At 41.1% G+C, this 57,671-nt stretch carries 54 protein-coding genes (1 of these 54 only partly in view); 32 read left to right on the top strand and 22 right to left on the bottom strand.

The window, feature by feature from the left end; genetic code table 11:
• Window positions 1–1,175: the 5' portion of an amino-acid N-acetyltransferase gene (gene argA, locus BTN98_RS09710; protein WP_060998785.1), read on the bottom strand. The gene continues 154 nt to the left of window position 1, outside the view; only the first 1,175 of its 1,329 coding nucleotides appear in the window; it begins with the start codon at window positions 1,173–1,175; its stop codon lies off the left edge, out of view.
• 190 nt (window positions 1,176–1,365) lie between these two features.
• On the opposite strand from argA, the gene BTN98_RS09705 reads away from it, so the two are divergent.
• The 3 genes from BTN98_RS09705 (at window position 1,366) to tcdA (ending at window position 4,010) form a co-directional block, all read left to right on the top strand.
• A complete protein-coding gene (locus BTN98_RS09705) occupies window positions 1,366–1,737 on the top strand; it encodes a DUF2850 domain-containing protein (RefSeq protein WP_162271143.1) in 372 nt (123 codons plus the stop codon).
• Between the two features lie 211 nt (window positions 1,738–1,948).
• The gene (gene mltA / locus BTN98_RS09700) at window positions 1,949–3,082 is read left to right on the top strand and encodes a murein transglycosylase A (RefSeq protein WP_060998783.1); all 1,134 of its coding nucleotides are present in this window, start codon (window positions 1,949–1,951) and stop codon (window positions 3,080–3,082) included.
• A gap of 118 nt (window positions 3,083–3,200) precedes the next feature.
• A complete protein-coding gene (gene tcdA, locus BTN98_RS09695) occupies window positions 3,201–4,010 on the top strand; it encodes a tRNA cyclic N6-threonylcarbamoyladenosine(37) synthase TcdA (protein WP_060998782.1) in 810 nt (269 codons plus the stop codon).
• Window positions 4,011–4,110: 100 nt separating this feature from the next.
• Here the strand turns inward: tcdA and csdE are convergent, their stop codons facing one another.
• Window positions 4,111–4,548, bottom strand: a complete 438-nt coding sequence (gene csdE / locus BTN98_RS09690; protein WP_060998781.1) for a cysteine desulfurase sulfur acceptor subunit CsdE — start codon at window positions 4,546–4,548, stop codon at window positions 4,111–4,113.
• 19 nt (window positions 4,549–4,567) lie between these two features.
• Window positions 4,568–5,788 (bottom strand): cysteine desulfurase CsdA, encoded by a 1,221-nt coding sequence (gene csdA / locus BTN98_RS09685; RefSeq protein ID WP_060998780.1) that lies wholly within the window; start codon window positions 5,786–5,788, stop codon window positions 4,568–4,570.
• A gap of 365 nt (window positions 5,789–6,153) precedes the next feature.
• On the opposite strand from csdA, the gene BTN98_RS09680 reads away from it, so the two are divergent.
• From BTN98_RS09680 to rlmM, 4 genes are read left to right on the top strand one after another with little or no spacing between them, the layout of a single operon-like run.
• Window positions 6,154–7,074 carry a transcriptional regulator GcvA gene (locus BTN98_RS09680; RefSeq protein WP_060998779.1) on the top strand — a complete coding sequence of 307 codons (921 nt, stop codon included), beginning with the start codon at window positions 6,154–6,156 and terminating at the stop codon, window positions 7,072–7,074.
• Entirely contained in the window at window positions 7,055–7,741 is a 687-nt protein-coding gene (locus BTN98_RS09675) for an alpha/beta family hydrolase (RefSeq protein WP_060998778.1), read from the top strand. The genes BTN98_RS09680 and BTN98_RS09675 overlap by 20 nt, the downstream gene beginning before the upstream one ends.
• Window positions 7,742–7,754: 13 nt before the next feature.
• Window positions 7,755–8,156, top strand: a complete 402-nt coding sequence (locus BTN98_RS09670; RefSeq protein ID WP_060998777.1) for a DUF423 domain-containing protein — start codon at window positions 7,755–7,757, stop codon at window positions 8,154–8,156.
• Window positions 8,157–8,166: 10 nt separating this feature from the next.
• Complete coding sequence (rlmM, locus tag BTN98_RS09665) at window positions 8,167–9,252, top strand: 23S rRNA (cytidine(2498)-2'-O)-methyltransferase RlmM (protein ID WP_060998776.1); 1,086 nt, start codon at window positions 8,167–8,169, stop codon at window positions 9,250–9,252.
• A 75-nt stretch (window positions 9,253–9,327) separates the two neighbouring features.
• Here the strand turns inward: rlmM and xni are convergent, their stop codons facing one another.
• The 5 genes from xni to queF all read right to left on the bottom strand — a co-directional run bounded on the left by xni (window position 9,328) and on the right by queF (window position 16,730).
• Entirely contained in the window at window positions 9,328–10,107 is a 780-nt protein-coding gene (gene xni, locus BTN98_RS09660) for a flap endonuclease Xni (protein WP_060998775.1), read from the bottom strand.
• 77 nt (window positions 10,108–10,184) lie between these two features.
• Window positions 10,185–11,558, bottom strand: coding sequence for a nucleotide 5'-monophosphate nucleosidase PpnN (gene ppnN, locus BTN98_RS09655; protein ID WP_060998774.1), 1,374 nt, complete (start codon window positions 11,556–11,558; stop codon window positions 10,185–10,187).
• Between the two features lie 231 nt (window positions 11,559–11,789).
• Entirely contained in the window at window positions 11,790–13,346 is a 1,557-nt protein-coding gene (locus BTN98_RS09650) for a sensor domain-containing diguanylate cyclase (protein ID WP_060998773.1), read from the bottom strand.
• A 131-nt stretch (window positions 13,347–13,477) separates the two neighbouring features.
• Entirely contained in the window at window positions 13,478–15,757 is a 2,280-nt protein-coding gene (locus tag BTN98_RS09645) for a tetratricopeptide repeat protein (RefSeq protein ID WP_060998772.1), read from the bottom strand.
• 121 nt (window positions 15,758–15,878) lie between these two features.
• A complete protein-coding gene (gene queF, locus BTN98_RS09640) occupies window positions 15,879–16,730 on the bottom strand; it encodes an NADPH-dependent 7-cyano-7-deazaguanine reductase QueF (protein ID WP_060998771.1) in 852 nt (283 codons plus the stop codon).
• An 86-nt stretch (window positions 16,731–16,816) separates the two neighbouring features.
• Here queF and syd point away from each other — a divergent pair, with 86 nt between their 5' ends.
• Both syd and BTN98_RS09630 read left to right on the top strand, forming a co-directional pair.
• Window positions 16,817–17,371, top strand: a complete 555-nt coding sequence (gene syd, locus BTN98_RS09635) for a SecY-interacting protein (protein WP_060998770.1) — start codon at window positions 16,817–16,819, stop codon at window positions 17,369–17,371.
• Window positions 17,372–17,374: 3 nt separating this feature from the next.
• A complete protein-coding gene (locus BTN98_RS09630; RefSeq protein WP_060998769.1) occupies window positions 17,375–18,151 on the top strand; it encodes a Zn-ribbon-containing protein in 777 nt (258 codons plus the stop codon).
• 40 nt (window positions 18,152–18,191) lie between these two features.
• Here BTN98_RS09630 and BTN98_RS09625 read toward each other — a convergent pair whose 3' ends face one another.
• The 4 genes from BTN98_RS09625 to BTN98_RS09610 all read right to left on the bottom strand — a co-directional run bounded on the left by BTN98_RS09625 (window position 18,192) and on the right by BTN98_RS09610 (window position 22,435).
• Window positions 18,192–18,464, bottom strand: a complete 273-nt coding sequence (locus BTN98_RS09625; protein WP_060998768.1) for a hypothetical protein — start codon at window positions 18,462–18,464, stop codon at window positions 18,192–18,194.
• A gap of 26 nt (window positions 18,465–18,490) precedes the next feature.
• Window positions 18,491–18,721 (bottom strand): DUF2789 family protein, encoded by a 231-nt coding sequence (locus BTN98_RS09620; RefSeq protein ID WP_060998767.1) that lies wholly within the window; start codon window positions 18,719–18,721, stop codon window positions 18,491–18,493.
• Window positions 18,722–21,042: 2,321 nt separating this feature from the next.
• The gene (locus BTN98_RS09615) at window positions 21,043–21,357 is read right to left on the bottom strand and encodes a DUF3301 domain-containing protein (RefSeq protein ID WP_060998766.1); all 315 of its coding nucleotides are present in this window, start codon (window positions 21,355–21,357) and stop codon (window positions 21,043–21,045) included.
• A gap of 31 nt (window positions 21,358–21,388) precedes the next feature.
• Window positions 21,389–22,435 carry a DUF3549 family protein gene (locus BTN98_RS09610; RefSeq protein WP_082732176.1) on the bottom strand — a complete coding sequence of 349 codons (1,047 nt, stop codon included), beginning with the start codon at window positions 22,433–22,435 and terminating at the stop codon, window positions 21,389–21,391.
• Window positions 22,436–22,590: 155 nt separating this feature from the next.
• Here BTN98_RS09610 and BTN98_RS09605 point away from each other — a divergent pair, with 155 nt between their 5' ends.
• The 3 genes from BTN98_RS09605 (at window position 22,591) to BTN98_RS09595 (ending at window position 24,250) form a co-directional block, all read left to right on the top strand.
• Window positions 22,591–22,908, top strand: a complete 318-nt coding sequence (locus tag BTN98_RS09605) for a YqcC family protein (protein WP_060998764.1) — start codon at window positions 22,591–22,593, stop codon at window positions 22,906–22,908.
• A 9-nt stretch (window positions 22,909–22,917) separates the two neighbouring features.
• Window positions 22,918–23,691 (top strand): tRNA pseudouridine(65) synthase TruC, encoded by a 774-nt coding sequence (truC, locus tag BTN98_RS09600; protein WP_060998763.1) that lies wholly within the window; start codon window positions 22,918–22,920, stop codon window positions 23,689–23,691.
• A 97-nt stretch (window positions 23,692–23,788) separates the two neighbouring features.
• Window positions 23,789–24,250 (top strand): flavodoxin, encoded by a 462-nt coding sequence (locus tag BTN98_RS09595; protein ID WP_060998762.1) that lies wholly within the window; start codon window positions 23,789–23,791, stop codon window positions 24,248–24,250.
• Window positions 24,251–24,384: 134 nt separating this feature from the next.
• Here the strand turns inward: BTN98_RS09595 and glnD are convergent, their stop codons facing one another.
• Together glnD and map are read right to left on the bottom strand one after the other, a co-directional pair.
• Entirely contained in the window at window positions 24,385–27,006 is a 2,622-nt protein-coding gene (glnD, locus tag BTN98_RS09590) for a bifunctional uridylyltransferase/uridylyl-removing protein GlnD (RefSeq protein ID WP_060998761.1), read from the bottom strand.
• Between the two features lie 137 nt (window positions 27,007–27,143).
• The gene (map, locus tag BTN98_RS09585; protein ID WP_060998760.1) at window positions 27,144–27,983 is read right to left on the bottom strand and encodes a type I methionyl aminopeptidase; all 840 of its coding nucleotides are present in this window, start codon (window positions 27,981–27,983) and stop codon (window positions 27,144–27,146) included.
• 373 nt (window positions 27,984–28,356) lie between these two features.
• Between map and rpsB the strand changes: the two genes are divergently transcribed.
• The 19 genes from rpsB (at window position 28,357) to BTN98_RS09490 (ending at window position 50,579) form a co-directional block, all read left to right on the top strand.
• Window positions 28,357–29,085, top strand: coding sequence for a 30S ribosomal protein S2 (rpsB, locus tag BTN98_RS09580; protein ID WP_060998759.1), 729 nt, complete (start codon window positions 28,357–28,359; stop codon window positions 29,083–29,085).
• A gap of 116 nt (window positions 29,086–29,201) precedes the next feature.
• A complete protein-coding gene (gene tsf / locus BTN98_RS09575; protein ID WP_060998758.1) occupies window positions 29,202–30,047 on the top strand; it encodes a translation elongation factor Ts in 846 nt (281 codons plus the stop codon).
• 91 nt (window positions 30,048–30,138) lie between these two features.
• Window positions 30,139–30,867: a UMP kinase gene (pyrH, locus tag BTN98_RS09570; protein WP_060998757.1), complete on the top strand. Its 729-nt coding sequence runs from the start codon at window positions 30,139–30,141 to the stop codon at window positions 30,865–30,867.
• Window positions 30,868–30,934: 67 nt separating this feature from the next.
• Window positions 30,935–31,492: a ribosome recycling factor gene (gene frr, locus BTN98_RS09565; RefSeq protein WP_060998756.1), complete on the top strand. Its 558-nt coding sequence runs from the start codon at window positions 30,935–30,937 to the stop codon at window positions 31,490–31,492.
• Between the two features lie 77 nt (window positions 31,493–31,569).
• Entirely contained in the window at window positions 31,570–32,331 is a 762-nt protein-coding gene (locus tag BTN98_RS09560; protein WP_060998755.1) for an isoprenyl transferase, read from the top strand.
• A gap of 108 nt (window positions 32,332–32,439) precedes the next feature.
• A complete protein-coding gene (locus tag BTN98_RS09555) occupies window positions 32,440–33,288 on the top strand; it encodes a phosphatidate cytidylyltransferase (RefSeq protein WP_060998754.1) in 849 nt (282 codons plus the stop codon).
• 66 nt (window positions 33,289–33,354) lie between these two features.
• Complete coding sequence (gene ispC / locus BTN98_RS09550; protein WP_060998753.1) at window positions 33,355–34,551, top strand: 1-deoxy-D-xylulose-5-phosphate reductoisomerase; 1,197 nt, start codon at window positions 33,355–33,357, stop codon at window positions 34,549–34,551.
• The gene (gene rseP / locus BTN98_RS09545; RefSeq protein ID WP_060998752.1) at window positions 34,548–35,903 is read left to right on the top strand and encodes a sigma E protease regulator RseP; all 1,356 of its coding nucleotides are present in this window, start codon (window positions 34,548–34,550) and stop codon (window positions 35,901–35,903) included. The genes ispC and rseP overlap by 4 nt, the downstream gene beginning before the upstream one ends.
• Before the next feature lie 36 nt (window positions 35,904–35,939).
• Complete coding sequence (gene bamA / locus BTN98_RS09540) at window positions 35,940–38,345, top strand: outer membrane protein assembly factor BamA (protein ID WP_060998751.1); 2,406 nt, start codon at window positions 35,940–35,942, stop codon at window positions 38,343–38,345.
• Between the two features lie 17 nt (window positions 38,346–38,362).
• Entirely contained in the window at window positions 38,363–38,872 is a 510-nt protein-coding gene (locus BTN98_RS09535) for an OmpH/Skp family outer membrane protein (protein ID WP_060998750.1), read from the top strand.
• Between the two features lie 102 nt (window positions 38,873–38,974).
• Window positions 38,975–40,003 (top strand): UDP-3-O-(3-hydroxymyristoyl)glucosamine N-acyltransferase, encoded by a 1,029-nt coding sequence (gene lpxD, locus BTN98_RS09530; protein ID WP_060998749.1) that lies wholly within the window; start codon window positions 38,975–38,977, stop codon window positions 40,001–40,003.
• 93 nt (window positions 40,004–40,096) lie between these two features.
• On the top strand, window positions 40,097–40,552 hold the full coding sequence (fabZ, locus tag BTN98_RS09525; RefSeq protein ID WP_060998748.1) for a 3-hydroxyacyl-ACP dehydratase FabZ: 456 nt from the start codon (window positions 40,097–40,099) through the stop codon (window positions 40,550–40,552).
• On the top strand, window positions 40,549–41,337 hold the full coding sequence (lpxA, locus tag BTN98_RS09520) for an acyl-ACP--UDP-N-acetylglucosamine O-acyltransferase (RefSeq protein ID WP_060998747.1): 789 nt from the start codon (window positions 40,549–40,551) through the stop codon (window positions 41,335–41,337). The genes fabZ and lpxA overlap by 4 nt, the downstream gene beginning before the upstream one ends.
• Window positions 41,337–42,479, top strand: coding sequence for a lipid-A-disaccharide synthase (gene lpxB / locus BTN98_RS09515; RefSeq protein WP_060998746.1), 1,143 nt, complete (start codon window positions 41,337–41,339; stop codon window positions 42,477–42,479). Before lpxA ends, lpxB begins: the two co-directional genes overlap by 1 nt.
• Before the next feature lie 5 nt (window positions 42,480–42,484).
• Window positions 42,485–43,096: a ribonuclease HII gene (rnhB, locus tag BTN98_RS09510; RefSeq protein ID WP_060998745.1), complete on the top strand. Its 612-nt coding sequence runs from the start codon at window positions 42,485–42,487 to the stop codon at window positions 43,094–43,096.
• 120 nt (window positions 43,097–43,216) lie between these two features.
• The gene (gene dnaE, locus BTN98_RS09505) at window positions 43,217–46,696 is read left to right on the top strand and encodes a DNA polymerase III subunit alpha (protein WP_060998744.1); all 3,480 of its coding nucleotides are present in this window, start codon (window positions 43,217–43,219) and stop codon (window positions 46,694–46,696) included.
• Window positions 46,697–46,767: 71 nt separating this feature from the next.
• Window positions 46,768–47,727, top strand: coding sequence for an acetyl-CoA carboxylase carboxyl transferase subunit alpha (accA, locus tag BTN98_RS09500; RefSeq protein ID WP_060998743.1), 960 nt, complete (start codon window positions 46,768–46,770; stop codon window positions 47,725–47,727).
• A gap of 144 nt (window positions 47,728–47,871) precedes the next feature.
• Window positions 47,872–49,191, top strand: a complete 1,320-nt coding sequence (gene tilS / locus BTN98_RS09495) for a tRNA lysidine(34) synthetase TilS (protein ID WP_060998742.1) — start codon at window positions 47,872–47,874, stop codon at window positions 49,189–49,191.
• Between the two features lie 176 nt (window positions 49,192–49,367).
• The gene (locus BTN98_RS09490; protein WP_060998741.1) at window positions 49,368–50,579 is read left to right on the top strand and encodes an aromatic amino acid transporter; all 1,212 of its coding nucleotides are present in this window, start codon (window positions 49,368–49,370) and stop codon (window positions 50,577–50,579) included.
• Between the two features lie 92 nt (window positions 50,580–50,671).
• On the opposite strand, the gene BTN98_RS09485 is transcribed toward BTN98_RS09490, so the two are convergent.
• The 7 genes from BTN98_RS09485 to metN form a co-directional block, all read right to left on the bottom strand.
• Window positions 50,672–50,860, bottom strand: a complete 189-nt coding sequence (locus BTN98_RS09485) for a DUF4250 domain-containing protein (RefSeq protein ID WP_060998740.1) — start codon at window positions 50,858–50,860, stop codon at window positions 50,672–50,674.
• Window positions 50,861–50,863: 3 nt separating this feature from the next.
• Entirely contained in the window at window positions 50,864–51,067 is a 204-nt protein-coding gene (locus BTN98_RS09480) for a YaeP family protein (RefSeq protein WP_060998739.1), read from the bottom strand.
• A gap of 185 nt (window positions 51,068–51,252) precedes the next feature.
• Window positions 51,253–52,968 carry a proline--tRNA ligase gene (locus BTN98_RS09475; protein WP_060998738.1) on the bottom strand — a complete coding sequence of 572 codons (1,716 nt, stop codon included), beginning with the start codon at window positions 52,966–52,968 and terminating at the stop codon, window positions 51,253–51,255.
• 126 nt (window positions 52,969–53,094) lie between these two features.
• A complete protein-coding gene (gene tsaA / locus BTN98_RS09470) occupies window positions 53,095–53,796 on the bottom strand; it encodes a tRNA (N6-threonylcarbamoyladenosine(37)-N6)-methyltransferase TrmO (RefSeq protein WP_060998737.1) in 702 nt (233 codons plus the stop codon).
• Between the two features lie 103 nt (window positions 53,797–53,899).
• The gene (locus BTN98_RS09465) at window positions 53,900–54,718 is read right to left on the bottom strand and encodes a MetQ/NlpA family lipoprotein (RefSeq protein WP_060998736.1); all 819 of its coding nucleotides are present in this window, start codon (window positions 54,716–54,718) and stop codon (window positions 53,900–53,902) included.
• A 61-nt stretch (window positions 54,719–54,779) separates the two neighbouring features.
• Window positions 54,780–55,466, bottom strand: coding sequence for a methionine ABC transporter permease (locus tag BTN98_RS09460; RefSeq protein WP_060998735.1), 687 nt, complete (start codon window positions 55,464–55,466; stop codon window positions 54,780–54,782).
• The gene (gene metN / locus BTN98_RS09455; protein ID WP_060998734.1) at window positions 55,456–56,490 is read right to left on the bottom strand and encodes a methionine ABC transporter ATP-binding protein MetN; all 1,035 of its coding nucleotides are present in this window, start codon (window positions 56,488–56,490) and stop codon (window positions 55,456–55,458) included. The genes BTN98_RS09460 and metN overlap by 11 nt, the downstream gene beginning before the upstream one ends.
• 291 nt (window positions 56,491–56,781) lie before the next feature.
• Here metN and gmhB point away from each other — a divergent pair, with 291 nt between their 5' ends.
• Complete coding sequence (gene gmhB, locus BTN98_RS09450) at window positions 56,782–57,339, top strand: D-glycero-beta-D-manno-heptose 1,7-bisphosphate 7-phosphatase (RefSeq protein ID WP_060998733.1); 558 nt, start codon at window positions 56,782–56,784, stop codon at window positions 57,337–57,339.
• Window positions 57,340–57,390: 51 nt separating this feature from the next.
• Here the strand turns inward: gmhB and BTN98_RS20310 are convergent, their stop codons facing one another.
• Entirely contained in the window at window positions 57,391–57,549 is a 159-nt protein-coding gene (locus BTN98_RS20310; RefSeq protein WP_156451839.1) for a hypothetical protein, read from the bottom strand.
• Between the last annotated feature and the right edge of the window lie 122 nt (window positions 57,550–57,671).

Below are 57,671 nucleotides of genomic sequence, written 5' to 3'. Positions count from 1 at the left end.
TCTGACTCTCGTGCTTGCTGACATAACTTATTAAGTAATAACACGCCGCGATCTCCGTCTCTAAAATCAGGATGAATAGCCACACAAGCCATCTCCGCCATTTTCTCTTCCGGATAAGGGTAAAGCGCAGCACAGCCAATAATAAGACTATCAAGTTCAATCACGGTAAAGAGAGTGATCTCTCGTTCCAGTTGTTCACGAGAACGGCGCACTAAAATCCCTTCGGTTTCCAAAGGCTGAATCAGGTCGAGAATACCTCCAATATCATTAATATCTGCGCGACGGATCTTTTCGGCGCTCGACATAACAATTTGAGTTCCGATACCGTCTAATGAAAACAGTTCTTGAATCAATGCACCATCTTGTTTATAGCTCAGTAAGTGACTACGAGGTACACCAGCGCGACAAGCAGCAATAGCGCCACGTAGAAAACGCCCAGTACCGCTTTGTTGCTCATCGTTATCGATAAGTTGTTGCAATGTCAGTTCTGCTTCATGAGGTAATAATTCAGAGATAATATCGTTATTGTTGTCAATGACTCCTTGTTCAGAACAAAATCCAATCAGTTTATCTGCGCCTAATCGTATGGCGACTTGAGTGGCGATTTCTTCAGAAGTGAGATTAAAACATTCACCAGTCACTGAACTGGCAATAGGGCCGAGTAATACAATCGAACCTTGTTCTAGCTGGCTGGTTATCGCCGTACTATTGATACGCCGAATTTTTCCGCTGTGACAAAAATCGACACCCTCATCAATGCCTAGCGGTTGAGCAATAATAAAGTTACCGCTAATGACATTAATTTGTGAACCTGCCATTGGAGTATTATTAAGCCCCATTGAAAAGCGAGCTGTAATATCAAGTTGTAGTTGTCCTGCGGCTTGTTTGGCTATTTCTAAACTATGCTCATCGGTGATTCTTATTCCCTTATGGTAAGGGCTGGTATAGTGCTGCTGTTGTAATAAAGCGCTTATTTGTGGGCGAGCGCCATACACCATCACAATATGAATACCTAAGCTGTGTAGCAAAGCAATATCGCTGACAATGTTGGCAAAATTGGGATCTGCAATGGCTTCACCACCGACCATGATCACCATGGTTTTACCAACATGGGCATTTAAATAAGGGGCTGACTGACGAAATCCTTTTACCAACGGGGTCTTACGTGTATTCACAAGCGATATCCATATCTGTATTTATGTGTAATTTATAGCCAATAAATTAAAGCAATTGTTTGTTTTGTGCAGCATTTAAATGATCATTAAGGCTAAATCGTTAATTATCACTGTGATTAATTAAGTATTGAATATCAAAGCCGCTATATAGTTATAAATATAGCCATGTATTGATGGGATGAACCAGCAAATGAAACTGCAGCGTTTTTGGGTTGAACAGTGTCAATATGGACGTTGGATAATTATCGTTGTTATAACGGTGATTGTTTTTGGTATCGGATCGCTGCAATTGCAAACGACTATCGATCAGCATCAACAACGAATGCAACAAGTGATTGGTGAGTGGCAAGAGCAAGGCGTTGCTCCAGATAAGGTCGAAACGTTTGAGGTTCGTCAACAGGGTATTTATCGGCAAGGACGATTATTAACCTCAAATTATTCTTGGAATGGTACCCAATTACGTTACCAATTTGGCGATCAGATTTATAGTTATCGTTATCAAGATAATGCGCTTATTCGGTATCAATCGACACATTATAATGCGGTATTTGAGCGCCAATAATCTATTTGATGTTGTGATTGAACTTTACTGGCTGCAGATTAGTCTTAAATATTTTGATGGTGTGTGTTATGTCAGTTATCTGTTGATTGTTTGAAATAGTTACTTCTTTTTAGATAGTGTTTGTTAATATTGTCATCGGTTTACTACTTTGGCATAAGTAAACGAGCTGTAATTTCCATATTTTTGTAAAACTTTTATAGGCTTATCTATCGTGTTACGTAAAGCAACCGTTGCAATTATTCTTTTCAGCTTGGTGGGATGTTCATCACCTGAAGGTACGACAACAGAAAAACCAAGTTTAGCTGCAGTTGGTAATCCATTAGCACACCAATATCTAGGCCGAGATTTTAAGCATGTTTTAAATAAAGTGGCGCAGGTTGAATCAAATAAATCACATGATTACAGCACTTTTGCACCACAGGCTAAAATGGTTACTTCACGTTCACCATCAATGGCGCGTAAATTTGAACCGCTATATAACCAAGTTGAAAATTGGGCTAATCACAGTGGTGATCCAAGCACATTAGCAAAATATGGTATTCAAGCGGCACAAATGGGCGGTGCCAATGGTGAAGGCAATGTGATGTTTACTGGCTATTATTCACCAGTGATCGAGTTACGTCATAAACCAACCAATGTGTTCCGTTACCCTATCTATGCGATGCCAACCTGTAAAGGTCGTTGTCCTTCGCGTGAACAAATTTATGATGGTGCGTTAGCTGGTCAAGGTTTGGTGTTGGGTTACAGTAAATCAATGCTTGATGTGTTTATGATGGAAGTTCAAGGTAGTGGCTTTGTTCATTTTGAAGATAATAACCAGCTTCAATATTTTGGTTATGCGGGTAAAAATGGCCATCGTTATGTCAGCATTGGCCGAGTATTGATTGATCGTGGTGAAGTGCCTAAGGCGAAGATGTCACTGCAAGCCATTCAAAACTGGGTTGCTCATCACAGTGAAGCTGAAGTACGTGAGTTATTAGAGCAGAATCCTTCATTTGTATTTTTCTCACCTCGTAAAACATTAGATGTGAAAGGTAGCGCAGGTATTCCATTATTGGCAAATGCCGCTGTAGCTGCAGATCGTAAATACATTCCAATGGGCTCGGTACTATTAGCAGAAGTGCCACAACTTGACGCTAAAGGTAACTGGACCGGTAAGCATGTATTACGTTTATTGTTAGCCTTAGATACTGGCGGTGCAGTGAAAGGTAATCACCTAGATTTGTATCACGGTATGGGTAAACAAGCGGGTACTGATGCAGGTCACTACAAACATTTTGGGCGAGTATGGCGTTTAGGTCTTAAAGGCTCGGCTACTCAAGACCCGTGGTTGATGCCAAAATAAGCGTATTAACTCAGCTATTGCTGCCATGGTTATTGTGGCAGCGACTAGACAATTGCTATTAGAGTGCGTATAAAAACGCACTCTTTGTTTATCCACCTCAAGCAGTGTAGAACCCAGTATGCGTGAATTAGATACCCCAGCATCCGATAGTTATAACCAGCGTTTTGGCGGCACTCGTCGTTTATATGGCAATAGTGAAGTTGAAATTCTCCGCGCTGCGCACGTGTGTGTGATTGGTATTGGCGGCGTAGGCTCATGGGCAGCAGAAGCATTAGCCCGTTCAGGCGTGGGTGAATTGACGTTGATCGACATGGATGATGTCTGTGTAACCAATATTAATCGTCAAATTCATGCAATGACAGGCACTATCGGTCAAAGTAAAATTGAAGTGATGGCAGCACGTATTCAATTAATTAACCCTGAGTGCAAAGTTAATTTAGTTGATGATTTTATTGGCCCTGATAATCAAGCGCAGTATTTATCGACTCAGTGTGATTATGTGATTGATGCGATTGATAGCCTTAAAGCAAAAGCCTCATTACTTGCATTTTGTAAAAGTAATAAAATCAAAGTGATCACAATTGGCGGCGCTGGTGGACAAACGGATCCAACTCAGATTCAAGTTGCTGATTTAACAAAAACGATTCAAGATCCATTGGCGAGAAAATTACGTGAAACCTTACGTCGCCAGCATAATTTCACTAAAAATCCAAAGCGTAAATTTGGCATTGATTGCGTTTATTCCACGGAACATTTGAAATACCCGCAAGCCGATGGTTCAGCATGTGCGATAAAAGCTACAGCGGAAGGGCCTAAACGAATGGATTGTGCGAGTGGTTTTGGCGCAGCAACAGTTGTAACTGCAAGCTTTGGTTTTGTGGCTGTCGCTCACGTGATTAAAAAATTGATTGAAAAGTATCATCAATAAATTAATCGCATTGTACGATAAGCAATAGCAAAAAGCGGATGATTTAGCATCCGCTTTTTTGTGCTTGTTTAGTCGAGGGGGGAAGTAGTCTGTGGCTATTTTAGGCCGCAAGTTGCTTTATTTGCTCAACAATCGCTTTTAAGCCATTACCACGAGAAGGGCTTAAATGTGCCATCAGCCCTAAGCTGTCAAAATAAGCATCGATATCAAAATGGTTAATTTCAGCTGCCGTTTTGCCATGATAAGCCGTAAGCACGAGGGTGATTAAGCCGCGTACAATACGTGCATCTGAATCGGCAATAAAGTAATAACGGCCATCAATTGTTTGATGATGTAGCCAAACTTGCGATTCACAGCCACTAATTTTAAGTTGATCTTGTTTATAACTGTCATCTAGCTGTGGCAGCTTTTTACCTAACTGAATCACGTTGCGATAGCGATCTTCCCATCCTGTTGTTGCTTGCATTTGGGTGATGATATCGGCGGTGGTGATCTCAGTCCCAAAAGGGTGCAGAGGTAGCGTTATAGTGGTGGTCATCTTTTTTCCTTGGCTGCTATTACAATAAATCGCAGGCTTTATGTAGCGCTGTAATAAAACGCGCGACATCTTGTTGATCATTATAAAGTGCTAATGATACCCGTAATGTTCCTGTTAATCCTAGTGCATCCAGCATCGGATGGGCGCAATGGTGTCCTGCTCGTAATGCGATATGCTGTTGATCAAGCAAGGTCGCAATGTCTTGATGATGAACACCATCAACCACAAAAGAAAATAGGCTCGCATGCGCCTGCAAACCAATAATACGCAATCCATCAATATCTTTAATGCCATCTAAGGCTTGTTGACGTAACTCGGCAATATGTTGTTCTGCGCCTTGACGGTCGATATTCTGTAACCATTCAATCGCTGCAGCAAGGGCTAAACTGCCTGCTACATTCGGTGTTCCAGCCTCAAATTTACTTGGTAAGCCAGTATAATCTGTACCTGAAAAAGAGACTTTTTCGACCATCTTGCCGCCGCCGTGCCATGGCGGCATTGCTTCAAGCAGTGCTTGTTTGCCATAAAGAACACCAATACCTGCGGGCGCATAAATTTTATGGCCTGAAAAGACATAAAAATCGGCATCAAGCGCGTGCACATCTACCTGTTCGTGGGCAATGCCTTGAGCGCCATCAACCACGACAACCGCGCCATAGTGGTGAGCAGCAGCTATCATTGATTCAATTGGATTACGAGTGCCTGTGACATTGGTGATATGAGCAACAGCCACTATTTTGGTTTTATTTGATAATAAACGCTGATAAGCATCGATATCTAAGGTGCAATTTTGATGCATTGGAATTTTAACGACTTTAGCACCTGTTTGTTCAGCGACCATCTGCCAAGGCACAATATTGGCATGGTGTTCCATTTCACTGACTAAAATTTCATCACCTGCTTGTAAGTGGTTACGAGCATAAGTTTGTGCGATCAGGTTTAATGCTTCAGTAGCACCACGAGTCCAAATGATTTCTTTGGGGCTAGCTGCACCAATGAATTTTTGGATCGTTGTTCGAGCTTGTTCAAAAGCAAAGGTCGCGTTAGTCGTTAAACTATGACTACCTCGATGTACATTGGCATTATAGCCGCTGTAATAGTGACGTAGAGTATCGATAACAATCGCAGGCTTTTGAGCTGTTGCTGCGCTATCTAAATAAACCGCCCGTGGTGCATCATCTGAATGTTGCAGTGCAGGAAACTGGGTTTGAATTTGCTTGATATCGAATGGTATGGTCATAGCGGGTCACATTACATAAATTTGAATTATCGATGATGCTAATAAATGCCAGGAAGAGCAAGTGTTGCGATGATTTTTGAGCAATAAAAAAATAGCACTGCGTTGGGGCGCAGTGCTAACAATTACTTTGACATATAAGTCAAAATACAGGAAGTAAAGAGGTAGATAACTACCTATCCGGCAGGATCCGGACAATATGCAAACACAACATCGCAATGCTGATTGAGCGGTTAGCCAGAGGGCAAAACACAAAATGTTAATCAACATTGCGGAACGAATAATAGGGTTTATATAGCACTTAAACAATGGACAATTTATAATGTTTGAGATGAAAAAAACTAATGCATTAGAGAGCATCGAAAAGTATGTCTAGACGTTTACCTCCGCTTAACTCATTGAAGGTGTTTGAAGCTGCTGCAAGGCATTTAAGTTTTACTCGAGCAGCTGAAGAATTGTTTGTTACTCAAGCTGCAGTTAGCCATCAAATTAAAGCCTTAGAGGAATTTTTGGGGTTAAAATTATTCCGTCGCCGCAATCGTTCGTTACTATTAACAGAGGAAGGGCAAAGCTACTTTCTTGATATTAAAGATATCTTTTCATCGATTTCAGATGCGACAGATAAGGTACTAGAAAGGGGCTCAAAAGGTGCATTAACCATTAGTTTACCTCCTAGTTTTGCGATTCAGTGGTTAGTGCCAAGATTGACTGATTTTAATGAGCAACACCCTGAAATAGACGTGCGTATTAAAGCGGTTGATCTTGATGAGGGATCACTGACGGATGATGTTGATGTTGCGATTTATTATGGTCGTGGTAATTGGTCTGGTTTACGTGCTGATAAGCTATATCAAGAATTTATGATGCCAGTGTGTTCACCAATGTTATTAGTTGGCACTAAACCATTACGTACTATCGAAGATTTAAAATTACATACTCTATTGCATGATACTTCACGTAAAGAGTGGAAGAACTATGTTCGCCATTATGATGTAAAGGACGTCAATGTTAATCAAGGGCCGATCTTTAGTCATTCAACGATGGTGTTACAAGCCGCCGCTCACGGCCAAGGGATTGCATTAGGTAATAATGTTCTTGCTCAGCCTGAATTAGAGGCTGGAAGATTGGTGTGTCCGTTTGATGAAATTCTGGTAAGTAAAAATGCGTTTTATTTTGTATGTCAGGAAAAACAAGCGGATACCGGACGTATTCAAATTTTCCGTGATTGGATTTTAAATAAAGCCCGTAAAGAGCAAGAGGATATGCCTGATGTCATTGAAGAAGTGTGAGTATTTGATTGATGGCCCTGATGCTAAAGATGCGATAGCGACGTTTTTATTTGCTCATGGCGCTGGCGCTGGAATGGATCATGCATTTATGACCACGGTTGCTTGTGGTTTAGCTGCACATAATATTCAGGTGGTACGGTTTAATTTCCCGTATATGATCAAACGTGCCGAAGATGGTAAAAAACGTCCGCCAGATCGCCAACCTAAATTATTACTCGATTTTCAAACCCATATCGAACAGTTTGATAATGGCAGATTAGTCATTGGTGGTAAATCAATGGGTGGTCGAATGGCGAGTTTAATGGTGACCGATATTGCTGCCCAAACAGCGCTAGTTAATAACTGTGCAGCAAAAGTTCGTGGTGTTGCTTGCCTTGGTTTTCCTTTTCATCCGCCAGCAAAGCCTGAAAATTATCGTGGCGATCATCTAGCAACTATCAGCGTGCCAACGCTTATTTTGCAAGGTGAACGCGATACCTTTGGCGTGCGTAGTGAAGTTGAACAATGGCCATTTTCAGCTCAGGTGAGTTATCAGTTTTTAGCCGATGGTGATCACGGTTTTAAACCACGTAAAGCATCAGGGCATACTGAAGCTGAAAATATCACTATCGCTATTGAGTCATTAGCGGCCTTTATTAAAAAGTGTGTTGCTAGTGAAGTAGCATAGAGGTGTAGTCATAATGGTTGAATTAACCGCTAAACAACGTCAACAATCACGATTGATGCTGATGTTTGCCGCATGCAGTGGCGTGGTGATGGTAGCGTTAGGGGCATTTGCGGCACATGGTTTAAGCCATACATTAGCTCCTTATTTACTCGATGTGTTTAAAGTCGGGGTTCAATATCAGGCATGGCATACATTAGCATTATTAGCTTGTGGAATATTGTCACGCTTTTTGCCATCAAAAGCGTTATCATACGCGGCGCTGTTTTTTGGCCTTGGTATAATCTGTTTTAGTGGCAGTTTATATGCATTGGCTTTAACCGGCATTAAATGGTTTGGTCCTATCACTCCGATGGGCGGAATATGTTTTATTATTGGCTGGGTGATGCTTGCAATAGCCACCTGGCGTTCAGCTTGAGGGTTCCAACGTGAATCAAGTTTTATTGTACTGTCGTCCTGGCTTTGAAAAAGAATGTGCCGGAGAGGTTCAAGACAAAGCAAATACGCTGGAATTGTTTGGTTTCCCTCGGGTGAAAAACAATTCAGGCTATGTGTTATTTGAGTTCTATCAAGCAGGTGATGCTGATAAATTCATTAAATTACAGCCATTTTCACAGTTAATTTTTGCACGCCAAATGTTTGCTACATCAGCAATGTTGAGCGGTTTACCTGCAGAAGATCGTATTTCACCTATTTTAGAAACCATCGGTGAAAACTTTCCTATTTGTGGTGATTTACGCATTGAAACACCAGATACCAATGAAGCGAAAGAGCTGTTGAAGTTCTGCCGTAAATTTACGGTGCCACTACGTCTAGCAATGCGTAAGCGTAATATTTTATACGTTAAAGATAACCATAAAAAACCGGTATTACACGTGTGCTTTATTGCTCCTGGTTGTTGTTTTGTTGGTTATTCTTACCCGCAAAATAACTCACAGTTCTTTATGGGTATTCCACGTCTTAAATTCCCAGCAGATGCGCCAAGCCGTTCAACGCTGAAATTAGAAGAAGCATTTCACGTATTTATTCCTCGTGAAGAGTGGGATGAGCGTTTAGCTCCTGGTATGTGGAGTGTTGATTTAGGTGCGTGTCCTGGTGGCTGGACATATCAACTGGTGAAGCGTTCGATGTTTGTTCACGCGATTGATAATGGCACTATGGCACAAAGCTTAATGGATACCGGCCAAGTTAAATATCATGCCGTTGATGGTTTTAAATATGAACCAGCACGTAAAAATATTACTTGGATCGTATGTGACATGATTGAAAAACCAGCCCGTGTAGCGCACCTAATGGGTGAGTGGCTGATTAAAGCATGGGCTAAAGAGGCTATTTTTAACCTTAAATTGCCAATGAAAGGTCGTTATGATGAAGTACTGCAAGATATTGAAAATCTAAAAGTATTGCTAATTAAAAATGGCGTCAAGTTTAAGCTGCAAGCAAAACATTTGTACCATGACCGTGAAGAAATTACGGTGCATATTCAACGTTTGGATAATCGTTCAGCGTATTAATTCGCTGGCCGTTTAGTGGATTTCTTAACGCCACCCTTTGAGGGGGGCGTTTTTTTGGTGTAAATTGAGTCTAGATCAATCCTGATGTGACTCATGGTAACGAATATCTTGCAAATTAAAGCCCAACGTTAAATCAGTTTTTAAACTTGCGACAGCTTTGGATGCGCGAGCTGTCTCTTCATTGCCAGTGATTTTCTTTTGCCATTTAGGCGCAAGATCGGTGGCTGTAAGAATCGCTTCAAGGTTAGGGTAGAGATTTAATAACTCAACCGCAGCTTTGGGACCTATACCTGCAATACCGGGGATTTTGCTGGAGCTGATCCCTGCTAATCCCCAATAGTCAGTTAATAATTGCGGCTTAACACCATATTCTTTTTCAATAAACGGGCTATCAAGCCAGCGTTGTTGAAAGTAATCCCGAATACGTAAGGTGGGTTGCAACAACTGGCAATAGCCTTTATCGGTCGAAACGATAGTCACTTGCTCATTACGCGAGGCGACTTTTAAGGCCAAGGTTGCGACTAGATCATCGGCTTCATCACCATCAGATAATAGTGAATCAATGCCGATCGCCATAAATGCATCTTGAATCGTGTCCATGCCTGCTAATAACTCTGGCGGCATTGGTTTACGACCTTCTTTATAGAGCGGCAGTAACTCTGCTCGCCAGCCACGATCATCACTATTATGATCAAACACTGCCACAATATGGCTGGGCTGGGTGCTACTAATGATTTTCTGTAATGCCTGACAACATACTCTGGCAGTGTTGTCGACATCGGGTTGCCCCGGTTGCGCCGCATGCACGCGACGAATAAGATTTAATGCATCAATAACAACGAGGTGAATAGCCATAAATAAATTCTGTTTAGATGAATAAAAGGAGCGCTTAGGCTCCTTATTGTACGCAAAACTGTTACCAAATAACGAACTTATTTCGGTTGCTGGTGCGAGTTGACGATTTCATAACAAGGCTCGTATTTACTACCAGGTAATTTCATTCGTTGTTGGTCGACAAAGTTCTTCAATAGTTTATCCATACGCTGCATCAGTACTTTATCACCATCGATTTTAAAGCGACCATATTGCTCAATTTCATGAATACCTTCTTCTTTGACATTACCTGCGACAATACCTGAAAACGCACGGCGTAGATTAGCTGCCAGTTTTTCTTTCGGCTGATCCATGTGTAAATCTAAGCTCGCCATTGCTTTATGGGTAGGTGAGAAGGGCATTTGAAAATCTTCTGGGATCGTCAGTGACCAGTTAAAGCAATAAGCATCACCCGTTGCTAAACGGTGTTCTTTCACGCGTGCCATCGATGCTTTCATCACTTGGGCAACTTCGGCAGGATCGCCGATAATAATTTGATAATGCTGAGTTGCCGCTTCACCTAAAGTATCACGAATAAAATCATCTAAAGTGCGAAAGTAAGCTTCACTTTCTTTAGGGCCGGTGAGGATTAATGGCAGCGGTTGTTCAGCGTTATCAGGATGCATTAAGATCCCTAAAATATACAGTAGCTCTTCCGCTGTACCTGCACCACCTGGGAAAATAATGATCCCATGGCCAACTCGAACAAAAGCTTCTAGGCGTTTCTCGATATCAGGTAAAATAACTAATTCATTGACGATAGGATTAGGTGGCTCAGCGGCAATAATAGACGGCTCAGTTAAACCAATAAAGCGGCTGCCAGAATAACGTTGTTTGGCATGACCAATCGCAGCTCCCTTCATTGGGCCTTCCATTGCGCCTGGGCCGCAGCCTGTACAAATATTAAGTTCACGTAAACCTAATTCATTACCGACTTCTCGAGTATATTGATACTCAATCGGATTAATGGAGTGGCCGCCCCAACACACAATAATATTAGGATCTTCGCCTGCATGTAGCGTGCGGGCATTACGTAATAGGCTAAACACAAAGTCAGTAATATGGGGCGCACTGGCAAGATCGATATCGTTACGACGGGCAATATGCATATCAACATAAATAATGTCGCGTAATACGGAAAACATGTGTTCTTGAATACCACGAATAATACGCCCATCAACGAACGCATGCTCAGGTGGGTTCACCAGTTCGATTTTAATTCCACGCTCACGACGTAATAAGTTAATTGCAAAATCGAGATGTTTTTCAAGTAATTCTTTGGAATTATCGGTGTGGCTACCTGAATTTAAAACCGCGAGAGAGCAGTTGCGATAAAGGCGATATAAATCACTGGATGCGGTTGCTTTTAAGCTGTCGGCTTCTATTTGTGATAATAGGTTCATAGCGCCGATAGGGCTGATATGCGTTATCATAATAACCTCCCTGGTAATGATGAAACAGCATGTTCATTTATTGATTATAGGCAGAGGCGCAAGGCGTAACCACCAACGGACTGGTGTTAAAATCAAATAAAGAACAACAAGTTGACGGTAAGATAATTTGTTTCTCTGTAGTTACCATACACAGGGATTATATTTTTGACCAGTAAATGATAATAATAATATAACGTAGTCGATAAAGGGATGTGTGGTTGTTGTTGACGCTTAAATTTGGTCAATAACAATATTGCAACGAGGATGTTGAGCGTGAAGTAATGCTGTTTCAGTTCGTTCGATAACTTGTTTCGGGGTGTCATTGCTGGCAAAAAAACTGCTGCTGATAGAGACCGACATTGCCACACTTTGACCTTTGAAGTGAAGCGGTAACTGACTCACTGCCGCGCGAATATTTTTTATCGTTTGATGACGTTGTTGGTCATTACAATCGGTGATTATTAGCATAAAGGCATCATCACTAAATCGAGCAATAAAATCAGTAGGATTTAGTTGTTGGCTAATCGTTTTGGCAATAATTTTAAGTGCCTTATCACCCGCATTATGACCATAATCTTGATTAAGCTGACTAAGATCATCGATATCAATCAGCATTAACAGCAATGGGGTTTGGTAACGTAACCAGCGTTGATATTCGTGTTTAAGCCGATCATCAAACGCACTACGGTTATAGGTTAAAGTTAATTTATCTCTAAAGATATTTTGTTCTTGTTGGCTTAAACGTTGATGATAACTGTGGGTTTGTTGTTGTACCTGATGGACTTTATTATCATTGTGATTTAATTGTTCTATGAGTGCTTGTTCCCGCAGCTCTAGCTGATTATTACGTTGGGCTAGTTGTTGTAGTTCATTGGCAAGATTGACTAATAAAGGCGTTGCTGTTGGTGTTTTTTTAAGACTCAGTTGTTGATTAATCGTGGTTGCTATCGTTGCAATACTAGCATTGAAGTCACAGCGATGCTGGTGCAAAACAGCAAAAGAGCTCGCTGCTTTAGCGGTATTTTTTTGCAATGAGGCTAAATCACTATTGAGGGTATTTAAAAACTGTTGTGAGGCATGACGCTCAGCTTGAGTGCCAGCAACAATAAGGCGTAACACTTCTAATAATAATGTTTGCAACCTTGTTTGATTTACCCCTTGGGTTAATTGCTCTCGAATTACAAACAGTTGTTCACCTTGTTCATTGGTGAAGTCTATCTCGGAGATGACAAGTAACAATTCCGCTGCCAATTCAACCTCAAAGCTTGGCTGCTGGTCAGGTGATAAGGTGTTACCGTTATTGTTGGCTGCAATTAATTTGATACTGCGCTCATACAGTTCAAGTAGGCGTAATATGCGTTGATGATTGTCCAACAATGTTGCCGATGGTTGATTGAAAATACCGCGAAGATCACGCTGCAGCGATTGTGGTAAACCTTGATAATGCGAAAGGGTACGGCCGCGTAGACCAATATGATGTTGTAAACGTTTATTTTGGCGTTGAATTACATCGGCTTGTTGAATGACTAGGCGTTCAACTATCGATAATCGCGGAATAAGTCGGCTGATCTCTAGTGGTTGTTCAAGATCGAGACTGATGGCTTGTAAGCTTGCATCGAGTTCATTATCAATCCCTCGACAAGCAACGGCTAACCGAGTGATCAGCCGTTTTAAGATTACAATTTCACGTCGCGATTTCAGATTGGAATCACGATAAGAAAGTTGAGCAAGGTCTAATCGTTGTTTTAGAACGCCGACTTCGTTAACAATGGCACTAATATCTGTCATTGGTTATGCATCTGCATTTATACAGTTAAAATCCATTTAATTCATAATGTTACTGATATTTTTGGACATGCTACCAAAAATAAAACCGGATAGTTAGTGCTATTTATCAGAGTTTTGTGCTCGTTGTATATTTAGTTGATATCGTTGTTAATATTGTGATCGTAGTTCCAGATTATTTCATTATTAGTTGAACTACGCACTTTTACTAATCCTTTATCAATGCCTTCAATACAAGAACGACGAATATTATCGCCGACAAAACTCGCGGCTGGTGCAGCATCGATAGCACAAATGTGAACCCAATGACTTCCAGGTTGCTTATCGTTGAGGCTAATACCGGCATCGACAGCCATCAACAATATATCGATTAACTCTTGATCATTAATCGCAGTATAGGCACGAGGTAAAAAAGGGTACTCTGCCATACCTATTTGTAATGAATTATTGATATTGAGTGGCAAAGTATAGTTATCAATTAATAGCTGCATTGATTCTGCTAACTGCTTTGGATCACAGCTTAAACGTGCATTAGGCTCAATATACAAGAACATCGCATCAGAAAAGTGATAAATACGCGCCGGTTCTAATACTTGTTGCTGTAAATAATTACCAAACTCTTTTTCGGCGGCGAGGCCCTGTTGGTAGCCTTTTTCAAGATAAATCCGTTTTAAGAATGACACTTCAAATAACGCAAATCGTAATCTATCGCTTAAAGGTTCATTTATTATTTCACCAAGATGCCATTGCTCAAAGTTAGCACTGCTCTGTTGCAGAGAGTTTGCTAGACGTGCATTTAGCATCCTTAGGTTACGTAATCCACTACGAGGGTGAGTATAGTAATCGGTGGTGAGTTTTGTGAGTTGTTGTTTTAATTGTTTATTAATATGTTGTCGGCGCCATAATAATAATAATAAAATCACTAACACTCCAATGAGGGTTAAAGAAATTTGTTGTTGTTTATACAATGCATTTTTATTGATGAATTGCTCACGTTCCATATCTTCAAGTTTCAGTGAACGTTCCATCATTTTTTGCTGCTGTTTAAATACTTCTGTGTTACTTCTGGTCGCATTTTTTTGTTTAGAAGCATACAGTTGCTCATAGCGACGTTGACTCAGTAACGCATTGTAATAGTCATTTTGTTTTTCAAATGCTTCAGATAAAATCGATTCGCCCATTAATTGTAAATTCGTTGCGCCAATACGACTTGCTGAAATTAAACCTGCTTGCAACGAAGTTATCGCATCATCCAATTCACTTTTTTCGAGCTCTAATTGCCCTTGTAGAATTTGGCTTTCAGCAACAATTTTTTCATTACCACTTTGAAGTGCAAGGTTACGTGCCTGAACAATGTATTGTTCTGTTTTAGAGTAATTACAAAGGTGCAAATAAATCCGCGCAATATTAAGGCGTAAACTTGCAGAACGAAGATCATATTTGAGCTGGTTCTCTTGATCAAGCGCATTAAAATAATGCACCAGTGCAAGGTTATATCGCCCTTGCTGCTCATAAATAGAAGCAATAAGAGCCAAGGTTTTGGCTAATTCTTGGGTACGTTTATAACGCTCAAAAAATTCACCAGCTTGCGTGGCATGCTCAAGCGCTTTATCAAGTACATGTCGCTCTTCAAATAACTGTGCTAATTCATAGTTAGCGCGCGCAATTTGTGGTTGGTCATCATTTTCAACTGCAAGCCAATAACCGCTCAATAAGCGATCAAGTGCCATATCATAATGGTCATGACGTAAATAATGTTGGCCGAGTGTGAGTTGATAATTAATAGTTTCGTCTTTATCGTCAAATGTGACTAAATAACCTTTAGCTTTGATAAACAACTTTTCGGCTGCTGAATCTTTACCAATACTTGATTCAATCAGCGCGCGTAGCATCATTGATTTATATTTTAACTCTTGCAACTGACGACTTAAATTTATTGGCTGCGTCTGCTTCATTTCAATACTGAGGGTGTTGAGCATTTTTAGCGCAGTTGCACTATTACTTAAATTAACCCAGTAAAATTGAGCCAATAAAATACGACTTTCAAAGACACTGAACATTAAATTATTGTCAAATGCCGTTTTTTCCGCTTTTTTGATTACGGTAATGGCTTTCTCGGGCCGTTGTAATAGTGATAAAGCTTGGGCTTGAATTTGCAGCGCATTGACAGTGTTGAGTGGCGTACGGGTTGAATGATCCGCTTCACCATTAAGATGCACTCGTGATGGGTCTTGTGGCTGGCTTAGACGACGTTGTTCGAGGTAACTGTTAGTGATTGTGAGTGTTCTTTCTGGTTGATTAACCAGCAAACTCTGTGCTTCGGTGAGGATCGGCGAGCTATAAATTTTTGCTTGAAGATCAAATGAGGTTGTTAGTAATACTAACCCAGAAATTAATAGGCCACGAAAAATCATATAGTCTCAAAACAGCACAATAACACACAAGATGGTGTTGATTTTACGGGGTTAATGCATCAAGTCCAGCAAAGTAAAGATTTTTACCGGACTTAATGTTGAATTCGTCGTTAGGATCTACTTACTGACGCGCAAGACGGAAGTTATCACTTGGTGTTTTACCCATGTTGGTACGATATGGATTGATATCTAAACCACCACGACGAGTATAACGTGCATAAACAGTCAGTAATTCTGGCTGACAAAAACGCATAATATCATTAAATATACGCTCAACACATTGTTCGTGGAATTCATTGTGATTACGGAATGACACGATATAACGCAGTAATTGTTCACGGTCGATACGATTACCTTTATAAGCAATACGTACGCTACCCCAATCAGGCTGGTTGGTAATTAAGCAATTTGATTTTAATAGGTGGCTATGAACAATTTCTTCAACGATATCGTTATTATCTGCAGCGCCTTCAAGGTATTCAGGCTTGAAAGTGTAATCATTAATTTCAATATCTTGATCATCAATACATTCGCCAAAGAAATTAACGATTGGTTGATCATTAAAATCAGTCAGTGGCTGAATGGTAACGTCAACATCTTCACCAGCACAACGTGACAAATCAATTTGTAAAGTATCAGCAATCGCTTGCCAGCCATCAAAACGGGTTTGATTGAAACTGTTTAGGTACAATTTAAAAGATTTTGACTCAATAAGATTAGGGCTTGATGCTGGTAAGCGCACTTCACCAATAGCTACTTGAGGTAGGCCTTTTTTATTGAGCCAAGATAATTCGTATAATGTCCAAATATCATAGCCAGTGAATGGCAGTGCATCATCGCTGATATTAATATCTGTACGGTTTAAGCTTCTTGGTACAGGTTGCAGTAGCGATGGATCGTACTGATCTTTATACTCTGTCTTTTGGCCAAGGGTTAAACCGGCTAATTCTTTAGCGTCTTTATATTTACTCATACTGTCTATGACACTCTTGGATTAGAATAAATGTCCGTCGAAACGGTTTAAACCTAAAGTTTACTGAATCTTTTATGAGGTTGCGAATGAATCATCCTGTTACCTGCGCTTTATCTGATTTTTCTGCTCGTTATTTACAAGCATGGTGTGATGCAGATCGCGGTTTTCCTGCAAGTGAGCATTTAGTTGGGCTTATTTCACCGTGTGTGGTCAATGATAATGGTAAAAATGTAACTTGGAAACCGATTGAGCGTCAGCCAATGATTGCTCTAGATGGGGTCGAGAAAGGGATGGATTTAGCCCTCCATAGTGATATTAATGCTTTTTATGGCTCTCAATTTAGCGGCGATATGAGTGCTATGTTTGGTGAGTTATCACTCGATTTATTGCAAGCTTTTAATGATGATGATATTGAACGTTTACAACAAAATATTTTAGGTCACCTAGTGACGCAACGTCGCATGAAGTTGAAACCTACCGTATTCATCGCAGTAGTGGATGATGAATCACAAGTTATTTCTATTTGTAATTTAACCGGCCAAGTGGTGTTAGAAACCTTAGGTAAAGGCACTCGCCAAGTATTAGCTAATGATATTGTGGCCTTCTTAGCGCAATTACAACCAGTAGTGGTAGAGGGCTAAGTCGTGTTTGTTGTTGAGCTACAATTTGAATGTTTTGATAATACTACCTTGTCGCAAGTTGATAGTGCGATAAATGGCTTAATGGATGCATTGCGTTATAACGGCCAAGTTCTGGGACGAGAGTTTCCGGTGGTGATTGACGAGGGGCTATTTCGAGTTCGAGTTGTATGTCCAGAGAAAGAGAGCCTTCATCCGCGTTATAATAGTCCTCAAGTGAACTTGTGTTATGAGCAATTAACACTATCGTGCTTGTTAACCCCCAAAATAAAACTATTAGGGGTTGATCTTAACTCCGATTCTGTTGCTGAAAGTTTCTCTCCATCATGGCAAGTGCTTTATACCACCTATGTTCATAGTTGTTCACCATTGCGCAGTGGTGATACGTTACTGCCGATCCCATTGTATCAAACTGGGGCAGTCACTGACGGTGATTATAAATCGATCATTAAATGGCAGACTGAATGGCAAGCCTTTGATGAAATTCAAATGGCAATTAAAAGCCCAGCCGCGGTGAGCATGGCACTGACTGAAATTGGTGATGTAGATAGTGAACTGTTTGTGCGAGGACGTAATTTATGTCGTCATATTGAGACCACTACCGAAGTCCCGACTTATTACTATCAGTACCGTGTTGGTGGTGAAAATGAAGCAACAGAGTTAGCGCGAAAGTGCCCAAGTTGTGGTGGTGAATGGCATCAACCGGAAGCAATACATGGTTTGTTCCACTTTAAGTGCGATCGTTGCCGTATTGTATCAAATATGTCGTGGAATTTTCAGTAAACATAAAAAAGCACCTATAAAACAGGTGCTTTTTTTATCACTAGCGTTCAGCTTCTAAGCGCGCCAAACGTGTTGATAGCGCTAGCACCTGTTGCTCTAGCTGCTCTATACGTTGCTCGGCGGTCAATACGCGTTGTTGTTTTTCTATATGTGGTACCTTGGCATTTTTTTGCCATGCTTGTAGAGCTTTAATGATCACCGGAATAGGCAGTGATGTTGTTAAACGAGCTTTAATTAATGCTACTGATGGTTGTTTGTTCTCGATAACTAACTGTTTAATAGCCTGTTCTATTTCTTTGGTGATGATTGACATTGTTATTCCTAATCTAGACGTAGTCACTATTTTCTAAGTAAGGCATCTAATTGATCGATGACCTCACACCAATCCGCGTCTTGCTGTTGTGATTCAATAATAAATTGTTGTTGAGCTGGAATTAAAAAAGGTGCATCTGATAATTTTTGTTGTTGCTCTAGTTGATGAGTTTGTAAAAAATGCTCAATAGATTCTGCTGAGTTATCTAATCCTAATTGACTGAATAAATTAGCTAAGTTGTGATTGAAAGCTTCCATGTTAGCCCCTTACTTTGCACTATTTTTCTTTGACTGAGTATAGTGGATATCGATTAAAAGGGTTATTTGAGCCAAATCGCTAATCCCTTTGTAAGAGATCTCTTACAAGAGTGTAAGATATTAAGCTATTTATTAGTGAATATGACGTTTTATTTTACTGTAAATCATTGATTAAAGTAATTTTTTGTTTTTTTTGTGGCTGTGGGATGAAAAAAATGTCAGAAAGTGTTTAAATCTATATTGTGGATAATAATCAAAAGCGTAATCTTAATGGTGTCGAAAGGATACGACATAACGGAACAGGAAAATGCCACGGATACAGGCAGTCTCAGGATGAGATACTGGTAAACTAGGATGGTTTATCGGATATGGAATGTGAAGGGAATATCGTAGGACGCGATAACAAGTAAACAGGATGTTTACTGGTCAGGAAGACACTAGGACAAACTTCAGGATGAAGTAAGGAACACCTCTAGGATTGAGGCATAAAGGATCACTTCAGGATGAAGTAAAGGACACCTCCAGGAAGGAGATGAGAGTCAGAGCAGGATGCGATGACGGGTTAGGATAGCCATAGGAACAACTTCAGGATGAAGTACAAAGGATAATGCTGACGGAACACAGCAGTCAAAGGATGGATGCAGGGAGCAACATAGTAGCGGGATAGCTGCAAGTAAGACCTCAGGGCGCGACGAAAGTCGCGCCCGCTCTTTTTTGTGGGTAGAAGAAAAAATAATCTAATCAGTTGTCGTGATAGATTTGTTTGACTCTTTGATAGTCGACTTGTTTTTATTCGCACCTCGCACCTCGCACCTCGCACCTCGCACTTCATATCTAACTGACTAATAAAGATATTTTTCTTTATGTGAATAAGTGTGATAACTCGTGAATAGCTTTTGACTACTTGCTGTGTGCGAGATCTCTTACAAATCTGTGGGAGATAAGCATTACAATTGTGACTATATATCTATGCTTTTTGCGTAACTATATGTTTAATAATGTTTTAGTTATATATGGTAATAAATATTCATAAAAATAAAAAAACACATTTTGCAAGATATAGGATTTAGGCGATAAGTCGCATAATATTAGTGGTGTCGAAAGGATACGACATACCGGAACAGGAAAGTGCCACGGATACAGGCAGTCTCAGGATGAGATACTGGTAAACTAGGATGGTTTATCGGATAGGGAATGTGAAGGGAATATCGCAGGATGCGATAATAAGTAAACAGGATGTTTACTGGTCAGGAAGACATTAGGACAAACTTCAGGATGAAGTAAGGAACACCTCTAGGATTGAGGCATAAAGGATCACTTCAGGATGAAGTAAAGGACACCTCCAGGAAGGAGATGAGAGTCAGAGCAGGATGCGATGACGGGTTAGGATAGCCATAGGAACAACTTCAGGATGAAGTACAAAGGACAATGCTGACGGAACACAGCAGTCAAAGGATGGATGCAGGGAGCAACATAGTAGCGGGATAGCTGCAAGTAAGACCTCAGGGCGCGACGAAAGTCGCGCCCGCTCTTTTTTGTGGGTAGAAGAAAAAATAATCTAATCAGTTGTCGTAATAGATTTGTTTTGACTCTTTGATAGTCGACTTGTTTTTATTCACACCTCACACCTCACACCTCACACCTCACACCTCACACCTCGACTTTTTAATATTGTTACAACCAATGGCGTTATTCTACTGTTCCTGTAAGAGATCTCTCACAAAGCTGTGGGATTATTTCGTTATTAGTTACTATTAAAGTGGGGGATAAATATTTATTTGATTACTTATCAATGACTTGAGTTTTAATTCATCAATATTAATAAGTGTTAAGATTATTTAATGGAATATTTCATATTGCGTCATTTTTGCCGTGGGGTAATATGTTGCTATCAGCTGGAGCTGACAAGGATTAAGGAATAGCCATGGAATTGGCTGCTTAGGAAGAGCACATAGGTGATGAGGATGATCATCTAGCAGGATGCGAGGATCTTCTGGGATAGAAGACCATAGATGGGATATCTATTAGTCAGGATGACTATATTCTAGGATGGAATAGCAATACTTCAAAACGAAGTCAGGAACAACTTCTAATGAAGTAAAGGACACCTCCTTAGCGGAGAGAGAGTCAGTGTTGGATATGCTGATGGGTCAGGGATTACCGAAGAATGACTTCTAGGATGAAGTTAAGATTTACCAGGGGATTTACGCATATCAAGGATTGATGGCAAGGAGCACAATAGTAGCGGGATAGCTGCAAGTAATATCTAAGGGCGTGGCAATTATTATTGTCACGCCCATTCTTTTTAAAGGAGTGACCAATCAGTAATCACTGCTTTCTGGAATACGATGTGGCGGCAAATAAAAATAGCTTGCTCGAAGACGCTTCATTTCAAGATAGCCTTGATACACATCGACACCATCAGCCGAAAATTCAAATACGAATACCGTTCGCCAGCCCCATTCGCCATGATGATCTTTAAGTTTTTGCTCTCCGCGAGCAAAGCTGATCATTTGCAGGCCCATATTTTTACAGCGTTGTTCAATATAATACTGTGCTAGTTCGGTTTGACGTCGTTGCTGCCAAAATAAAAAGCCAATAGTCGCAATAATTAAAATGCCGAACAGATTACCCATATAAAAAAGCCCTTATAGACTATAAATGCAATCAGTGATTTTTAGTATGTTGCTGTAGTTTTTGAATTGCAGTAACCAGGGCTGGATCTGCTTGTCCATGCAATATTTGTAGCATGATTCCACGTAATAATGGCTGCATTACGAGATCTGTAAATAATTGGTTAAACAATGTTTGATCTTGGGTTTCAGCTAAACGTAATAAAAACAATGAAGCAATATTGGTATCGCTAAAGCCACTCCAACAACGACCCGCAATCGCAATTAATACTTCGCGATGACATAGTGCTGGCTGATTTAATATTGTGAATAATGTTTGTTGTAATTGTTGTGGGGCACTACCAGCTAGCGCACGTACTAATGCAGCAATTAAAAATAAGTCGGGTTGAGATTGCTGGCACTCAAGGGCTAAACGTTCGCTGATACGTTGCGTGAGAGGATCTGGTATCGTGCAATGCTCAAGACAACCTAATAATGCATACAGTGGTGTCATTGGCAGATGATTGAGAGCCTTACGTAATAATGTCGCATTATTGTGTTGTGAAATGCGGGCACTGATATCAGCTAATCCTTGTAGTCCGATATGTTGCCATTGCTGCCAATCTTGTTGACCAGATAAATATGCTTGTGCATCAGCATAATATTGACTAGGTGGTAACGACAGTAATACTCGTAGTTGCGCATTAAAAATTGCCATCTTGTCGTCATTAGGTTTAAACGTGTAAGGATTGTTAGCCAGTTTTTGTTGCTCATCTTCTGTTGGCGTACTATTGAGACTCGCTCCCATCGCTTCAATCACATACTTAATAAAGTCACCAACAGCGGCTTGTTTTAAGAGTCCGCGCTCATCAAGTGGTAAGCGTAAAAACCATACCCAAGGTGGTTGCTGGTGTTGCCAAAATGAAATTGCGATGTGCGCATGTTGTTGTAGTGGCCATGGATAGGGCTGGCGATTTTCTTCAACCGCTTTAAATTGGCTGATTTCAATTTCGTTAACGCGACGACCTAAATCGAAAATATTATAACGACAACCCGCGTTATCAAGTAGTTGAGTTAAAGTATGAAACGTTTCCATGGACATGATAAATAAAGCTCCTTTAATCAGCTTGTCAGTATAATTACTAGCGTTGACTCAGCATACCTGTGAATAGACTGCTAATCACCATAATATAGTTGGGGCATGACTGCTGAAATGCTATCCTGCGCCGTTTTTATTATCAACCAAGAGGGGCTGAGGTGGATAAATATCATCAAAGTCAGCAATTACTCGCTCAGTTAGAAAATAGATTACAGCACCATCAGTACTGGGAAACGATCGCCCCTGAACCTCAATCTTTGGCGAGTATTGAGCCATTTGCGATTGATACTTTGGCTTGTCATCAATGGTTGCAATGGATTTTTATTCCTAAACTACGTTATTTAATTACGCATAATTTACCGTTACCGACTCAGTTTGCGATTACTCCTTATGTTGAAGAGGCGATGAAAAATCAACCTGGAATGGCTGATATTGTGGTGACTGTACGTGAAATTGATCAATTGTTTAAAGATTAAGTGAGCATAATGGAACTGGAAATTTTATACCGCGATGATGCGTTAATTGCCGTCAATAAACCTGCAGGTATGTTAGTACATCGTTCTTGGCTAGATAGCCATGAAACGGTATTTGTGATGCAAACTTTACGCGATCAAATTGGTCAGCATGTGTTTCCATTGCACCGTTTAGATAGACCGACATCTGGAGTACTGCTATTTGCACTTTCAAGTGAAATTGCAGCCATGATGATGCCGTTATTTGCGGGTCGAGATATACATAAAACTTACCATGCCATTGTCAGAGGCTGGGTCAAAGAAGCTGCGGTGCTAGATTATCCATTGAAAGTGATGCTAGATAAAATTGCCGATAAAAAAGCCTCTGAAGACAAAGAACCGCAAGAGGCAATTACTGCTTATGCACCATTAGCAACTGTTGAAACAAATATTGCAGTAGGCCCTTATGCGACTAGTCGTTATAGTTTAGTTGAGATGAAGCCTGAAACCGGTCGTAAACATCAACTGCGCCGTCATATGCATCATTTAAATCATCATATGATTGGTGATGTTAATTATGGAGACGGTAAGCATAATCGTATGTTCCGCGAACATCTTGATTGTCATCGATTGATGTTACATGCGTCACGATTACAGTTTACGCATCCATTAACTGGGGCTGCGGTGGATATTCGAGCTAATGTTGATGAGGTCTGGCAACAGGTAATGACAACATTTAGCTGGTCGCCAACATTGTTGTTAAATACTCCCGATACAATCACAGTAACAATAATGAATGCGTTGTAGTGCAAACTTCTTAGGTTAAATACTTGCTTTTCTTTGGTGTAATAGCCAGATTGGTAGGAGTCCCTTATTGAGGACATCTTACAGCAAAGGAGAGCGAATGAATAAGTTAGGCATATTTGTAGGCTCTGTATATGGTGGAGCAGAAGAGTTAGCTGAAACATTAGCTGCCAAATTAACATCAGTACCGGTTGAGATTTTCTTTGATTCAACCTTAGATGACTTTATGGCCTATGATGCTGACACCGTGTTAGTGATAACGTCGACCACAGGTCAAGGTGAGATTCCAGAAAACCTTTTACCGCTATATGTTGCTTTAAAGGATCAATTTCCACTATTGCCCAAGCAACGTTATGGTGTGATTGCCTTAGGTGATTCTAGCTATGGTGAAGATCGTTTTTGTGGAGCTGGGCGTCAATTTGATGCGTTATTAAGTGAGCTTAATTCACAGTCAGTCCAACCACGATTAGATATTGACGCTGGCGTTCATTTTGAACCGTTAGAGGTTGCTGAGGGATGGTTTTCTCAATTTGTAACAACGGCTGAGCAAGCGGCAGCATAATTAAATTGTTGAGATAACTGTCGCGCGATTAAATTAATGGTTACCCCGTCGCAATTAACGGAGTATGGCGTACATTGTCATCTCTAGATAAATAACAACACCGTCGTTAAATACGGTGTTGTTATGGTTGTTATTTAAGCATGTTTGTTAATCGTTAAGATCAGTGTTTGGCGTAATAATTGTTGCTGCTCGGTGGTTAAACGACCACCAGTTTCATTGACAATAATAAAAAAGTCTTCTGCACGCTCACCAATTGTGGTGATCTTTGCTGCTTGTAAACTAATATTTAGTTCCGCAAATACCGCACCTATCTTTGCCAATAAACCTGGCATATCCAGCGCAACTAATTCCATCATCGTTTTACGGCCAGTTTTGGTCGCTAAAAACTCCACTTTGGTCGCTACATTAAAATGAAGTAGCTTGCGCGGTGCACGGCGAATCTTACGTTCAGATTTCATTACCGTTAGCGCTTTCGTGAGATTTCTTATAATACCGACATGGCGATTTTCATTGATCGCTTTACCATTGGGATCCAGTACCATAAACGTATCAAGAGTGTAGCCATCTTTACTGTTCATGATCTGCGCATCATGAATACTGAGGTTTTTCTTATCTAGCTCTGAGACCACAATCGCAAACAGTTTGGCTTTATCTTTACTGTAAATAAATACTTCTGTGCCGCCACGGGTCGCTTTCTTACTCATTAAGATAATCGGTTTATCGCCACTATGTTTTAATAGTGCCTGTGCATGCCATGCTAATTGTTTATGGGTGTGACGCAGGAAATAATCGGCTTTAAAACGACGCCACAGGACTTCAATATCACGAGGTATAAAGCCTTTACTGCGCAAGATTGCTGATGCTAGCTGTTGGTTATGACGAATACGACCACGCATATCTGGCGTTTTTTCCAGTCCGCGGCGTAACGTCTTTTGGGTTGAGTAGTAAAGCTCAGCCAGTAATGTACGCTTCCAGCTATTCCATAAGTCTTGGTTAGTAGCACAAATATCGGCAACGGTTAAACAGACTAAATAATCTAAATGTTCTTCATCGCCTACTTGTTTGGCAAATTCAGCCACCACTTCAGGATCGTAAATATCACGTCGCTGTGCAGTAACCGACATTAATAAATGTTTTTGCACTAACCATGCGACTGTTTCTGCATCAGGGTGGGACAGTCCGTGTTCGATACAAAAATCATAAGCATCTACCGCACCTAACTCGGAGTGATCACCACCGCGCCCTTTAGCGATATCATGAAATATCGCCGCTAAAATCAAGATCTCTTTTTTGATTAAACGTGGGTAAACCTCACAACAAATAGGGTGCTGTGAGTGATGTTCAGGATCGTTGAACTTATGCAGATTTTTAATCACACGAATACTATGTTCATCGACGGTATAAACATGAAATAAATCAAATTGCATTTGACCAACAATATGACTCCACTGTGGCAGGTATGCTGCAATAACGCCATGACGATGCATTAATCGAAATGCTTTTTGAAGTGCATTGGGTTGGCGTACTAATTCCATGAATTTTTCACGAGCGGCTGGAATTTCAATCAAAAAACGATTTAAGCGTCGACGAGCGGTGCGTAATTGGCGCAGAGTGGGCGCTGCAATGCCTTCGATATCAGAGTTTTGAGCAATATGAAGAAACATATCGAGGATGGTTTCAGGTCGCGCTTGAAATAACGCAGGTTTAGTTGCTTCAATCAAATTGCCACGTAATTGAAAATCATCATTCAATATAATGGGAGCTAAACGTGCATCAGGCTTAATGATCGCTTCATCAAACAGTTGTAGTAGCATCTTATTGAGCTCAGCAACACGGCGCAGAATTCGATAAAAAGCCTTCATCATCATTTCAACAGCTTGGTTTCCTTCACCATGGTAATCGAGGTGTGCTGCGACTGAGGGTTGATGATCAAAGGTGAGGCGATTGTCATAACGACGTAGCTCAATGTGGAGCGCAAATCGAATTCGCCACAAGGCATTTTGACATTCAACCAATTCACGGTATTCAGCATCAGTTAAAAAGCCATGATGACTCATTTCTAATAAGCTGGTGGCACCAAAATGACGCCGTGCAACCCAGCTAAGAGTGTGAATATCACGTAAACCACCAGGACTAGATTTAATATCTGGCTCAAGATTATAGGTGGTATCGTGGTAGCGAGCATGACGCACTCGTTGCTCTTCAAGTTTAGCTTGAAAGAATGTTTCACTTGGCCAAAATTGTGGCGAATTAATAGCGACAGTTAATTGATGAAAAGTTTGCTGATTACCGCATAAGAAGCGTGACTCAGTTAAATTGGTCGCAACAGTTAGATCATCTTTGCCAACCGCAATACATTCATCGACAGTACGTACACTTTGGCCGACCTCTAACCGTAAATCCCATAATAGCGTGATAAGCGCACTAACATTATTAGCGACGTCTTCTTCTAATGGATGCTGGCTTAATATTAATAAATCGACATCTGATAATGGGTGTAATTCTCCACGGCCATAGCCCCCAACGGCAATTAATGCCAGATCTGGTTGTTGTTCAAAGCCATAAAAACGCCATAGTCGAATCAAAAGCTGATCGATAAATTGGCTGCGCTCTGTGACCAAATCAATAATCGATTTTTGTTGTTTAAATTGATGCTTTTGCTCTTCAGAAAAATGATTAAGGGCACTGCGTAGGCTGTCGAGCGTAATGGCATCATCGAGGTAATCAGAAAGTTGCGTCGCTGAAATGTCAGTCATTGCTATCCGTGCGGTAAAGGTATCTTAAGATCACTATAACCATTTCGAGCGCTGAACTGTATCGCTAGATATAAAAAAACCGACACAGGAGGTCGGTTTCTTGGATTTCAGGATGTACTGTAATTGCAGATGCCGAATTATGCGTTATGCATTAGGCGTGGCAATGTTTCTTCTTTACGTAACGTTAAGATTTCACAGCCATCTTTGGTTACTAGTAAAGTGTGTTCCCACTGTGCTGATTTTTTACCATCAACAGTGTATACTGTCCAGCCATCTTGCTCATCTGATTCACAGCTGAATTTACCAGCATTAATCATTGGCTCAATAGTAAAGCACATGCCTTCTTTCATGACAGTGCGATCGCTATTTTTATAGTGAACAACTTGTGGTTCTTCATGGAATTCATTACCAATACCATGACCACAGTAATCTTTCACGATAGAAAAACGGCTGCTGCCTGCTTTAATGAATTTTTGAATAGCGGTACCAAGATCGCCAATTTTTGCGCCCGGTTTTACTTTTTTGATTGCCAGATAAAGGCTTTCTTGAGCAACGCGGCAAAGGCGTTTGTCTTCAAGAGATACTTCACCTACTTCAAACATCTTTGAAGTATCACCATGGTAACCGTCTTTAATCACTGTCACGTCAATATTAATGATGTCGCCATCTTTTAATACTGCTGGCTTGTTATACTTACCACCTGCTTCTACAACAATTTCATCTTTAGATGCAGGAATGCCGTGGCAAACAACGTGGTTAATTGAGGTACACACAGATTTAGGAAAGCCGTGGTAGTTCAACGGCGCTGGAATTGCTTGTTGAACTTGTGTGATGTAGTCATGACAAATTTTGTCTAACTCTTCTGTGGTCACACCTGCCTTTACATGCGGTTCGATCATTTCTAATACGTCTGCTGCCAAACGGCCAGCAACACGCATTTTTTCAATTTCTTCAGCCGTTTTGATCTTAATGCTCATAAAATCGTCTCAATCTGTATGTTTCTGTATGGTTGTTATATTACCAGCCGCAAGGGGTTAAAGGGAAGATAAGATTAGTTCTCATATCCAATTTTGACTGGATTTTATTGGCCGTTCTATGGTATAAAGCGCGCCGTAAACAGTGATTTTGTTTCTGTTATAAGTGAAAATTTGACCCTTCGCTGGTTAAGTTGACGTGTATTAATGGTACAACTTGATTGGATTACACATACTATTATTTATTATTCACACATATCGACACATCTGCCGGGGTGCTCAGTTACTTATTGTAAGTAACAATGGCGATTACGCTGTTATCGGGTCGGTTTTAAGATGGGATATGTGGACGCCTAACCCCATAGAGGATTATTCAATGGCAACTGTATCAATGCGCGACATGCTTCAGGCTGGTGTACACTTTGGTCACCAAACTCGTTACTGGAACCCAAAAATGAAGCCATTCATTTTCGGCGCTCGTAACCGTGTACACATCATCAACCTAGAAAAAACTGTACCAATGTTCAATGCAGCACTAGCTGAAATTGAAAAAATTGCTGCACGTAAAGGTAAAGTTCTTTTCGTTGGTACTAAGCGCGCAGCTAGCGAATCAATCAAAGAAGCAGCAATCAGCTGTGACCAGTACTACGTAAACAACCGTTGGTTGGGTGGTATGTTGACTAACTGGAAAACTGTTCGTCAATCAATCAAGCGTCTTAAAGAACTTGAAGCTCAATCTATTGATGGTACTTTCGAAAAGCTAACCAAGAAAGAAGCGCTTATGCGTACTCGTGAAATGGAAAAGCTTGAGAAATCACTAGGTGGTATTAAGAACATGGGCGGCCTACCAGACGCAATGTTCGTAATCGGCGCTGACTGTGAGCACATCGCAATCAAAGAAGCTAACAACCTAGGTATCCCAGTATTTGCTGTTGTTGATACTAACTCTGATCCAGACGGCGTTGATTTCGTTATCCCAGGTAACGATGACGCAATCCGCGCGATTCAGCTTTACACTGGTTCTGTAGCTCAAACTGTTAAAGAAGCTCGTAACCAAGATATCGCTGTTCAAGCAGAAGAAGACGGTTTCGTAGCTGAAGCTTAATAGCCTGCTGCTTACATAAGCATCTTAAGTTACCTTGCGTAAACTAAGAATGGTTACCAGGGGCCGATAATGGCCCCTGATTTTTACTCAACGAATTCAAATCTGAGGATTATCACATGGCAACAGTTACAGCTGCCCTAGTTAAAGAACTGCGTGAACGTACTGGCGCAGGTATGATGGATTGTAAGAAAGCACTAGTAGAAGCTAACGCTGATATCGAGCTAGCAATCGAAAACATGCGTAAGAGCGGTGCTGCTAAGGCTGCTAAAAAAGCAGGTAACGTAGCAGCTGAAGGTACTATCATCATCAAAGATGCTGACGGTAAAGCAGCTCTTGTTGAAGTAAACTGCCAGACTGACTTCGTTGCTAAAGACGGTAGCTTCCTAGCATTCGCTAACGCTGTAGCTGATGCTGCACTTGCTAGCCACGCTACAGTTGAAGAGCTTCAAGCACAATTTGAAGAAGCACGTATCGAGCTAGTAGCTAAGATCGGTGAGAACATCTCTATCCGTCGCGTAGCTTACATTGCTGGTGAAAAAGTTTCTGCTTACACTCACGGTGCTCGCATCGCAGTAGTTGTTGCTGGTAACGGCGACGAAGAAACACTTAAGCACATCGCAATGCACGTTGCTGCATCTAAGCCTGAGTACGTTAACCCATCAGACGTACCTGCTGACGTTGTTGCTAAAGAGCGTGAAGTTCAAGTTGAAATCGCTATGAACGAAGGCAAGCCACAAGCTATCGCTGAGAAGATGGTTGAAGGTCGCATGAAGAAGTTCACTGGCGAAGTTTCTCTAACTGGTCAAGCTTTCATCATGGAACCAAAGAAAACTGTTGGCGATATCTTGAAAGAAACAGGCGCTACAGTAACTAACTTCGTACGTCTAGAAGTTGGCGAAGGTATCGAGAAAGCTCAAGAAATGAGCTTTGCTGAAGAAGTAGCAGCTGTTCAAAAAGGTTAATCCTTTTTAATCAGAATACCAAAGACCGCAACCGACGTTGCGGTCTTTTTACAACTCCATATCTCAAAATCAGCTTGGAAGGTAAAAAAACATGACCACAAACCCTAAACCAACTTATCAACGCATTCTTCTAAAACTAAGTGGTGAAGCACTACAGGGTAAAGAAGGATTTGGTATTGACGCTCAAGTTCTTGACCGTATGGCACAAGAAGTAAAAGAACTCGTTGAATTAGGTGTTCAAGTCGGCCTTGTTATCGGTGGTGGTAACCTATTCCGTGGTGCTGGTCTGGCTGAAGCGGGTATGAACCGAGTTGTGGGCGACCACATGGGTATGCTAGCAACGGTAATGAACGGCTTAGCAATGCGTGATGCGCTGCACCGTGCCTATGTGAACGCGCGTGTAATGTCTGCTATTCCTTTAAATGGCGTATGTGATAACTATAACTGGGCTGATGCGATCAGTCAGTTACGCCAAGGCCGTGTTGTTATTTTCTCTGCCGGTACAGGCAATCCGTTCTTCACAACAGATTCTGCTGCATGTCTTCGTGGTATCGAAATCGAAGCTGATGTAGTATTAAAAGCAACAAAAGTTGAAGGCGTGTTCACGGATGATCCAGTTAAAAATCCAGATGCTACGCTTTGTGAAAAGCTGAGCTACCAAGATGTACTTGAAAAAGAACTTAAGGTAATGGATTTGGCTGCATTTACTCTTGCTCGTGATCACAACATGCCAATTCGTGTATTTAACATGAATAAGCCAGGTGCATTGCGCCGTGTTGTGATGGGTGAGCAAGAAGGTACGCTGATCACTAACGCTTAAGCCTTGTGAATTTAATGTAGTGTTGAAAATCAGCACTATGATGACAGCATAATTTAAGGTATTTATCGTGATTAACGAAATTAAACAAGATGCGCAAACGCGCATGGAAAAAAGCGTAGAAGCGCTTCGTAACCAACTAGTAAAGATCCGTACAGGTCGTGCACATCCAAGCCTACTTGATACGATTCATGTTGAGTACTACGGTGCAAATACCCCGCTAAACCAAGTTGCTAACGTAGTTGCAGAAGACTCTCGTACATTAGCGATTACTGTTTTTGACCGTGAGCTTGCGCCTAAAGTTGAAAAAGCGATTATGATGTCTGATTTGGGTCTGAACCCAATGTCTGCGGGTACGGTAATTCGTGTACCATTGCCACCGCTAACAGAAGAGCGTCGTCGTGATCTGGTTAAGATTGTACGTGCTGAAGCTGAGCAAAGCCGTGTAGCGGTACGTAATATTCGTCGTGATGCTAACGCAACAGTTAAATCTTTACTAAAAGATAAAGATATTTCTGAAGATGATGATCGCCGCGCACAAGATGAAGTTCAGAAACTAACAGATGAAGCTATCAAGAATATTGAAGCTGTTCTTGAAGTAAAAGAAAAAGAGCTGATGGAAGTTTAAGACATTATTGTCTTAATTTAGCTGACAAAGTTAAGGCGCTGTGCGGCAGCACAGCGCTTTTTTTTTGAGGGATAAATATGGCACAACCTTCAATAGACGCTGTTCCTTCAGCCGACTATCTTCCACAACACATCGCAGTGATTATGGATGGTAATGGCCGTTGGGCTAAAGCCAAAGGTAAAGCGCGAGTATTTGGCCATAAAGCAGGTGTAGAAGCAGTACGTAAGACCGTTTCTACTGCAAATCGACTTGGTATTAAAGTTGTTACACTGTTTGCTTTCAGTAGTGAAAATTGGCGTCGTCCAGAGGATGAGGTCTCATTACTAATGGAATTATTCATGACTGTTTTAGGTCGTGAAGTTAAAAGACTACATAAAAATAATATTCGATTATGTATTATCGGAGACAAAAGTCGCTTCAGTGCTCGGTTGCAGAAAAAAATTGCAGCAGCAGAGTTACTAACTGAAGGTAATACTGGGCTAGTGTTAAATGTGGCTGCTAACTATGGCGGTCAATGGGATATTCTTCAAGCCACGAAGCAAATGATGCAACGTGTTATTGAACAACAACTTGATATTGAATCTCTGACTGAAAAAGATTTAGAGCAAGGGTTAGTGACTCAAGGCTTACCAAATGTTGATCTGTTAATTCGTACCAGTGGTGAATGTCGCATTAGTAACTTTATGCTGTGGCAAACCGCCTATGCTGAATTATATTTCACTGAGCAACATTGGCCTGACTTTGATGAGCAAAGTTTAGTTAATGCTGTGGCATGGTTTGTTAATCGTGAACGTCGTTTTGGTTGTACTGGCGAGCAGATACAAGCTTTGTTAAAATAAAAGTCATTATTTTCGCCAATGCGCAGGGTTGTGTGTTGGCGTTATTGTTTAAGTAACGGTTTTTTCCGATACTAAATATTATATCTCCTATATAAAAGAGGACGCAGTTTGCTCAAGCAACGAATTATTACCGCGCTAATCCTCGCGCCACTCGTCATTGCAGGAATATTTTTTCTGCCGTTGCCTGCTTTTATTATTGCGATGGCTGCAATAACCTTAGTTGGCTTCTGGGAGTGGACGCAGTTTGTTAACGCATCATCACGTATTAATGCGATGATTTTACCGACGATCATGCTGGGAGCAAGCATCGCGCTGTTACCTACCGATCCTGCTTCTCTTTCTCATCCCGGTGACATCTATCGCGCGATATTACTTATTGGTGGTTTATGGTGGTTGGTCGCATCTGCATTAGCGATTAGTTATCCTAAAAGTGCTGATTTTTGGTCAAAGAAACCGTTTTTAAAACAAATTTTTGGCTTGCTCACATTATTGCCTTTTTTTTGGAGTATTTTAATGCTCCGTGCCGTGAATTATGACAATAATCCGTATCATGGTGCTTGCTTAGTTTTACTAGTGTGCTTATTAGTGTGGGCTGCCGATACTGGTGCTTATTTCTCTGGCAAGCGTTTTGGTAAGCATAAGATGGCGCCTGCGGTGAGTCCAAATAAAACTATTGAAGGACTTATTGGTGGAGCCTGTCTTGCTATTTTAGTGACTTGGTTAGGTTCACACTTATTATCGATTGAGTTTTCATCATTAGGTCAATTATTCTTTATTGCTATTGTCACCGTGATTATTTCCGTTTTAGGCGACTTAGTTGAAAGTATGTTTAAACGTGTTTCTGGCATTAAAGATAGCGGTAATATATTACCTGGACATGGTGGTATTCTAGATCGAATTGATAGTTTAACTGCAGCGATCCCTGTATTTGCGTTGCTCTATCTGTGGCTAATATAATTAATAATAGCCATCTCTTCTAAAGGCAGCTATTTCGCTGCCTTTTTTGTAACTGTAAGTGATTTTATGCGTAAGTTAACGATTCTTGGTGCGACGGGCTCAATTGGTAGTAGTACGTTAGCGGTAATTGCTCAAAACCCTGATTCATTTGAAGTCACCGCTTTAGCCGCGGGTTCTAATGTTGAGAAGATGTTTGCATTATGTCAGCAATGGCAACCGAAATATGCTGCAATGGCATCTACAGCCGCGGCGGTTCAACTTAATACATTGATTGAGCAAGCAAGTTTGAATATCACAGTATTAAGTGGTGACGAAGGTATTTGTCAGGTTGCCGCATTAGATGATGTTGATACTGTGATGGCGGCAATTGTTGGTGCGGCGGGTTTATTACCCACTATGGCAGCGGTTAAAAAAGGTAAGCGAATCTTATTAGCCAATAAGGAAGCGCTGGTAATGACCGGTCAAATGTTCATTGATGCATGTGAACAATATGGTGCGGAATTATTACCTGTTGATAGTGAACATAACGCTATTTTTCAGGCGTTACCGGCTGATATTCAGCGCCGTATGGGGCGTTGTGATTTAGCGGCATCTGGTGTGAGTAAAGTATTATTAACCGGTTCTGGTGGCCCATTCCGCTATACTGATATCAGTGCATTAGATGCAGTGACCCCAGAGATGGCGATTGCACACCCTAATTGGTCGATGGGGCCTAAAATCTCGGTTGATTCAGCAACCATGATGAATAAAGGTTTGGAATACATTGAAGCACGATGGCTATTTAATGCTAGCCGTGAGCAGATGGAAGTGATTATTCATCCACAGTCAGTGATTCATTCAATGGTTCAATATAAAGATGGCTCGGTCATCGCACAAATGGGGTTGCCAGATATGTGTACCCCGATTGCGTGTGCTATGGCTTATCCTGAACGTGTTGATGCAGGTGTGGCACCACTTGATTTTAGTAAGATCGGCGAGTTTACCTTTATGGAGCCTGATTTTGAGCGTTACCCATGCTTAAAATTAGCTATTGACGCTTGTTATCAAGGACAAGCAGCGACTACAACCTTAAACGCTGCTAATGAAATAGCTGTTGCTGCATTTTTAACGAACGAGATTCGCTTCACTGATATAGCTAAAGTGAATCAGCTGGTGTTAGAAAGAGCAGTATTAACTGAACCTAATGATATTGATGCCGTAATGATGCTAGATAAACAAGCACGTGAGCTTGCGTTAGACATTATTGCGAAGGAATTTGCATGATTGAATTTATCCGTAATTTAAGCGCTTTTTTAGTTGCTCTTGGTATTCTTATCGCAGTGCATGAGTTTGGCCATTTTTGGGTTGCTCGTCGCTGTGGTGTCTATGTTGAACGTTTTTCTATTGGTTTTGGTAAAGCCTTGTTTAAACGTATAGGCAAAGATGGCACAGAATACACATTAGCCATGATACCACTTGGTGGTTATGTCAAAATGCTTGATGAGCGGGTAGCTGAAGTACCGCCTGAGAAGCGTCATATGGCGTTTAATAATAAGAAAATTTGGCAACGAAGTGCTATTGTTGCTGCAGGACCTATGGCAAATTTTGTGTTTGCTATCTTTGCTTATTGGGTGGTTTATCTTATTGGGGTGCCAGCATTAAAGCCTGTAATTGGTGAAGTTGCACCTCAATCAATCGCGGCAAAAGCGGGAATTATTCCCGGAATGGAACTAAAATCAGTTTCTGGACTCGAAACATCTGATTGGGAATCTGCCAATATGGCATTAATTTCCCAAATCGGTGATAAACAAGTGGTCATAACAGCACAAGAACCTGATAGTTCGATTGTTGTTTCACGTACACTTGATTTAACTCATTGGTCATTTGATCCTGAATCACAGCGAGTATTGACGACATTGGGTATCACCCCATTTACACCGCCAATTACGCTAACTGTTTCACAACTTGTTGATAATAGTGCAGCAATTGATGCAGGATTTAAATTAAATGATAAGATTGTCGCAGTAGATAATAAATCAGTAACGCAGTGGCAGCAATTTGTTGATGCTGTTCGTACACATCCAGGAACAACGCTACAAGTTGAAGTTTTACGTGATGAAGAACCGATGATGCTATCATTAACTCCTCGTGTAAAAGTAGAAGCTGATGGTAAAGAAGTTGGCTATGTAGGATTGGCACCAAGTATTGAACCTTGGCCAGCATCGTACAAAGTTAATTTGCAGTTTGGTCCGATTGATGCGGCGATAAAAGCGACTGAAAAAACCGGTCAATTAGTGTCTTTGACGTTTGATATGGTCACTAAGCTTGTTACTGGTGATGTTGCAATGAAAAACCTCAGTGGGCCGATATCTATCGCCAAAGGGGCTGGAATGACTGCCGAGTTTGGCTTAGTCTATTTCCTTGGTTTCTTGGCGTTGATCAGTGTTAACTTAGGCATTGTAAACTTATTACCTTTACCTGTACTTGATGGCGGACATTTAATGTTCTTTGCTGTTGAGGCGGTAACTCGTCGTCCTGTATCTGAACGAATTCAGGATATTGGCTATAGAGTGGGATCAGCCATCTTGGTTGCGTTAATGGCGGTTGCGCTATTCAATGATTTTACCCGACTTTAATAAATGCGTATTTAGCAAGGAATAATCAGTACAGTAATGGCGATTAAAAAACTGTTAGTCGCATCGCTTCTTTTGACAAGTAGCGTTGCGCATAGCGCGGAAAATAAATTTGTAGTTGATAACATTCGTTTTGAAGGTCTTCAGCGAGTTACGATGGGAGCTGCATTGTTAAAAATGCCAGTTCGCGTTGGTGATACTGTTGATCCACAGGATATTTCAGCACTGATCAAATCTCTTTATTCTTCCGGCAATTTTGAAGATATTAAGGTATATCGAGACGGTAATACGTTATTGGTCGATGTAAAAGAGCGTCCAACTATTGCAGCTATTACCTTTGCAGGTAATAAAGCCATCAAAGATGAGCAGCTAAAAGAAAACCTTGATGCATCAGGTCTGCGTGTTGGTGAAGCGTTAGATAGAACAACCTTATCTAAGATCGATAAAGGTCTAGAAGATTTCTACTATAGTGTCGGTAAATATAATGCCACTGTGGAAGCTGTTGTAACGCCTTTACCTCGTAACCGTGTTGATGTGAAATTTGTCTTTACTGAAGGTGTATCTGCTAAAATTAAGCAGATCAACATCCTTGGTAATCATGTCTTCAGTGATGCTGATTTGATCAGTAAGTTCAAACTTAAGGACAGCGTGCCTTGGTGGGACTTTATGGCCAATGAAAAGTATCAAAAACAAGTATTGCAAGGCGATTTAGAAACATTACGCTCGCAATATTTGAATAATGGTTATTTAAAGTACCGTCTAGAATCAACGCATGTTGCTATTTCTCCTGATAAAAAAGGCGTGTACATTACTCTAAAAGTTCATGAAGGTGAGCAATACAAGGTTAAAAACGTTAAGTTCCAAGGTGACGTTGCTGGTCGTGTTGCCGCATTTGATAAACTGGTGACTTTTAAACCTGACACTGTTTACAACGGTGCAGAAGTTACTGCATTAGAAGAAGCGGTTAAACGTGAATTGGGTAAAGCTGGTTATGCTTATCCAAAAGTTACCATCATGCCAGAATTTGACGATGCAGCGCATCAAGTGACTTTGATCGTTAATGTTGAACAAGGTAAGCGTGTGTATGTACGCAATATTGAATTTAGTGGTAATAACACCACTAAAGATGAAGTATTACGTCGTGAAATGCGTCAAATGGAAGGCTCTTGGTTAAACGGCAAGGCGATTGAAACGGGCAAAGAACGTTTAAACCGCACCGGTTTCTTTGAAAATGTTGATGTACAAACTGTACGTGTACCTGGTTCTGACGATCAAGTAGATGTGAAGTACAAGGTTAAAGAAGCTAACTCGGGCAGTGTTAACTTTGGTGTCGGTTACGGTACTGAATCTGGTATTAGTTTTCAGGCGGGTTTAACCCAACAAAACTTCTTGGGTACCGGTAATTTGTTTGGCATTAATGCCATGACCAATGATTACTCTAAAAACATTAGCCTTGAATACAAAGATCCGTACTTTACGATCAATAACGTTAGTCTTGGTGGTAAAATTTACTACAACGAGTTTGAAGCATCTGATGCTAACATCTCGGATTATACCAACCAAAGTTACGGTGCAAGTTTAACGTGGGGCTTCCCATATAATGAATTGAACTACTTCGATTTTAGTCTTGGTTATGATCACAATAAGATCTCTAATATTCAAGATTACTATCAGATCCAGCAGTTCAAAAAGATTCATGGTTTTGATCAAGATAGTGATAACGCGATTTCACTTGACGATTACAGCTGGACTGTGTCATGGACGCGTAATCACTTAAACCGCGGTTATTTCCCAACGTCAGGTAATTACCAGAGTGCTTCATTTAAGATGACCATTCCAGGTTCTGATTCTCAGTACTTCAAAACTCAATATGATGTGCGTCAATATATTCCATTAACGGAAAAACAAGACTACACCTTATTGCTACGTGGTAAGTTAGGTTACGGTAACGGTTACGGTAAAACGGATAATGGCAGCGATCAATTGATGCCATTCTATGAGAACTACTATGCAGGTGGTTTTACCACTATTCGTGGTTTCCGCTCTAACACTGTTGGTCCAAAAGCTGTTTATGGCGAAGGCCAAGGCAATAACCAAAAAGGTGTGGTGAGCGACGAATCTACTGGTGGTAATGCAATTGCACTCGCAAGTATGGAACTAATTGTTCCAACCCCGTTTGTTTCACAAGAAATTAAAAATCAAGTACGTACTAGTTTCTTTGTTGATGCAGGTTCAGTATGGGATACTGAATTCCATCCTAATTATACAAACGAAAGTTCATTACCTGATTATTCAGATCCAGGTATGATTAGAGCGTCTTACGGTGCTGCATTACAGTGGATGTCTCCAATGGGTCCACTTGTATTCTCGGTTGCTAAACCAATTAAGAAATATGAAGGGGATGATGAAGAGTTCTTCACATTCACCATTGGCCAGTCATTCTAATTTTTAAGGAGAGTCTTTTGAAACAGTGGATTAAAGCAGCAAGTTTAGGTTTAGTAATTTTATCTTCATCTATGTATGCAAATGCAGCAGAAGCCGCACAAAAAATTGGTTATGTGTCGACAGGTCAGGCGATGTCTGAGTTAGCGGCGCGTTATAACGTGCAGGAAAAATTGCAAAAAGAATTCAGTGGTCGCGTGGCAGCATTACGTGCGATTGAAGGTAAAATGAAAACCAAAATCGACAAGATGAAGCGTGACGGTGAATTAATGACACCTAAGCAGCGTACTGATATTCAACGTGAACTTGCAGCACTTGATTCTGATTACAAGCTAAAAGCAAAAGCACTAGCTGAAGATCAACGTCGTCGTGGTATGGAAGAAGAGCAAAAGTTAGTTAAGAAGATCCGTACAGCTATCGACACTGTAGCGAAGAAAAATGGCTACAATGTTGTACTAGACGCACAAGCGGTATTGTTTGCAAGCAAGAGCGATGACTTATCATCTAAAGTTATTGCAGCTGTTAAATAAAACAGTCGCCCTGTGGTAAACGTTGTAGCTGGCAAGATCAGCTACAACTTTTGATCTAACAGCCACCTTATGTGGCTGTTGTTACAAGAGAGATAAAATAATATGGCTGCAATAACGCTTGCTGAATTAGCAAATAAATTAGGTGCTGAGCTACGTGGTGATGGTACTGTTGAAATTCACTCGATTGCATCGATGGGCAAAGCTGTTAGCGGGCAAATAACGTTCCTTTCTGATAGCAAGTACCGTCAACAGCTTATTGAGTGTCAAGCGGATGCAGTAATGCTACGAGAAGCGGATGTCGAGTTTTTCCAAGGCAACATGTTAGTCGTAAAAGATCCTTACCTTTGTTATGCATTAGTGGCTCAACTTCTTGATACAACACCTGTTGCTGCAACGGATATTGCACCATCAGCGTATGTTGATTCAACGGCGACCTTAGGTTGTAATGTTGCTATTGGTCACAATGCAGTGATTGAAGCTGGCGTACAATTAGGTGATAACGTTCAGATTGGTGCTGGCTGTTTTATTGGTAAGAATGCGATTATTGGTGACAACACCAAGCTGTGGGCGAATGTTACGATTTACCATGATGTGGTATTAGGTTCACAGTGTTTAGTACAATCAAGTACCGTTATTGGTGCTGATGGTTTTGGCTATGCCAATGATAAAGGCGAGTGGGTTAAGATCCCGCAACTTGGTTCAGTATGCATTGGTGATCGAGTAGAAATTGGTGCGTGTACAACCATTGACCGTGGTGCGCTAGAAGATACCATTATTGCTGATAACGTTATTATTGATAATCAGATGCAAATCGCGCATAACGTGCAGATCGGATATGGTACTGCCATGGCTGGTGGTACTATTGTTGCTGGTAGTACTACAATTGGTAAATATTGTATTATTGGCGGCGCTTCTGTGCTTAATGGTCACATTAAGATTGCTGATGGCGTAACAATTACCGGTATGGGAATGGTGATGCGTAGTATTGAAGATAAAGGTATGTATTCTTCAGGTATTCCACTACAGCCCAACAGAGAATGGCGTCGAACAGCGACTCGGGTTCATCGAATTGATGAAATGAATAAACGCCTAAAAGCAGTTGAAAAACAACTAGCAGCAAAAGGCGAATAATTTTCATCAATATTGATTGGCCTGCCTTTGTGTAGGCCATTTTGCATTTTCATAGCATATTTTTTTACATGTTTTTAGAACAGGAATTTAGTTTTGACGACCGAAAATAAGACGTTAAACATCACCGAAATTCAGGAACTTCTTCCTCATCGTTACCCATTTCTTATGATTGATCGTGTTACCAATTATGATGAAGGTAAAACTCTAACTGCGATTAAAAATGTTTCAGTTAACGAACCACAGTTTACGGGTCATTTCCCTAAAATGCCGGTATTTCCTGGTGTATTAATTTTAGAAGCGATGGCACAAGCGACTGGTTTATTAGCCTTTAAAACCTTTGGTGCTCCTGCTGAAAATGAACTGTACTACTTTGCAAGTATTGATAAAGCAAAGTTTCGTAAGCCAGTAGTACCTGGTGACCAAATGATTCTAGAAGTTGAATTTATTAAAGAGCGTCGTGGTATTGCGCTATTTAATGGTATCGCTAAAGTTGATGGCGAGACTGTATGTTCAGCAGAACTTAAGTGTGCAAGACGAGTATTCTCATGATTCATGAAAGTGCAAAAATTCATCCATCTGCAGTGATTGAAGATGGGGTAATCATTGGCGCTAACGTCACTGTTGGCCCATTTACTTATATTGCAACAGGGGTTGAAATTGGTGAAGGCACTGAGGTGATGTCTCATGTTGTCATCAAAGGACCAACTGTTATCGGTAAAGATAACCGTATATTCCCATTTGCAATTGTTGGTGAAGAGTGTCAAGACAAGAAGTTTAGTGGCGAAGCGACCCGCTTAGAAATCGGCGATCGCAACGTGATTCGCGAAAGCGTGCAGATCCACCGAGGCACCACTCAAGATAAAGGTGTGACGGTTGTGGGTAATGACAATCTATTGTGTGTTAATGCTCACATTGCGCATGATGTTGTTGTTGGTAATCACACTCATATTGGTAATAACTCTATTTTAGGTGGCCATGTTACTGTTGGTGATTACGCTGGCGTGATGGCATTATCAGCGATTCACCCATTTTGTACTGTCGGTGCTTACAGTTATATCGGTGGTTGTTCCGCGGTCGTACAAGATGTGCCACCTTATGTGTTGGCGCAAGGTAATCATGCTAAACCGTTTGGACTTAATATCGTTGGCCTGCAACGAAATGGTTTTGAAAAGCCAGAATTACATGCTATTCGTCGTGCCTATAAAGAGATTTATCGCTCAGGGAAAACATTGGCTGAAGTGAAGCCTGTGCTTGCTGAAATGGCGCAAGAGTGGCCATCAGTGGCACGTTTCTCTGAGGTGCTTGATAATTCAGAACGCGGTATTATTCGCTAATGACGAAGCCTCTTCGAATAGCAATTGTCGCCGGAGAAATCTCCGGCGATATTTTAGGTGCCGGTTTTATTCAAGCGGTAAAAGTGCGCTATCCTGATGCTGAATTTGTCGGTGTTGCAGGACCTCGTATGCAAGCACAAGGCTGTGAAGCTCTGTTTGATATGGAAGAGCTTGCGGTGATGGGGATTGTTGAGGTTCTTGGTCGTTTGCCGCGATTATTTAAAGTTAAAGCCGAATTGGTACAGCATTTTAGCGATAACCCGCCGGACGTGTTTGTTGGTATCGATGCACCTGATTTTAACTTACGCTTAGAAAAAGATTTAAAAGATCGTGGTATTAAAACCGTGCATTATGTCAGTCCGTCAGTATGGGCATGGCGTCAAAAGCGGATCTTTAAAATTGAAGCGGCAACTAACTTAGTACTGGCTTTTCTGCCATTTGAAAAAGCATTTTACGATAAGTTTAATGTGCCTTGTCAGTTTGTCGGCCATACCATGGCTGATGCTATTCCACTTCAAACCGATCAAGTTGCGGCACGTGAGTTACTTGGTTTAGATCCCACTAAGCGCTGGTTGGCGGTACTGCCTGGTAGCCGTGGTAGTGAAATGGCAATGCTTGCTGAGCCGTTTATTCAAACCTGTCAGCAACTTAAAGCAAAACATCCTGAATTAGGTTTTGTGGTGGCGTTGGTGAATGAAAAACGTCGTGCTCAATTTGAACAAGCATGGCAACAAACAGCCCCTGAATTAGATTTTGTGTTGGTCGATGACACTGCCCGGAATGTGATGATTGCTGCTGATGCGGTGTTATTAGCTTCAGGTACGGTGGCATTAGAGTGCATGCTAGTGAAGCGTCCAATGGTCGTTGGCTATAAAGTAAAACCACTAACAGCTTGGATTGCTAAGCGAATGCTAAAGACTAAATATGTATCATTGCCTAATATTATGGCTGATCGTGAATTAGTCACTGAGTTGCTGCAGGAAGATTGTATCCCTGAGAAGTTGTTCGATGAAGTAGATAAAATTCTTTATGGTGACACCACAGCATTGATGGCTCAGTTTGAACAAATGCATAAAACTATTCGTTGTAATGCAGACGAACAAGCGGCACAAGCGGTATTAGCATTAATCAATAAGGCATAGTTATTATGGCTGAAAAGCAAGAGTTTCCTCCTTTTGTCTATCCGCAAGCCGAGTGTATTGCGGGTGTTGATGAAGTCGGGCGTGGTCCATTAGTGGGGGCGGTGGTGACAGCTGCGGTAATTTTAGATCCAAATAACCCGATAGAAGGGTTAACTGATTCTAAAAAACTCAGTGAGAAAAAACGTAACCTGCTGTTTGATGAAATTAAACAAAAAGCACTTTCGTGGTCTCTTGGTCGTTGTGAAGCAGATGAAATTGATCAGCTAAATATTTTACAAGCGACGATGGTCGCCATGCAGCGTGCAGTCGCTGGACTTCATATCCAACCTGATTTTGTATTGATTGATGGCAATAAAACCCCAGTATTACCTATGGCTGCACAAGCTGTGGTAAAAGGCGATTTACGAGTGGCTGAAATCAGTGCGGCATCCATTATTGCTAAAGTGACTCGCGATCGTGAGATGGAAGTTCTTGATGCTGAATTTCCGCAGTATGGTTTTGCAAAGCATAAAGGCTACCCAACCAAAGCCCATTTTGCTGCTTTAGAACAATACGGTGCGATTGAACAGCATCGAAAAAGTTTTAAACCTGTTAAACGCGTATTGGGTCTTGATTAAGCCTCGATGATTGGGTGATAAAAAGGCGAACCATTTGGTATCGCCTTTTTTTATACGACGAATTACGTCCCGATCGGGTATAATTTTTGTTAATTAAGTAATGTAATGAATTAGGTTGTCATGGCAGAACCACGTTTTATCCACCTTCGAGTTCATAGTGATTATTCAATGATCGATGGCTTGGCGAAAGTGAAACCTATCGTTAAGCGCGCTGCTGAACTTGGCATGCCAGCATTGGCTCTCACCGATTTTACTAACCTATGTGGTTTAGTGAAATTTTACTTCGCTGCCCACGATGAGGGCATCAAGCCGATTATTGGTGCTGATTTTAAAGTACAAAGCCAAGACATGGGCGATGAATTATTTGAACTCACCATTCTTGCTGCCAATAATGAAGGCTATAAAAACCTAACATTATTAATTTCAGAAGCGTATCAGCGTGGTCATGTTCAGCATCAACCCGTGATAGATAAAGAGTGGCTGATTAAACATCGTGAAGGGTTAATTGTTTTATCCGGTGGTAGAACAGGCGATGTTGGTCGTGCATTACTCAAAGGTAATCAACAGCTAACAGATACTTGTGTTGCTTTTTATCAAACCTATTTCCCAGACAGTTATTATTTAGAGTTGGTGCGTACTGGCCGTGCTGATGAAGATGCTTACCTTCATTTTGCGATTGAACTTGCCGAAAAATATGATTTGCCCGTGGTTGCCACCAATGATGTGCGCTTGCTTCGTGCCGACCAATTTGATGCCCATGAGATTCGAGTCGCAATCCATGATGGTTATACTATGGTCGATCCTAATCGACCTAAGCTTTATAGTGAACAGCAGTACTTGCGCAGTGAAGATGAAATGTGTGAGTTGTTTGCTGATATTCCTGAAGCTCTGCAAAACTCGGTAGAAATTGCCAAACGATGTAATGTTACTGTGCGTTTAGGGGAATATTTCCTGCCGAATTTCCCGACCGGTGACATGAGCATTGAAGACTTTTTGATTGTTAAATCTAAACAGGGACTTGAAGAGCGTTTAGCATTTTTATTCCCAGATCCAGATGTGCGTGCTCAGCGTCGCCCTGAATATGATGAACGTCTCGATATCGAATTAAAAGTGGTTAACCAAATGGGTTTCCCTGGTTATTTCTTGATCGTTATGGAGTTTATTCAGTGGTCAAAAGATAACGACGTGCCTGTTGGTCCTGGTCGAGGGTCTGGTGCTGGTTCATTAGTGGCCTATGCGCTTAAAATTACCGATCTTGATCCGCTAGAATTTGACTTGCTTTTTGAACGATTCTTGAACCCTGAACGTGTATCGATGCCCGATTTTGATATCGACTTTTGTATGGATAAGCGTGACTTAGTGATCGATCATGTGGCTGAAATGTATGGTCGTGATGCGGTATCACAGATCATAACCTTTGGTACTATGGCAGCTAAAGCGGTTATTCGTGATGTTGGTCGTGTTCTGGGACATCCGTATGGTTTTGTTGATCGTATTTCTAAATTAATTCCAGCAGAACCTGGAATGACGCTTGAAAAAGCGTTTGAAGCAGAGCCGCAACTCGGCCAAGCTTATGAAGCTGACGAGGAAATTCGTGATCTGATTGATATGTGTCGCATTCTTGAAGGGGTGACGCGTAACGCAGGTAAACACGCCGGTGGTGTGGTAATTTCACCAACCACAATTACCGATTTCGCGCCACTGTATTGTGATGCGGAAGGAAATAACCCTGTTACTCAATTTGATAAAAATGATGTTGAAACTGCAGGACTGGTGAAATTTGACTTCTTGGGTCTACGAACATTAACCATTATTGATTGGGCGTTAGGGATGATTAACCCACGTCTTGAAGCGCAAGGGTTAGAGCCTGTCAATATTGCAGCAATTCCAATGGCGGATAAAAAGTCATTTGATATGTTGCAACGCTCAGAGTCAACAGCTGTATTCCAGCTTGAATCCCGTGGTATGAAGGATTTGATCAAACGCCTACAACCCGATTGCTTTGAAGATATGATCGCGTTGGTGGCATTGTTCCGCCCTGGTCCATTGCAATCAGGCATGGTAGATAACTTTATTGACCGTAAACATGGCCGAGAAGCAGTATCTTACCCCGATGAAAAATGGCAACATGAATCATTAAAAGAAATTCTTGATCCCACTTACGGTATTATTCTGTATCAAGAACAGGTAATGCAGATCGCACAGGTACTGGCGGGCTACACCCTTGGTGGTGCCGACATGTTACGCCGTGCGATGGGTAAGAAAAAACCTTCAGAAATGGCGAAACAGCGCGCCGTATTTGAGCAAGGTGCTATCGATAACGGCGTCGATGGTGAGTTGTCGATGAAGATCTTTGACTTGGTAGAGAAATTTGCCGGTTATGGTTTTAACAAATCGCACTCGGCTGCTTATGCGTTAGTATCGTACCAAACATTGTGGTTAAAAGCCCATTATCCGGCTGAGTTTATGGCGGCGGTAATGACAGCTGATATGGACAATACTGATAAGATCATTAGCTTGGTTGATGAATGTCACCGTATGAATCTTAAATTATTGCCACCAGATGTGAATAAAGGTCTGTACCGCTTCAATGTTGATGATGAAGGTGCAGTCGTTTATGGTATTGGTGCGGTTAAAGGTGTCGGTGAAGGGCCGATTGAAAATATCATTAGTGCCCGTGAAAAAAACGGTCATTTTAAAGATTTATTTGATTTCTGTGCTCGAATTGATACTAAAAAAGTCAATAAGCGTGTGCTTGAAAAATTAATTAAATCAGGTGCATTAGATCGTTTAGGTCCTAATCGCGCAGCAATGTTAGCGACATTGGATGATGCGATCAAAGCGGCCAGTCAATATCATCAAGCTGAAGCATTTGGTCAAGCTGATATGTTTGGGGTGTTAACCGCGGCTCCTGAAGAAGTTGAGCATGCTTATGCTAATATTCCTGAATCACCTGAAAGTGTTTGGCTTGAAGGTGAACGTGAAACATTAGGATTATATTTAACCGGTCATCCGATTAATGCTTATATTTCCGAATTAAAGCATTACACTACTTGGCGATTAAAAGATGCGCAGCAAACTGGGCGTGATAAAGTTGCCTCTGTGGCTGGGCTTGTGATTGCTGCTCGCGTGATGACCACCAAGCGTGGTAGCCGCATTGGTTTAATGACGCTAGATGATCGTTCGGGTCGTATGGAAGTGATGTTATTCACCGATGCACTCGATCGTTATATCGATTTGCTTGAAAAAGACAAAATAGTGGTCGTATCTGGACAGGTCAGCTTTGATGATTTCAATGGTGGCCTTAGAATGTCAGCACGTGAAGTGCTCGATATTTCAGAAGCACGAGAAAAACATCTTCGTGGTGTCGCTATTTCGGTAACCGAAGAGCAAATCGACGAACAATTTTTTTCCCGTTTCAGCCAAGTGTTGGAACCGCATAGAGCAGGCACTGTTCCTGTTCATATGTATTATCAGCGCTCGAATGCTCGGGCCAAGTTTACCCTAGGAACAGAGTGGCGCGTAACGCCTGCCGATAAATTATTGTCGGACTTGAAAATGCTCTTAGGTGATAAACAGGTCGAGCTTGAGTTTAATTAAGTTAGCTTGTTATTTGTGGTAGGGTATAACCAAACCCTATCATTAAAATAAGCAAAAGGATTTTAAGTGGTATGAGCCTGAACTTCCTCGAGTTTGAACAACCGATTGCAGAATTAGAAGCAAAGATTGAAGCATTACGTGATGTATCACGCCGTGACGAATCTAACTCGGTTGATCTTGAAAAAGAAATTGAGCAACTAGAAAAGAAAAGCCTCGAATTAACTAAGAAAATCTTTGGTGATCTTGGTGCCTGGCAGGTTGCGCAACTCGCACGCCATCCTCAGCGCCCATATACTTTTGATTATGTCGAGCACATGTTTGAAGAGTTTGACGAATTAGCCGGTGATCGTGCTTTTGCTGATGATAAAGCGTTAGTTGGTGGTATTGCACGTATTGATGGTCGTCCAATTATGGTTATTGGTCATCAAAAAGGTCGTGGTACCACTGAAAAAGTGAAACGTAACTTCGGTATGCCAAAACCTGAAGGTTATCGTAAAGCGCTGCGTCTAATGAAAATGGCAGAGCGTTTTAAAATGCCGATTGTCACTTTCATCGATACTGCGGGTGCATACCCAGGTGTTGGTGCAGAAGAACGTGGTCAATCAGAAGCGATTGCAGCTAACTTAAAAACAATGGCAGGTCTTACAGTACCCGTTATTTGTAATGTGGTTGGTGAAGGTGGTTCTGGTGGTGCATTAGCGATTGGTGTCGGTGATTGCGTTAATATGTTGCAATACTCAACCTATTCAGTGATTTCACCTGAAGGTTGTGCATCTATTTTATGGCGTGACGCTGATAAAGCGCCACAAGCTGCTGAAGCGATGGGACTAACGGCTCCTCGTTTAAAAGAGCTTGAACTAATCGATAATATTATCGAAGAACCATTGGGTGGTGCACACCGTAATGTGCCATTAATGGCTAATACGTTAAAAGCACAAATTAAAGCGACCCTAGAAGAATTAGATCAGCTTGATACTGAAGAATTACTTGAGCGTCGTTACCAACGTTTAATGAGTTACGGTTACTGTTAATCGCTATTTATTCTTCGTCTAAAAAAGGTCAGCATAAGTGCTGGCCTTTTTTTATATGTTTATGTTAGTCAATGCCGTTTGTTGGTATTGGTTAATTCGACTCTGGTATAGACTAGACAGTCTGTTTGTTAAAGATGTAAGCCAATGTTGTATTCTCATTTTTGTCATCAAATACTTGTCAATCCACCAACAACTAAACGATTAGTGTTGGCATTAAGTGGCGGGTTAGATTCACGGGTCATGCTGGATTTATTGGCGCGTTTTATTGAACAACATCGTGATTATCGTGCTCATGCAGTGTATGTCCATCATGGATTGAGTACCAATGCAGATACGTGGGCGCAGCAATGCGTTACTTGGGCAATGGCAAGTGGTATTAGTTGTGACATTGAGCGAGTACAGTGTGAGTTAGGCGGTGGAGCGAGTGTCGAACAAGCCGCGCGTGATGCCCGTTATTATGCGTTATCACAGCATATTCAATGTGGTGATACATTACTGACTGCGCAACATGCCGATGATCAAATTGAAACGGTATTATTAGCCTTAAAACGCGGTAGTGGCCCAGCGGGATTAGCTGCAATGCCGGTGTTAACAACCTTTGCTTGCGGGCAGCATTTACGGCCATTACTCTCTATTAGTCGTGCCGACATTGAAGCTTATGGCGCTCAACACCAGTTACAGTGGGTTGAAGATGAAAGTAATCAAGACCAGCGTTACGACCGCAATTTTATTCGCCATCAAATAACTCCGTTGCTCAACGAACGCTGGCCAGGTATACGTAAAGCCGTTACTCGCAGTGCGCATTTATGTGGTGAGCAAGAGGGCTTATTAGAAGAGTTGTTAAGCTTTCAGTTACAACAAGCACGACAAGCTGATGGTAGTTTACGTATTGCAGCAAATATCAGTGCTCGTTTGGGGATGGCATTGATTCGACAGTGGTTAAAGCAGCAAGCTGTGATCATGCCTTCATTGGCCCAGCTTGAACAAATTTGGTTTAACCTTGTGCTGGCAAAGGTGGATGCTAATCCACAGGTGTGTTGGCAGCAATATCAAGTACGTCGCTATCAACAGCAGTTGTATTTATTACAGCAATGGCCTGATATAAGCGATTGGCAGCAACCATTGCGCCTTAATCAATACTGTCAACTACCCCAAGATCTTGGCGTGGTAGCGCTAAAACCGACAGCGTCTGCAACCTTAAGGCCTCCTTACGCTAATGAAACAGTATCAGTAAGATTTGATTACTTAGGGCCAGAGATAAAGCCTCAAGGACGTAGTGGTAAGCGTAAGTTTAAAAAATTGCTGCAAGAATACCAGCTGCCGAGTTGGTTACGTCGACGTACGCCGATGCTATTTTATGGTGAGCAATTAGTTGCAGTAGCTGGGGTGTTTGTGGTTGCAGAGTTTGTTGCCACGTCCTCGACAACAACCACAGCAGTCGAGTTTGAATGGTTACGGGCATAAAATGTTGAGTTGTTGGTTTTAATAACAGTTATTAATCTGTATATGTTAATTTTTTTAACATGTGCAGTTGTTTAATAAATATTTATTCAGATATCTATTCTTTTGTTGCTAAAACGGTTGATGAATATTATCGTACTAGTTCACTGATACAATGTAATGGCGAGAAAGGATAGATTATGAGTAAACCATCGACACTTGGAGGTGCATGCATTATTGCTAGTGTGTGTGTAGGTGCAGGCATGCTGGGGTTACCAAGTGCAGGTGCTGGCGCATGGACATTATGGACGGTACTTGCGATCTCAGTAACGATGGTAATGATGACATTATCTGGATGGTTATTACTTGAAGCATTAAAGCATTATGATTTTAAGGTATCGTTTAACACCATCACTAAAGATGTGCTTAAAGGTAAAGTCAATGCGATCAATAACCTATCATTATATTTTGTCGGTGGCATTTTACTTTATGCCTATATTTCTTCATCAGGTATGATCTTTGGTGGTTTACTTAATATTAATCCCAAGCTCGCTTCGGTATTATTTGTCATCGCTTCTTCTGTGTTTGTGCTTCACTCAACCCGAGCTGTTGATCGTATCTCGATTTTACTGATTCTATTTATGGTTATCAGTTTTGTGATTGGTATTTCAGGGCTTGCGACTAATATCCAATTGCCGACTTTACTTGATAGTATTGATTCTCAAGCAGATCTTTCTCCTTATGCACTTGCGATCTTGCCTGTTGCATTAACCTCTTTTGGTTATCATCACTCAGTAAGTACCATGCGTGATTATTATCGCGATGAAAACCGCGCTAAAAATGCCATTTTAGGTGGAACACTTATTGCCTTAACATTTTATGTGATTTGGGTGGTGTGCATTTTTGGTAACTTACCCCGCACACAATTTGGACCGATTGTTGCTGCTGGTGGTAGTGTCGATGCGTTAATGACTGCACTTGGTGGAGTGGTGAACTCTAACAGTGTTAAACAAGCACTTAATATTTTCTCAATTGCGGCGGTAGTGTCATCGTTTATCGGGGTCGGGCTCGGTGTATTTGATTACTTAGCTGATTTATTTGGCTTTGAAGATACCAACCAAGGCCGTTTTAAAACATGGGCAGTAACTTTTATTCCACCATTAGTGTTTTCACTATTTGCACCATTTGGTTTTGTGGCAGCAATTGGCTTAGCTGGGGCTGCGGCAACCATCTGGACTTGTATTATTCCCGCATTATTGGCTAAAAAATTACGCCAACGTCAACCTGAAATACAAGGTTTTGTCGTGCCTGGTGGCAATGTTACTGTGTATGCGGTAATAATATTTGGAGTCTTAACTGCGTGTTTTCATTTATTAGCGATGGCTGATGTTCTGCCTATATTCAAAGGCTAATTGAGGCATTACACCAACTAGATGTTATTTAACAAGTATAAAAAAACGGCACTGATAAGTGCCGTTTTTTATTTGATGTTTGTAAGTCAGCTTTAACGAAATTGCTGCACTTCTGGTAAGAAATCAAATCCGCCTGTGGCTAATTTTGCAATAAGTTGCTCACGGTCGATATCAAAAAATTTCACCAGATTATCAAGGTTATTAAATTCATCTCGAATCTTCATATTGACAATACTCATCAACATTACAGTGTCCATGGTTTCAAATTTTGATAAATTCATCGATTAATCCTCGTGATCACTGATCAGTAAGTTGGCTGCCGCAAAAGCTGCTTGCTCTCGTACTGTGAGTGGTAACTCAGTATTAGCGGCAATATCATCCAAGGTTTTAATTGCGCACTTGATAGCGGTTGGAATATAGCCTTGATCACCACTGCCAATTTGAGAGTAAGTAACGCGAATTAACTCGCAACATTGATAAACTTGCATAGTCTTTCCTTTGCTAAAAATATTCACCTAACATCACAATAAAATGATCTTAGGTGAAGATATTTACGTTGTTACTAAGTTGAATATTATCATAGCAGCACAACAGATAAAAAATGTTTGTGATAATTTAGCTATAAAAAAAGCTGCCTAAAATTGGCAGCTTTTTAAAATCATATGGTTGTTAATTAAGCTATTTTTTGCTTAAGAAAGTCCATAACATCAGCAGCCATAACTGCTTCTTTAGTGCCAGTACGACGGTTCTTATATTCCATCTCACCGTTTTCAAGGCTACGATCACCAATCACGATAGTATGTGGAATACCGATCAGTTCCATATCAGAGAACATTACGCCTGGACGCTCTTTACGATCATCAAATAAGACTTCAACGCCCATTGCAGTAAGATCAGCGTATAGCTTCTCAGCTGCTTCTTGAACGCGCTCTGATTTGTGCATGTTCATCGGTACGATTGCCACTTGGAAAGGCGCTAGTGCGTCAGGCCAGATGATGCCGTACTTATCGTTGTTTTGCTCGATAGCTGATGCCACAACACGTGATACACCGATACCGTAACAACCCATCTCTAGAATAGAATTTTTGCCGTTTGAATCAAGAACGCTACAGTTCATCTTATCAGAGTAAGTGGTGCCTAACTGGAAGATGTGACCGACTTCGATACCACGTTTTAGCATTAAGGTGCCTTGACCACATGGGCTTGGATCACCTTCAACTACGTTACGTAGATCATCAACACGGCCAAGTTCAACGTCACGACCCCAGTTGATACCTATGTTGTGTTTGCCATCGATGTTAGCGCCCGCAGCAAAGTCACTCATTACCGCAACACTGTGGTCAACGATAAATGGTAATTCAAGGCCAACAGGACCTAGAGAACCCGCTCCTGCACCAACAAGCTCACGCATTTGTTCTTCAGTTGCCATCTCTAATGGAGATGCAACTTCTACAAGGTTTTCTGCTTTGATTTCGTTAAGCTCGTGATCACCACGAATGATCAATGCCACGATAGGCGCATCGATTTCATCAGACGCTTTAACGAATAATGTTTTCACTGTCTTTTCGATAGCAATGCCATGTTGTTCTACCAATTCTGCGATAGTTTTCGCAGTTGGTGTATCAATGGTTGTCATTGCTTGTGTTGGCTGTGCACGCTCAACAGCAGGTGCGATAGCTTCTGCTTTTTCGATGTTCGCAGCGTAATCAGATTCAGTAGAGAATGCGATTAAATCTTCGCCACTTTCTGCAAGTACGTGGAACTCTTGTGAGCCATTACCACCGATTGCGCCTGAGTCAGCCAATACTGGGCGGTACTCAAGACCCATACGGTCAAAGGCTTTACAGTAAGCTGCATGCATTGTATCGAAAGACTTTTGTAAACCGTCTTTATCGATATCAAAGCTGTAAGCATCCATCATGCAGAATTCACGTGCACGCATTACGCCAAAGCGAGGGCGACGCTCATCACGGAATTTAGTTTGAATTTGGTAAAGGTTCAGCGGCAGTTGCTTGTAAGAGCTTACTTCGTTACGTACAAGACTAGTGATCACTTCTTCTGCTGTTGGACTTAGTACAAACGGACGGAAATGACGGTCAGTAAAGCGAAGTAGTTCAGGGCCCATTTTTTCAGAGCGGCCTGTCTCTTCCCATAGTTCAAACGGCTGAACAACGGGCATCAAAGTTTCGATTGCGCCCGCATTATCGATTTCTTGGCGAACGATGTTTTCGACTTTACGCAGCACACGTAGACCGGTAGGTAGCCAGGTGTATAAACCTGAAGCCAACTTACGGATCATACCTGCACGTAGCATTAGTTGATGACTAATGACTTCTGCGTCGTTTGGCGTCTCCTTCAGGGTAGAAAGAAGATATTTACTGGTACGCATTGATGGTATCCGTTATTGATAAAAGGAAAGAGAAGGAACTGATGTTCCACCCGTCAGTTTGATGACGATAGCCTGCTATATTACCAGTCTCGACGCTATTCGCCAAAGATAACTGTATTGGAATAGTTATTGAACAACGGTATCGATACTTACGACAGTAATGATCGGTTCTGCAACTGTAAACTGAACATTAAAATCAAATAAGTTTACCGCATAGAGCTTGGTGTCTGGTTTGCCTTTTTTATACGCAGGGCGTGGATCTTGCGCGAGTACTTCAGTAATAACTGCTTGATGATAGTCGGCGTGTTTGCCAGCTAACTGTTGCAATGCAGGTGGTGCGAATTGCACTTCAAGTGTCGCCGGTTGGCTGGTCGCAAAGCCACCTAATGCTTCAGGTAAACTGTCGGAATAGGGAATATAAGGTTTAATATCAATAATTGGCGTGCCATCAACCAAATCGGCACCGGCAATATCAATAATGACTTGGCCATTGCAATGACGAACGCCTTGTAATTTTACCGCTGACATGCCGATGCCATTAGGACGAAACGTCGCACGACTGGCAAAAACACCAATCCGCTCATTGCCCCCAAGCCGAGGTGGACGTACTGTCGGTCGCCAACCAGCTTCTAAGTTTTGGTCAAACAAAAATAATAGCCACACATGACTGAATTGTTCGATACCGCGTACTGCATCTAATGAGTTAGCCTGATCGTGTAAAATCACTTCACAGCGAGCACTAGGTACTAATCCTGGCTGGCGAGGAACGGCGAATTTTTCTTTATAAGGAGAGTGGACAATACCGATAGGTTCAATGCTATAAGCCATCAAATTAAGCCAATTATAAGCTGAAAGTAATTTGATAATATAACATAAAAAAAGAGCAGGCGATGAAGCCTGCTCTTGATGGAGATTGTATCAATTGGCGAGATTACCAGCCTTTAACAGCACCGCCATTGAAGATGGTTTGGGCTGAATTATAGACATCGTCTGATTGGTAAGCTTGAATGAACTTTTGAACATTTTCAGCTTTGACGTTATCTTGACGCGCTACAATGATATTGACATAAGGTGATTGCTTATCTTCAACAAACACTCCATCTTTTTCTGGAGTAAGGTTAAGACTACTCGCATAAGTAGTATTGATGATTGCTAAAGCAACATCATCTAATGAACGCGGTAATTGCGCTGCTTCTAATTCAACGATTTTAAGATTTTTAGGATTATTAACAATATCTAATACCGTTGCCGTCAAACCCGCATCAGGTTTAAGAGTAATTAAACCTTGTTGTTGTAATAACAATAATGAACGGCCAAGGTTTGTCGGATCATTAGGAACCGAAATCTGATCGCCATCTTTTAATTCATCAACCGATTTAATCTTATTTGAATAGCCAGCAATAGGGTAAACGAAGGTATTACCCGCGATCGCAAATTTATAACCACGATCTTTAATTTGCTGCTCTAGATAAGGTTTGTGTTGAAAGGCGTTAGCATCAATTGAACCTTCAGCTAAGGCTGCATTGGGTGATACGTAATCAGTAAAGGTGACTAATTCAACATCAAGTCCATATTTATCTTTCGCTTGTTTTGCTGCAACTTCTGCAACTTGCTCTTCTGCGCCAGCCATTACGCCAATTTTTACTTTATTGTTATCAACAACAGCTGTTTCTTGGTCACTACAACCTGCGAGTGTGACTGCAGCAGCAACGCCAGCAATGGCAAAAAGATGTTTAAGATTAAACGCCATAGTATTTCTCCTTAAATGGGCTTTCCCTAATTATGTAAATAATAAATAACAGCTTGAGTTGTTAGCGGTGATCAACACGTTTTACTAAGTGATCTCCAATAGATTGAATAAGTTGTACTAAAATAACTAACATAATAACGGTGATGGCCATAACCGTGCCGTCAAAACGTTGGTAGCCATAACGAATACCGACATCGCCTAAACCGCCACCGCCAACAGTCCCCGCCATTGCCGAATAACTAATTAAAGTAACTAAGGTAATAGTGACAGCATTAATAATGCCTGGTAGTGCTTCAGGTAATAGCACTTTGGTTATGATTTGGATTGGGGTTGCCCCCATTGCCTGTGCGGCCTCAATGAGTCCAGCTGGAATTTCCAGTAATGCGCCTTCCACTAAACGAGCAATAAAAGGAATTGCGCCGACAGTAAGTGGCACAATCGCCGCAGCAGTACCAATTGAACTGCCAACCACAAACCGAGTAAAAGGAATAATCGCAACTAATAAAATAATAAAAGGGATTGAACGGCCGATATTAACCACAATGCCAAGTATTTTATTTAAGACTGGATTTTGCCATAAACCGTTTTTCTTAGTGAGGTGAAGAGCAACACCGAGTGGAATTCCAATAATGAAACCAATCAGACCCGCCACAAACACCATGGTTAATGTTTGTCCTAGCGCATCGATAAGTAATTCAGTCAGGCGCTGATTGCTCTGCCACCATGTTGTTATTGAATCAAGCGACATAACCGAGCACCTCAACCTGTAATTTATGATCACGTAAAAAAGAAATAGCATCATCAATAGCAGTTTGAGTACCAAAGAATTCTGCTAGCATCAAACCAAATTTGACTCCACCTGCATAATCCATATTTGAACTGAGAATGCTGATGTCGAGATTAAACTCACGTGCTACTTGACTAATTAAAGGTGCGTCAACAGAGTCTCCGGTAAATTCCAGTCGAATTAAAGGATAACTGCCTTTTACTGGGGTTGAAGTCAAGCGTGATTGGTAATCTTCAGGGATCGACAAATCTAAGGTTGAGCGAATAAAGGCTTTTGCTAGTGCGGTTTTTGGATGAGCAAAAATATCACCCACTAAACCTTGTTCAACTAACTCGCCATCACCGATGATCGCAACTTGATGACAAATACCTTTAACGACATCCATTTCATGGGTGATCAATAAAATGGTTAGATTAAGTTGCTGATTAATTTTACGTAACAAAGCTAATATTGATTGGGTTGTTGCTGGATCAAGCGCGCTGGTGGCTTCATCACACAATAAAACCTTAGGATCAGAGGCTAAAGCACGAGCAATGGCTACTCGCTGCTTTTGACCACCACTTAAATTTGAAGGGTAACTATTACGTTTATCTTCTAAACCTACTAGCGATAGTAATTCTGTTACTTTGATATTAATGTCGTGAGCTGATATACCCGCAAGTTCTAACGGCAAAGCAATATTGGCAAATACAGTCCGTGATGACAGTAAATTAAAATGCTGGAAAATCATGCCAATTTTTCGGCGAGCCAAAGTCAATTCATTTGATGATAGCTGTGTTAAGTCAATACCATCGACAACGACATTACCTGAGGTAGGTTTTTCTAATAAATTCACACAGCGGATCAGGGTACTTTTTCCTGCGCCAGATGAACCAATCACCCCGAAAATCGTTCCTTGTTCAATCGTAAGGTTAATATCTTTTAGCGCATTAATCGCTTTCTCACCTTGATAGAACACCTTATTTACTTGTTTTATTTCTATCATTGAACTTCCTGATTCTTAGATGAAATGATTATATGACAGTGATGCTATATTGCATTAGTTGTTAATTATTGGTTATTATAGTTAAATCATCTTAATTGCTGTTAATCTGATGCTATGGTGAATCGCTTTTTAAGTCAATAGCTATTTTTACGTCTAGACGTCCAAATGGTTATTGGCATTTAGAATAGTATTGGTAATATCGTGATCATCTCTGTGAATGTGATAACTAATACTTTTCGCTGCCAACTCGTGACATAATCACCACAATATCTACTTGTTGAGGGCTTTCTTGTGGCCAAACCTGCTGTCTTTATTGATCGTGATGGCGTAATAAATGTCGATCATGGCTATGTACATACTGTTGATGATTTTGAATACATTGATGGTGTTTTTGGTGCATGTAAAAAATTCAAAGAAATGGGTTACTTACTTGTTTTAGTTACCAATCAATCAGGTATTGCTCGTGGCATGTTCACCGAAGATGAGTTTATTAGCCTGACTGAGTGGATGGATTGGAACTTCGAAGATCAAGGTGTTGAATTGGATGGTATTTACTATTGCCCACACCATGCAACGGAGGGTAAGGGTGAATATCTACAAGATTGTGATTGTCGTAAACCAAATCCAGGAATGCTGATATCAGCGCAAAGCTATTTAGATATTGATATGTCAAAATCAGTGATGATTGGTGATAAAGCGGACGACATGAAAGCGGCAATCGCGGCTGATGTTGCTTTCAAAGTATTAGTACGTACAGGTAAAGCTATTACTGAAGAAGGTGAAGCTTTAGCTGATGTTGTTTTAGACAGCGTTAAAAATGTACCTGCATGGTTAGCTGAAAACGCATAATCATTATCAGAAAGAGCAATCGTTCCGCGACTGCTCTTTCTGAGTATTGATTTATTGTGATAGTTTTATTTGTGATCGCATAATACCTTCTATACCTTCTATACCTTCTATACCTTCTATACCTTCTATACCTTCTATACCTTCTATACCTTCTATACCTTCTATACCTTTATTAATGTCTAAAGAAACAGATTTTAAATGGTGTAACACCTAATAATGGCAATAATTGAAAAGAACCCATTTGGTGATAGCCTTGTCATGCTTAAAAAATAGATGAAAAATGGGCAATAGATTAAAAAAAAGCGGTTGATTATTTGATGGTAAAAAAACTA

This window comes from Photobacterium aquimaris (assembly GCF_002954455.1).
In the GTDB taxonomy this organism is placed as follows: domain Bacteria; phylum Pseudomonadota; class Gammaproteobacteria; order Enterobacterales; family Vibrionaceae; genus Photobacterium; species Photobacterium aquimaris.
Note: the sequence above shows the minus strand (reverse complement) of the source record. Positions and strands in the feature narration are given on the sequence as shown.

Coding starts and splice junctions, on each gene's coding strand:
- BTN98_RS09705 (WP_162271143.1), top strand. CDS start 1,366: ATGAAACTGCAGCGTTTTTGGGTTGAACAGTGTCAATATGGACGTTGG.
- tcdA (WP_060998782.1), top strand. CDS start 3,201: ATGCGTGAATTAGATACCCCAGCATCCGATAGTTATAACCAGCGTTTT.
- csdE (WP_060998781.1), bottom strand. CDS start 4,548: ATGACCACCACTATAACGCTACCTCTGCACCCTTTTGGGACTGAGATC.
- csdA (WP_060998780.1), bottom strand. CDS start 5,788: ATGACCATACCATTCGATATCAAGCAAATTCAAACCCAGTTTCCTGCA.
- BTN98_RS09680 (WP_060998779.1), top strand. CDS start 6,154: ATGTCTAGACGTTTACCTCCGCTTAACTCATTGAAGGTGTTTGAAGCT.
- BTN98_RS09675 (WP_060998778.1), top strand. CDS start 7,055: ATGTCATTGAAGAAGTGTGAGTATTTGATTGATGGCCCTGATGCTAAA.
- BTN98_RS09670 (WP_060998777.1), top strand. CDS start 7,755: ATGGTTGAATTAACCGCTAAACAACGTCAACAATCACGATTGATGCTG.
- xni (WP_060998775.1), bottom strand. CDS start 10,107: ATGGCTATTCACCTCGTTGTTATTGATGCATTAAATCTTATTCGTCGC.
- ppnN (WP_060998774.1), bottom strand. CDS start 11,558: ATGATAACGCATATCAGCCCTATCGGCGCTATGAACCTATTATCACAA.
- BTN98_RS09650 (WP_060998773.1), bottom strand. CDS start 13,346: ATGACAGATATTAGTGCCATTGTTAACGAAGTCGGCGTTCTAAAACAA.
- BTN98_RS09645 (WP_060998772.1), bottom strand. CDS start 15,757: ATGATTTTTCGTGGCCTATTAATTTCTGGGTTAGTATTACTAACAACC.
- queF (WP_060998771.1), bottom strand. CDS start 16,730: ATGAGTAAATATAAAGACGCTAAAGAATTAGCCGGTTTAACCCTTGGC.
- syd (WP_060998770.1), top strand. CDS start 16,817: ATGAATCATCCTGTTACCTGCGCTTTATCTGATTTTTCTGCTCGTTAT.
- BTN98_RS09625 (WP_060998768.1), bottom strand. CDS start 18,464: ATGTCAATCATCACCAAAGAAATAGAACAGGCTATTAAACAGTTAGTT.
- BTN98_RS09620 (WP_060998767.1), bottom strand. CDS start 18,721: ATGGAAGCTTTCAATCACAACTTAGCTAATTTATTCAGTCAATTAGGA.
- BTN98_RS09615 (WP_060998766.1), bottom strand. CDS start 21,357: ATGGGTAATCTGTTCGGCATTTTAATTATTGCGACTATTGGCTTTTTA.
- BTN98_RS09610 (WP_082732176.1), bottom strand. CDS start 22,435: ATGTCCATGGAAACGTTTCATACTTTAACTCAACTACTTGATAACGCG.
- truC (WP_060998763.1), top strand. CDS start 22,918: ATGGAACTGGAAATTTTATACCGCGATGATGCGTTAATTGCCGTCAAT.
- BTN98_RS09595 (WP_060998762.1), top strand. CDS start 23,789: ATGAATAAGTTAGGCATATTTGTAGGCTCTGTATATGGTGGAGCAGAA.
- glnD (WP_060998761.1), bottom strand. CDS start 27,006: ATGACTGACATTTCAGCGACGCAACTTTCTGATTACCTCGATGATGCC.
- map (WP_060998760.1), bottom strand. CDS start 27,983: ATGAGCATTAAGATCAAAACGGCTGAAGAAATTGAAAAAATGCGTGTT.
- rpsB (WP_060998759.1), top strand. CDS start 28,357: ATGGCAACTGTATCAATGCGCGACATGCTTCAGGCTGGTGTACACTTT.
- tsf (WP_060998758.1), top strand. CDS start 29,202: ATGGCAACAGTTACAGCTGCCCTAGTTAAAGAACTGCGTGAACGTACT.
- pyrH (WP_060998757.1), top strand. CDS start 30,139: ATGACCACAAACCCTAAACCAACTTATCAACGCATTCTTCTAAAACTA.
- BTN98_RS09560 (WP_060998755.1), top strand. CDS start 31,570: ATGGCACAACCTTCAATAGACGCTGTTCCTTCAGCCGACTATCTTCCA.
- ispC (WP_060998753.1), top strand. CDS start 33,355: ATGCGTAAGTTAACGATTCTTGGTGCGACGGGCTCAATTGGTAGTAGT.
- rseP (WP_060998752.1), top strand. CDS start 34,548: ATGATTGAATTTATCCGTAATTTAAGCGCTTTTTTAGTTGCTCTTGGT.
- bamA (WP_060998751.1), top strand. CDS start 35,940: ATGGCGATTAAAAAACTGTTAGTCGCATCGCTTCTTTTGACAAGTAGC.
- lpxD (WP_060998749.1), top strand. CDS start 38,975: ATGGCTGCAATAACGCTTGCTGAATTAGCAAATAAATTAGGTGCTGAG.
- lpxA (WP_060998747.1), top strand. CDS start 40,549: ATGATTCATGAAAGTGCAAAAATTCATCCATCTGCAGTGATTGAAGAT.
- lpxB (WP_060998746.1), top strand. CDS start 41,337: ATGACGAAGCCTCTTCGAATAGCAATTGTCGCCGGAGAAATCTCCGGC.
- rnhB (WP_060998745.1), top strand. CDS start 42,485: ATGGCTGAAAAGCAAGAGTTTCCTCCTTTTGTCTATCCGCAAGCCGAG.
- dnaE (WP_060998744.1), top strand. CDS start 43,217: ATGGCAGAACCACGTTTTATCCACCTTCGAGTTCATAGTGATTATTCA.
- accA (WP_060998743.1), top strand. CDS start 46,768: ATGAGCCTGAACTTCCTCGAGTTTGAACAACCGATTGCAGAATTAGAA.
- tilS (WP_060998742.1), top strand. CDS start 47,872: ATGTTGTATTCTCATTTTTGTCATCAAATACTTGTCAATCCACCAACA.
- BTN98_RS09490 (WP_060998741.1), top strand. CDS start 49,368: ATGAGTAAACCATCGACACTTGGAGGTGCATGCATTATTGCTAGTGTG.
- BTN98_RS09485 (WP_060998740.1), bottom strand. CDS start 50,860: ATGAATTTATCAAAATTTGAAACCATGGACACTGTAATGTTGATGAGT.
- BTN98_RS09480 (WP_060998739.1), bottom strand. CDS start 51,067: ATGCAAGTTTATCAATGTTGCGAGTTAATTCGCGTTACTTACTCTCAA.
- BTN98_RS09475 (WP_060998738.1), bottom strand. CDS start 52,968: ATGCGTACCAGTAAATATCTTCTTTCTACCCTGAAGGAGACGCCAAAC.
- tsaA (WP_060998737.1), bottom strand. CDS start 53,796: ATGGCTTATAGCATTGAACCTATCGGTATTGTCCACTCTCCTTATAAA.
- BTN98_RS09465 (WP_060998736.1), bottom strand. CDS start 54,718: ATGGCGTTTAATCTTAAACATCTTTTTGCCATTGCTGGCGTTGCTGCT.
- BTN98_RS09460 (WP_060998735.1), bottom strand. CDS start 55,466: ATGTCGCTTGATTCAATAACAACATGGTGGCAGAGCAATCAGCGCCTG.
- metN (WP_060998734.1), bottom strand. CDS start 56,490: ATGATAGAAATAAAACAAGTAAATAAGGTGTTCTATCAAGGTGAGAAA.